The organism is Pseudomonas sp. BN414, from assembly GCF_029871275.1.
Taxonomy (GTDB): domain Bacteria; phylum Pseudomonadota; class Gammaproteobacteria; order Pseudomonadales; family Pseudomonadaceae; genus Metapseudomonas; species Metapseudomonas resinovorans_C.
In genome coordinates this window covers 207,830-264,386 of sequence record NZ_SSOL01000075.1, presented here as the reverse complement: position 1 = coordinate 264,386, position 56,557 = coordinate 207,830, and the positions used below count along the sequence as shown (strand labels likewise).

The 56,557-nt window shown below is 64.6% G+C and carries 51 protein-coding genes and 1 tRNA gene (1 of these 52 only partly in view); 20 read left to right on the top strand and 32 right to left on the bottom strand.

Annotated features, from left to right (window positions below; translation table 11 throughout):
- Positions 1–195 precede the first annotated feature (195 nt).
- The 6 genes from E8E95_RS23715 to E8E95_RS23690 are packed head-to-tail and all read right to left on the bottom strand — an operon-like array spanning position 196 to position 5,237.
- Positions 196–1,602: a DUF1254 domain-containing protein gene (locus E8E95_RS23715; protein WP_280354338.1), complete on the bottom strand. Its 1,407-nt coding sequence runs from the start codon at positions 1,600–1,602 to the stop codon at positions 196–198.
- Between the two features lie 45 nt (positions 1,603–1,647).
- Positions 1,648–2,220, bottom strand: coding sequence for a DUF2889 domain-containing protein (locus E8E95_RS23710; RefSeq protein ID WP_280354336.1), 573 nt, complete (start codon positions 2,218–2,220; stop codon positions 1,648–1,650).
- A 49-nt stretch (positions 2,221–2,269) separates the two neighbouring features.
- A complete protein-coding gene (locus tag E8E95_RS23705) occupies positions 2,270–3,097 on the bottom strand; it encodes an SDR family NAD(P)-dependent oxidoreductase (protein ID WP_280354334.1) in 828 nt (275 codons plus the stop codon).
- Between the two features lie 25 nt (positions 3,098–3,122).
- On the bottom strand, positions 3,123–3,542 hold the full coding sequence (locus tag E8E95_RS23700) for a MaoC family dehydratase (RefSeq protein WP_280354332.1): 420 nt from the start codon (positions 3,540–3,542) through the stop codon (positions 3,123–3,125).
- A gap of 10 nt (positions 3,543–3,552) precedes the next feature.
- The gene (locus E8E95_RS23695; RefSeq protein WP_280354331.1) at positions 3,553–3,993 is read right to left on the bottom strand and encodes a MaoC family dehydratase N-terminal domain-containing protein; all 441 of its coding nucleotides are present in this window, start codon (positions 3,991–3,993) and stop codon (positions 3,553–3,555) included.
- A 56-nt stretch (positions 3,994–4,049) separates the two neighbouring features.
- On the bottom strand, positions 4,050–5,237 hold the full coding sequence (locus E8E95_RS23690) for a lipid-transfer protein (protein WP_280354329.1): 1,188 nt from the start codon (positions 5,235–5,237) through the stop codon (positions 4,050–4,052).
- Between the two features lie 342 nt (positions 5,238–5,579).
- Here E8E95_RS23690 and E8E95_RS23685 point away from each other — a divergent pair, with 342 nt between their 5' ends.
- The 3 genes from E8E95_RS23685 to E8E95_RS23675 all read left to right on the top strand — a co-directional run bounded on the left by E8E95_RS23685 (position 5,580) and on the right by E8E95_RS23675 (position 11,471).
- Entirely contained in the window at positions 5,580–7,451 is a 1,872-nt protein-coding gene (locus E8E95_RS23685) for a DUF1302 domain-containing protein (RefSeq protein WP_280354399.1), read from the top strand.
- Positions 7,452–7,476: 25 nt separating this feature from the next.
- Positions 7,477–8,847, top strand: a complete 1,371-nt coding sequence (locus tag E8E95_RS23680; RefSeq protein ID WP_280354328.1) for a DUF1329 domain-containing protein — start codon at positions 7,477–7,479, stop codon at positions 8,845–8,847.
- A gap of 116 nt (positions 8,848–8,963) precedes the next feature.
- Positions 8,964–11,471: a LuxR C-terminal-related transcriptional regulator gene (locus tag E8E95_RS23675; protein ID WP_280354327.1), complete on the top strand. Its 2,508-nt coding sequence runs from the start codon at positions 8,964–8,966 to the stop codon at positions 11,469–11,471.
- A gap of 88 nt (positions 11,472–11,559) precedes the next feature.
- On the opposite strand, the gene E8E95_RS23670 is transcribed toward E8E95_RS23675, so the two are convergent.
- The gene (locus E8E95_RS23670; RefSeq protein WP_280354325.1) at positions 11,560–12,423 is read right to left on the bottom strand and encodes an MBL fold metallo-hydrolase; all 864 of its coding nucleotides are present in this window, start codon (positions 12,421–12,423) and stop codon (positions 11,560–11,562) included.
- 218 nt (positions 12,424–12,641) lie between these two features.
- Here E8E95_RS23670 and E8E95_RS23665 point away from each other — a divergent pair, with 218 nt between their 5' ends.
- Positions 12,642–13,973 carry an MFS transporter gene (locus E8E95_RS23665; protein ID WP_280354324.1) on the top strand — a complete coding sequence of 444 codons (1,332 nt, stop codon included), beginning with the start codon at positions 12,642–12,644 and terminating at the stop codon, positions 13,971–13,973.
- A 271-nt stretch (positions 13,974–14,244) separates the two neighbouring features.
- On the opposite strand, the gene E8E95_RS23660 is transcribed toward E8E95_RS23665, so the two are convergent.
- Positions 14,245–14,334, bottom strand: a tRNA-Ser gene (locus E8E95_RS23660).
- Between the two features lie 269 nt (positions 14,335–14,603).
- Between E8E95_RS23660 and E8E95_RS23655 the strand changes: the two genes are divergently transcribed.
- Both E8E95_RS23655 and E8E95_RS30555 read left to right on the top strand, forming a co-directional pair.
- Complete coding sequence (locus tag E8E95_RS23655; RefSeq protein ID WP_280354322.1) at positions 14,604–15,293, top strand: crotonase/enoyl-CoA hydratase family protein; 690 nt, start codon at positions 14,604–14,606, stop codon at positions 15,291–15,293.
- A gap of 91 nt (positions 15,294–15,384) precedes the next feature.
- A complete protein-coding gene (locus tag E8E95_RS30555) occupies positions 15,385–15,807 on the top strand; it encodes a hypothetical protein (RefSeq protein WP_348532591.1) in 423 nt (140 codons plus the stop codon).
- A gap of 162 nt (positions 15,808–15,969) precedes the next feature.
- Here the strand turns inward: E8E95_RS30555 and E8E95_RS23645 are convergent, their stop codons facing one another.
- Positions 15,970–16,827, bottom strand: a complete 858-nt coding sequence (locus E8E95_RS23645) for an alpha/beta fold hydrolase (RefSeq protein ID WP_280354319.1) — start codon at positions 16,825–16,827, stop codon at positions 15,970–15,972.
- 150 nt (positions 16,828–16,977) lie between these two features.
- Between E8E95_RS23645 and E8E95_RS23640 the strand changes: the two genes are divergently transcribed.
- A complete protein-coding gene (locus E8E95_RS23640; protein WP_280354317.1) occupies positions 16,978–17,949 on the top strand; it encodes a magnesium and cobalt transport protein CorA in 972 nt (323 codons plus the stop codon).
- A 79-nt stretch (positions 17,950–18,028) separates the two neighbouring features.
- Here E8E95_RS23640 and E8E95_RS23635 read toward each other — a convergent pair whose 3' ends face one another.
- Positions 18,029–18,748 (bottom strand): amidotransferase, encoded by a 720-nt coding sequence (locus tag E8E95_RS23635; RefSeq protein ID WP_280354315.1) that lies wholly within the window; start codon positions 18,746–18,748, stop codon positions 18,029–18,031.
- A 339-nt stretch (positions 18,749–19,087) separates the two neighbouring features.
- Here E8E95_RS23635 and E8E95_RS23630 point away from each other — a divergent pair, with 339 nt between their 5' ends.
- The 3 genes from E8E95_RS23630 to E8E95_RS23620 all read left to right on the top strand — a co-directional run bounded on the left by E8E95_RS23630 (position 19,088) and on the right by E8E95_RS23620 (position 20,033).
- On the top strand, positions 19,088–19,312 hold the full coding sequence (locus E8E95_RS23630; protein WP_280354314.1) for a hypothetical protein: 225 nt from the start codon (positions 19,088–19,090) through the stop codon (positions 19,310–19,312).
- Between the two features lie 22 nt (positions 19,313–19,334).
- A complete protein-coding gene (locus E8E95_RS23625) occupies positions 19,335–19,595 on the top strand; it encodes a hypothetical protein (protein ID WP_280354312.1) in 261 nt (86 codons plus the stop codon).
- 66 nt (positions 19,596–19,661) lie between these two features.
- Positions 19,662–20,033, top strand: coding sequence for a glutathione S-transferase N-terminal domain-containing protein (locus E8E95_RS23620; protein ID WP_280354310.1), 372 nt, complete (start codon positions 19,662–19,664; stop codon positions 20,031–20,033).
- 64 nt (positions 20,034–20,097) lie between these two features.
- Here the strand turns inward: E8E95_RS23620 and E8E95_RS23615 are convergent, their stop codons facing one another.
- Positions 20,098–22,242: a 3-hydroxyacyl-CoA dehydrogenase NAD-binding domain-containing protein gene (locus tag E8E95_RS23615; protein WP_280354309.1), complete on the bottom strand. Its 2,145-nt coding sequence runs from the start codon at positions 22,240–22,242 to the stop codon at positions 20,098–20,100.
- Positions 22,243–22,256: 14 nt separating this feature from the next.
- A complete protein-coding gene (locus E8E95_RS23610; protein ID WP_280354307.1) occupies positions 22,257–23,462 on the bottom strand; it encodes an acetyl-CoA C-acetyltransferase in 1,206 nt (401 codons plus the stop codon).
- 762 nt (positions 23,463–24,224) lie between these two features.
- Here E8E95_RS23610 and E8E95_RS23605 point away from each other — a divergent pair.
- Entirely contained in the window at positions 24,225–24,581 is a 357-nt protein-coding gene (locus E8E95_RS23605; RefSeq protein WP_280354305.1) for a rhodanese-like domain-containing protein, read from the top strand.
- 3 nt (positions 24,582–24,584) lie between these two features.
- Positions 24,585–25,382 (top strand): cytochrome c, encoded by a 798-nt coding sequence (locus E8E95_RS23600; protein ID WP_280354303.1) that lies wholly within the window; start codon positions 24,585–24,587, stop codon positions 25,380–25,382.
- 409 nt (positions 25,383–25,791) lie between these two features.
- Here E8E95_RS23600 and E8E95_RS23595 read toward each other — a convergent pair whose 3' ends face one another.
- The 4 genes from E8E95_RS23595 to E8E95_RS23580 form a co-directional block, all read right to left on the bottom strand.
- Positions 25,792–26,523 carry a proteasome-type protease gene (locus E8E95_RS23595; protein WP_280354301.1) on the bottom strand — a complete coding sequence of 244 codons (732 nt, stop codon included), beginning with the start codon at positions 26,521–26,523 and terminating at the stop codon, positions 25,792–25,794.
- A 105-nt stretch (positions 26,524–26,628) separates the two neighbouring features.
- Entirely contained in the window at positions 26,629–27,423 is a 795-nt protein-coding gene (locus E8E95_RS23590) for a transglutaminase family protein (RefSeq protein ID WP_280354299.1), read from the bottom strand.
- Positions 27,420–28,370, bottom strand: a complete 951-nt coding sequence (locus tag E8E95_RS23585) for an alpha-E domain-containing protein (protein WP_077525491.1) — start codon at positions 28,368–28,370, stop codon at positions 27,420–27,422. The genes E8E95_RS23590 and E8E95_RS23585 overlap by 4 nt, the downstream gene beginning before the upstream one ends.
- Before the next feature lie 2 nt (positions 28,371–28,372).
- On the bottom strand, positions 28,373–29,782 hold the full coding sequence (locus E8E95_RS23580; RefSeq protein WP_280354297.1) for a circularly permuted type 2 ATP-grasp protein: 1,410 nt from the start codon (positions 29,780–29,782) through the stop codon (positions 28,373–28,375).
- Between the two features lie 437 nt (positions 29,783–30,219).
- Between E8E95_RS23580 and E8E95_RS23575 the strand changes: the two genes are divergently transcribed.
- The 6 genes from E8E95_RS23575 to E8E95_RS23550 all read left to right on the top strand — a co-directional run bounded on the left by E8E95_RS23575 (position 30,220) and on the right by E8E95_RS23550 (position 36,825).
- The gene (locus E8E95_RS23575; RefSeq protein WP_280354295.1) at positions 30,220–30,771 is read left to right on the top strand and encodes a peroxiredoxin; all 552 of its coding nucleotides are present in this window, start codon (positions 30,220–30,222) and stop codon (positions 30,769–30,771) included.
- 270 nt (positions 30,772–31,041) lie between these two features.
- Positions 31,042–32,193: a putative ABC transporter substrate-binding protein YdcS gene (gene ydcS, locus E8E95_RS23570; RefSeq protein WP_280354293.1), complete on the top strand. Its 1,152-nt coding sequence runs from the start codon at positions 31,042–31,044 to the stop codon at positions 32,191–32,193.
- 267 nt (positions 32,194–32,460) lie between these two features.
- Positions 32,461–33,471, top strand: coding sequence for an ABC transporter ATP-binding protein (locus tag E8E95_RS23565; protein WP_280354291.1), 1,011 nt, complete (start codon positions 32,461–32,463; stop codon positions 33,469–33,471).
- A 3-nt stretch (positions 33,472–33,474) separates the two neighbouring features.
- Positions 33,475–34,413, top strand: coding sequence for an ABC transporter permease (locus E8E95_RS23560; protein WP_280354288.1), 939 nt, complete (start codon positions 33,475–33,477; stop codon positions 34,411–34,413).
- Positions 34,403–35,209 (top strand): ABC transporter permease, encoded by an 807-nt coding sequence (locus E8E95_RS23555; protein WP_280354286.1) that lies wholly within the window; start codon positions 34,403–34,405, stop codon positions 35,207–35,209. Before E8E95_RS23560 ends, E8E95_RS23555 begins: the two co-directional genes overlap by 11 nt.
- Before the next feature lie 191 nt (positions 35,210–35,400).
- Positions 35,401–36,825, top strand: coding sequence for a gamma-aminobutyraldehyde dehydrogenase (locus tag E8E95_RS23550; RefSeq protein ID WP_280354284.1), 1,425 nt, complete (start codon positions 35,401–35,403; stop codon positions 36,823–36,825).
- Between the two features lie 130 nt (positions 36,826–36,955).
- On the opposite strand, the gene E8E95_RS23545 is transcribed toward E8E95_RS23550, so the two are convergent.
- The 6 genes from E8E95_RS23545 to E8E95_RS23520 all read right to left on the bottom strand — a co-directional run bounded on the left by E8E95_RS23545 (position 36,956) and on the right by E8E95_RS23520 (position 42,166).
- Positions 36,956–37,663: a type 1 glutamine amidotransferase gene (locus tag E8E95_RS23545; RefSeq protein WP_280354282.1), complete on the bottom strand. Its 708-nt coding sequence runs from the start codon at positions 37,661–37,663 to the stop codon at positions 36,956–36,958.
- A gap of 171 nt (positions 37,664–37,834) precedes the next feature.
- Positions 37,835–38,176 (bottom strand): ribonuclease E inhibitor RraB, encoded by a 342-nt coding sequence (locus E8E95_RS23540; protein WP_280354280.1) that lies wholly within the window; start codon positions 38,174–38,176, stop codon positions 37,835–37,837.
- A 398-nt stretch (positions 38,177–38,574) separates the two neighbouring features.
- A complete protein-coding gene (locus tag E8E95_RS23535) occupies positions 38,575–39,336 on the bottom strand; it encodes an SDR family oxidoreductase (RefSeq protein WP_280354278.1) in 762 nt (253 codons plus the stop codon).
- Position 39,337: 1 nt separating this feature from the next.
- Positions 39,338–40,276: an alpha/beta hydrolase gene (locus tag E8E95_RS23530; RefSeq protein WP_280354277.1), complete on the bottom strand. Its 939-nt coding sequence runs from the start codon at positions 40,274–40,276 to the stop codon at positions 39,338–39,340.
- Positions 40,260–41,729: an NAD(P)/FAD-dependent oxidoreductase gene (locus E8E95_RS23525; protein WP_280354276.1), complete on the bottom strand. Its 1,470-nt coding sequence runs from the start codon at positions 41,727–41,729 to the stop codon at positions 40,260–40,262. Before E8E95_RS23525 ends, E8E95_RS23530 begins: the two co-directional genes overlap by 17 nt.
- Positions 41,730–41,887: 158 nt before the next feature.
- Complete coding sequence (locus E8E95_RS23520; RefSeq protein WP_179059945.1) at positions 41,888–42,166, bottom strand: hypothetical protein; 279 nt, start codon at positions 42,164–42,166, stop codon at positions 41,888–41,890.
- A 151-nt stretch (positions 42,167–42,317) separates the two neighbouring features.
- On the opposite strand from E8E95_RS23520, the gene E8E95_RS23515 reads away from it, so the two are divergent.
- On the top strand, positions 42,318–43,343 hold the full coding sequence (locus E8E95_RS23515; protein ID WP_280354275.1) for a patatin-like phospholipase family protein: 1,026 nt from the start codon (positions 42,318–42,320) through the stop codon (positions 43,341–43,343).
- Positions 43,344–43,488: 145 nt separating this feature from the next.
- On the opposite strand, the gene glsB is transcribed toward E8E95_RS23515, so the two are convergent.
- From glsB to kdpF, 7 genes are all read right to left on the bottom strand, one after another.
- Positions 43,489–44,397 (bottom strand): glutaminase B, encoded by a 909-nt coding sequence (glsB, locus tag E8E95_RS23510; protein WP_280354274.1) that lies wholly within the window; start codon positions 44,395–44,397, stop codon positions 43,489–43,491.
- 80 nt (positions 44,398–44,477) lie between these two features.
- Entirely contained in the window at positions 44,478–45,170 is a 693-nt protein-coding gene (locus tag E8E95_RS23505; protein WP_280354272.1) for a response regulator, read from the bottom strand.
- A 72-nt stretch (positions 45,171–45,242) separates the two neighbouring features.
- Positions 45,243–47,891 carry a sensor histidine kinase KdpD gene (locus E8E95_RS23500; RefSeq protein ID WP_280354270.1) on the bottom strand — a complete coding sequence of 883 codons (2,649 nt, stop codon included), beginning with the start codon at positions 47,889–47,891 and terminating at the stop codon, positions 45,243–45,245.
- Complete coding sequence (gene kdpC, locus E8E95_RS23495; protein WP_280354269.1) at positions 47,888–48,439, bottom strand: potassium-transporting ATPase subunit KdpC; 552 nt, start codon at positions 48,437–48,439, stop codon at positions 47,888–47,890. Before kdpC ends, E8E95_RS23500 begins: the two co-directional genes overlap by 4 nt.
- A gap of 75 nt (positions 48,440–48,514) precedes the next feature.
- Positions 48,515–50,569 (bottom strand): potassium-transporting ATPase subunit KdpB, encoded by a 2,055-nt coding sequence (gene kdpB / locus E8E95_RS23490; protein WP_280354267.1) that lies wholly within the window; start codon positions 50,567–50,569, stop codon positions 48,515–48,517.
- Between the two features lie 12 nt (positions 50,570–50,581).
- Positions 50,582–52,282: a potassium-transporting ATPase subunit KdpA gene (gene kdpA / locus E8E95_RS23485; protein WP_280354265.1), complete on the bottom strand. Its 1,701-nt coding sequence runs from the start codon at positions 52,280–52,282 to the stop codon at positions 50,582–50,584.
- Positions 52,283–52,290: 8 nt separating this feature from the next.
- Positions 52,291–52,380, bottom strand: coding sequence for a K(+)-transporting ATPase subunit F (gene kdpF / locus E8E95_RS23480; protein ID WP_036996920.1), 90 nt, complete (start codon positions 52,378–52,380; stop codon positions 52,291–52,293).
- Positions 52,381–52,716: 336 nt separating this feature from the next.
- Between kdpF and E8E95_RS23475 the strand changes: the two genes are divergently transcribed.
- A complete protein-coding gene (locus E8E95_RS23475; RefSeq protein WP_280354398.1) occupies positions 52,717–53,895 on the top strand; it encodes a GGDEF domain-containing protein in 1,179 nt (392 codons plus the stop codon).
- A 138-nt stretch (positions 53,896–54,033) separates the two neighbouring features.
- Here the strand turns inward: E8E95_RS23475 and E8E95_RS23470 are convergent, their stop codons facing one another.
- The 3 genes from E8E95_RS23470 to E8E95_RS23460 all read right to left on the bottom strand — a co-directional run.
- Positions 54,034–55,119 (bottom strand): AI-2E family transporter, encoded by a 1,086-nt coding sequence (locus E8E95_RS23470; RefSeq protein WP_280354264.1) that lies wholly within the window; start codon positions 55,117–55,119, stop codon positions 54,034–54,036.
- Between the two features lie 90 nt (positions 55,120–55,209).
- Positions 55,210–56,013 carry a DUF4892 domain-containing protein gene (locus tag E8E95_RS23465; protein WP_077525466.1) on the bottom strand — a complete coding sequence of 268 codons (804 nt, stop codon included), beginning with the start codon at positions 56,011–56,013 and terminating at the stop codon, positions 55,210–55,212.
- Positions 56,014–56,181: 168 nt separating this feature from the next.
- On the bottom strand, positions 56,182–56,557 hold the final stretch of the coding sequence (locus E8E95_RS23460) for an alpha/beta hydrolase (RefSeq protein ID WP_179059955.1). Its footprint extends 488 nt past the window's final position; only the last 376 of its 864 coding nucleotides appear in the window; the start codon falls outside the window, past its right edge; the stop codon is at positions 56,182–56,184.

Here is a 56,557-nt window from a genome sequence, read left to right as displayed (position 1 = left end):
GCTCGCTGTCATAGGCAGAACACGGTTTCGTAGGTTGCGGCTGAGCTCCGCGAAGCCCAACGTGCAGCCCTTCGCGAGCAAGCTCGCTCCTACAAAAGCCTGGCCCACCCGTCGCACCCACAAAAAAATGGCCTCTCCCCATCAGGGAGAGGCCCGCGGCCGTCGAGGATTTTCGCGCGCGGCGTGTTCCGGCGATCAGTCGATGCGCTGGAGTTTCGGTGCCTGCCAACGGCCATCGAGGGCCTCGGGCTTCGGCCAGTACAGGCGGCCGGCGATATAGAACGGGCCGTCCGGCGCGGGCAGCCAGTTCGCTTCATGGGCCTTGCCCGGCGACTGGTGCTGGATGTACAGGGTCAGGCCGCCATCGGCATCGCGTTTGAGCTGCGGCAGCATCGGCGAGTTGATCAGGTAACGATGCAGCGGGTTGGCTACCAGCAGGCGCGAGGCGTCGTATAGGGTCAGCGACCAGAAGGCATTCACCGGCGGCAGCTGGCCGGGGCCGAAGCGCAGGGTGTAACGATGGCGCGAGGCATCCAGCTTCTGTCCGTCGGCGTCGAGGTAGAACGGCGGATAAATGGTTTCCTCCTTGTCGTTGCCATAGAGGCCGGTGACCGTCGCACGCATCCGGTAGAGGTAGTTGTTATTGAGGAACTCGCGGCTGCCGAGGAAACGCGTCGTGGAAATCTCGCCCCGCGCGACCTTCTGGCCGAGCGCCTCGAACTCGCGCCAGGCGTCGGCGATGCCCGCAGTAATGGCCGCGCGGATATCGTCCGGCAAGGCCTGCTCGTCGAAGGTCAGGCCTGGGCCGATTCCCAGCCTTGCGAAGCGCTCCATCAGGGCACGTTCGGAAGGATGGATCGGGCAGTAACCGAGAACGAAGTTCAGCTGGTTGAAGAACTCGAGGCTTCTCCGCTCCGCTTCGGCACTGAGCGGCACGCGGAAGTCCACGGCAGGCAATGGGGCCGGCGCCGGCTGGCCGAGGAACGCGGACAGACGCTGTACCTTGTAGCCGGCCTGCACCTTCTTCACCTTTTCCAGGTCGTCCGGGCCTTGCAGTTGGGTGCGATAGAACACGAAGGCGAAGCGGGTTTCGGAGCGGAATACACGGTCGATCCCCGGTGGGACCGTGCCCTGCCAGTCCGGCCCGGCGAGGAGGAAGGTGCCGCCGCCATTGCCGGTGGTACGGCTGCCGACGTAACCAAAGTTATGGGTATAGGCATCGACGAACTGCGCCGAGTAATAGCGGCCCTTCTCCACCGCCGGCATTGTCAGTACCAGCGGTTCACCGCGCAGGTCCGCGCCAAGCTGGGAGTATGGCGTGTCGGCATTGGGCGTCGGATAGGCCTTGTCGTCCGGGGTGTAGATACGCGCCGTGTTGTGCAGGGTATTCCAGGGCGCCTTGAACTCCGGGTGCTGCTGGTCCTGGAAGTAGGTGTACTGCACGCGGTAGTTGTCCACCAGCGGGAAGCCGTAGATGTAGGCGTCCTTGGCGATGGCGCGCGCCTCGACCGGCGTCAGGGTGTCTGCGCTGGATACGGGGGCATGGCCGAGGAATCCGAGGAGCGCGACCACGAGGGTGCGCCGGAGACTGTTCTTGTTCACGGAAAACTCCTTGTAGCGAAGGCAAGGGCGCATGCGCCCGCCCGTTCAGGTCTTGGTCCGGCGATCGGTCGGCCGCCATTCACGAACACGGAGTGCGGCATCGCCTTCCGGGCGGTAGGCGTGGCACGTGCCGATGGCCCAGTGGGTGGGCATCTCGAAATCGGGGTCGCGGGCGGCGCGCTCGCGCAGGCGCTTCTGCACCACCGGAGCCAGGGTCTGGATAGCGGTCGTGGCCATGGGACCGAGCAGCTCAGTGAGGTGCGTGCAACCCTTCATGCCACCAACCCGTTCGGCCACGCGCTTCTTGAACCCGGGGCCGATGCTGATTCCCACCAACGCGGCGTAGGCCTGGTTGATATGGCTGCACACGGGCGTGGGTGCCTGTTCGGAAATGGCTTCGATGTGCTGGATCACCAGCTTGCGGTCGAGGGTCATGCGGATCAGCATCTGGTGCAGCACGCCGTTGGCGGGAATGACCCCATAGGGGAACTCGGTGTCGACCCCCTTGGTATCCAGCAGCCGTCCCTCGATCTCGAACAGCCCGTCGTCGCGTTCATAACCGGTGCAGGTCACCTGGCGGGTGTGCAGCAGACGACGGCTGACAGTGTTTTCTTCCATGCAACGGTCTCCTTGAAAGAAGGGGCGCTCACGCGCCCCGTCAGTCGCATCAGACGTTGCCGATGCCGCCACCACAGACCAGGACCTGGCCGGAGACGTAGTCGGACTCCGGGATGCAGAACAGATAGACCGCGCCTGCCGCCTCCTCGGTATTGCCCGGACGGCCCAGCGGGATCATGGTCTTCGACTGCTCGACGATGGCCGGGCTGATGCCCACCTTGATCTCGCGACCTTCGATGTTGATGTAGTTCGGGTCGCCTTCCACCGGCTGGGTCTGGCGGGTCTCGATATGGCCGAAGGCAACGGCGTTGACGTTGACCTTCATGCGGCCCCACTCCTTGGCCAGGCACTTGGTCATGCCCAGCACGCCGGCCTTGGCCGTGGAGTAGTTGACCTGGCCCGGGTTGCCGCCCGCCGAAGTCGAGGCGATGTTGACCACCTTGCGGTTGACCACGCGGCCCTCGGCGGCCTCTTTCTTGGCCATGGCGCTGATGATCGGCTGGGCAGCGCGGAGGATGCGGAACGGCGCGGTGATGTGGCAGTCGATGATGGCGTACCACTGTTCGTCGCTCATCTTCTGGATCACGTTGTCCCAGGTGTAGCCGGCGTTGTTGACGATGATGTCGATGCCGCCGTAGCTGTCCACCGCGGTCTTGACGAAGCGGTCGGCGAAATCGACGGCGGTCACGCTGCCGACGCAGGCGACGGCGTCGCCACCGGCGGCGCGGATTTCCGCGACCACTTCTTCAGCCGGGCCGGCGTCCAGGTCGTTGACCACCACGCGGGCGCCATCAGCGGCCAGTTTCAGGGCGACGCTGCGGCCGATACCACGGCCGGAACCGGTGACCAGGGCGACTTTGCCTTCGAGCTTTTTCATGGGTAGTTCCTTGTTCTTCTGGGGTTCAGGCGAGGGCCACGACGGCTTCGCCGATCAGTTTTTCTTCGTCGTACTGGTTGCCGCAGCGAATCGCCAGGCGTACGCGCCGCTCACCATCGGTCTCGAATTTCTCGATGACCTCGCCGCTGCAGGTGGGGACGTGTCCCAGCTGGGTGATGCCGGTGAAACGCACCGACAGGCTGCGAATCTGCGTCTGCGACACCCAGCCGGTGAGCAGGCGGCCGAGGTAGGCCACCGAGAGCATGCCGTGGGCGAACACATCGGGCTGGCGCGCCTTGCGGGCGAAGTCGAGATCGATATGCACCTGGTTGTGGTCACCGGATGCGCCGGCATACAGGGCCAGCGCGGTGCGGTTGACCGCGGGCAGCGTCAGCGGCGGCAGCTCAAAGCCAATCTGCAGCTCGTCGAATAAGGGAAGGCTCATTGCACGATCCTCAACGCTGCACGAGGGAGGAACGGATGTCGGCGATGTGCCGGTCGTCCTGGTTGGTAACCCGGGTCTTCTGGACCACGAAGGTCAGCGCCCCACCCTTCTTCTCGTAGACGTCCACCACCCGCGTATCGAAGGTCAGCACGTCGCCGGCATAGGCCATGCCGTGATAGGTGAAGCCCTGCTCGGCATGCAGGATGCGCCCGAGGTCGAAGCCGAAGATGTCTTCGACAATGTGGTCGGAGTCCCGCCCTTCGGCTTCCAGGCACATCAGGAAGCTCGGCGGCACCGGCAATCCGGGATGCCCGGCCGACCTGGCAGCGGCTTCGTCGGTGTAGATCGGATCGGTCTCGCCGATGGCCTTGGCGAAGAAACGCAGGCGGCCCTTCTCCACTTCGGCGGTGGTCACTCCCAGGGAACGGCCGATCAGACTCTTGTCTGCCATGTCATGGAGTCCTCGAGTGAGTTGAAACGCGCGCCCGCGAGGGGCGCGCACTGCCTTCAGCCGCGGCCGAAGAGGGTCACGATGCCGGCGCCGCCCAGGCCCAGGTTGTGCTGCAGGGCATGCTGCAGGCCCTCCACCTGGCGGGCCCCGGCGGTGCCGCGCAGCTGGTGGGTCAGCTCATAGCACTGGGCAAGGCCGGTGGCACCCAGCGGGTGGCCCTTGGAGAGCAGGCCGCCGGACGGGTTGATCACCACCTGGCCGCCATAGGTGTTGTCGCCATCCATCACGAACTTCTCGGCGCCGCCTTCCGGGCAGAAACCCAGGCCTTCGTAGGTCAACAGTTCGTTGTGGGCGAAACAGTCGTGCAGCTCGCAGACACGGATGTCTTCAGGACCAACGCCAGCCTTTTCGTACACCTCGGTGGCGGCCTGACGGGTCATGCCGACGCCGACGATGCTGATCAGCGACGGCGGCTCGAAGGCTTCCGGCTTATCGGTTACCAGCGCCTGGGCCAGGATGCTCACGTCGGTACGCAGGCCGTGCTGCTTGGCGAAGCGCTCGGATACCACGATGGCTGCGGCACCGCCGCAAGTGGGCGGGCACGCCATCAGGCGGGTCATTACGCCGGGGAAGATCACCTGGTCGGCCATCACGTCCTCGGTGGTCACCACCTTCTTGAAGACCGACAGCGGGTTGTTGGCGGCATGGCGGCTGGCCTTGGCGCGAATGGCCGCGAAGGTTTCCATCTTCGTGCCGTACTTCTGCATGTGTTCGAGACCGGCGCCGCCGAAGAACTTGAGGGCGTCAGGCATTTCGCGACCCTGGGGGAAGATCGCGTCGGCCACTTCGTGGCCCTTGCCGTAGGTGATCGGGCGATCCAGCCAGTGGGACTTCAGGGCGCCGGGCTGCATCTGCTCGAAGCCGAAGGCCAGGGCGCAATCCACCGCGCCGCTCTCCACGGCCTGGCGAGCCAGGTACAGCGCAGTGGAACCGCTGCCGCAGTTGTTGTTGACGTTGATCACCGGGATGCCGGAGAGGCCGACTTCATAGAGCGCCGACTGCCCGCTGGTGGAGTCGCCATACACGTATCCGGCGTAGGCCTGCTGGACCTTGCCGTAATCCACGCCGGCATCCTGCAGCGCAAGGCGGATGGCCTGGGCGCCCATCTCGATATAGGTACCGCTCTGGCCAGGCTTGGCAAACGGAATCATGCCGACACCGGCGACATAGACTTTCTGCGACATCACTTTCTCCAGGTTCAGGTGACAAGGTCCGGGCTGCGTGCCTGTCTTCGACGGCAATGGCAGCACTCCTTGGACCGATGGTTGCGCAGCGACGAACAGCCACGCCCCCCCTCATGGAGGGGGCGCGGGCCTGTCCGGCCAAGGGGGGATGCCGAGGGGTACGACGGGCGGGAAAAATCCCCCCCTACTGGAGGGGGATGGGTGGGGGAAGCCGGGGATAGCGTGTGCTTGCGGTCCTGAAAAACAACAAGAAAGACTCCATAGAGGAACCAACACGTGACACACGCAAGACACACAACCTCATTGAATCAGCGGTCGCCGGCCAGTGGTTCCACCCGCGGTCTGGCGACCTTCACTCCCCGGCTGCTGGCGGTCGCGGTGGCGCTCGGCACCTGTGCCAACGCCGATGCGGTCAGCTTCCAGCTGGGCGAGATCGAAGGGCAGTTCGACTCGTCGATTTCCGTCGGCGCCAGCTGGGCCGTGCGCGGGCCGGACCCGATGTTCATCAACTCCGCCAACACCCAGGGATTGCGCGGCAAGTCGGCCACCCGCACCGCCGACGACAACCGCCAGAACTTCAAGAAAGGCGAGACCTTCTCGAAGATCTTCAAGGGCGTGCATGACCTGGAGCTGAAGTACGGCGACAGCGGCGTGTTCGTGCGCGGCAAGTACTGGTACGACTTCGAGCTGAAAGACGAGCACCGCCTGTTCTACGACATCGACGACAGCGGTCGCGACGACCTCGCCAAGGCCTCCGGCGCCGAGTTTCTCGATGCCTTCGTCTACCACAACTACAACCTGGGCGACCTCGCCGGCAACGTGCGCCTGGGCAAGCAGGTGGTGAGCTGGGGTGAGAGCACCTTCATCGGCAACTCGATCAACAGCATCAACCCCATCGACGTCGCCGCCCTGCGCCGTCCGGGTGCCGAAGTGAAGGAAGGCCTGATCCCGGTGAACATGTTCTACCTCTCCCAGGGCCTGACCGAGAACCTCACCGCCGAAGCCTTCTACCAGCTGGAGTGGGACAACTCGGTGGTCGACAACTGCGGCACCTTCTTCGGTTCCGACCCGCTGCCCCAGGGCTGCAACGACCGTCTGGTGTTCGCCGGCCCGGACCTCGCCCCCGGCGTTGCCAACAACACCGCGACTGCCGCGCAGATCCTCACCAACGCCGTGGTGGACGACGTCTACATGCCGCGTCTGGAAGACAACGACCCGCGCGACAGCGGCCAGTACGGCGTTGCCCTGCGCTGGTTCGTGCCGGAGCTGAACGACACCGAGTTCGGCTTCTATGCCATGAACTACCACAGCCGCAACCCCTACCTGAGCTTCAAGCAGACCACCGTCGCGCCGATCACCGCCGCACAGATCGGTGCCCTGCCCGCTGCCGCCCGCCAGGTCGCCGCCGTGCAGAACCAGTTCAACCGGGTCCGTGCCGCGCGCTACTTCGTGGACTACCCGGAAGACATCCGCCTCTACGGCCTGAGCTTCCAGACCACCGTGGGCGCAACCTCCGTCGGTGGCGAGCTGAGCTACCGGCCGAACATGCCGCTGCAGATCAACACCGCCGACCTCAACCTGGCAGCGATCCAGTCCACCGACACCGACTTCCGCACCCAGACCTCCCCGGTCTTCACCAGCGGCGAAACGGCGCAGGCGCTCGGCGGCGATCTGCCTGGCTACAAGCGCATGCCGGTGATGCAGGCGCAGGTCACCGCCACCCAGTTCTTCGACCAGGTCATGGGCGCCAGCCGTCTGACCCTGGTGGGCGAAGTCGGCTACAACCGCATCAACGGCCTGGGCGACGCCGACGGCACCGACATCCGCTTCGGTCGCAGCCCGGTCTATGGTGCGGGTGAGTTCCCCGGCAACCAGAACACCACCGTCTGCGCCACCGCCACCAACCCGCAGAAGGAATGCAACAGCCACGGCTTCTACACCACGGACTCCTGGGGCTACCGCGTGCGCGCCAAGCTCGATTACCCGAACGTGATCGCCGGCATCAACCTCTCCCCCAACCTGGCCTGGTCCCATGACGTCGACGGCTGGGGTCCGAACTTCGAAGAAGGCGCCAAGGCCGTCAGCGTCGGGCTCGATGCCGACTACCTCAACACCTACACCGCGAGCCTCAGTTACACCGACTTCTTCGGTGGAAACTTCAACACCAGCACTGACCGCGACTTCGTCTCGCTCAGCTTCGGCGTGAACTTCTGAGCCGAAACCGGCAGAGGGTATTTCCATGAAAGCAAGCATGATCATCAAAACCGGCGCCCTGGCGCTGTCGCTGCTGGCCACCAGCGTCATGGCCGCTGTTTCCGAGCAGGAAGCGACCCAGCTGGGCACCACCCTGACTCCGGTGGGTGCGCAGAAGGAAGGCAATGCCGACGGCAGCATCCCGAGCTGGGACGGCGGCCTCAAGCCAGGCGCCGCACCGGTGGATGCCAAGGGCTTCCTCGGCGATCCGTTCAAGGACGAGAAGCCGCTGTTCACCATCACCGCCGCCAACGTCGCGCAGTACCAGGACAAGCTGTCCCCCGGCCAGTTGGCGTTGTTCAAGCGCTACCCCGCGACCTACAAGATCCCCGTGTACCCGACCCATCGCACCGCCTCAGCGCCGCAATCTGTCTATGACGCAGCCAAGGTCAGTGCGCTCAATACCGAAACGGTGAACGATGGCTATGGACTGAAGAACTTCGAGAAGTCGCACTACTACGCCTTCCCGATCCCGAAGACCGGTGTCGAGGTGATCTGGAACCACCTGACCCGTTCCCGTGGCACCAACTTCATCAATAACCAGGCCCAGGCTACGCCGCAGGTCAATGGCGACTACACCATCGTCAACATCCGCTTCGACATTGGACTGCCCTGGAAGATGGCGGACGTGGACCCGGCATCGGGCTCGAACATTCTGTTCTTCGCCAAGCAGACCGTGACCGCTCCCGCACGCATGGCCGGCAACGTGACGTTGATCCACGAAACCCTGGACCAGGTGAAGGAACCGCGCATGGCCTGGTCCTACAACGCTGGCCAGCGCCGGGTGCGGCGCGCCCCGCAGGTGGCCTATGACGGCCCCGGCACGGCCTCCGACGGCATGCGTACCGCCGACAACTCCGACATGTACAACGGAGCGCCGGACCGCTACGACTGGAAGCTGGTGGGCAAGAAGGAGATGTACATTCCCTACAACTCCTATCACTTGTCTTCACCGCAGCTGAAATACGCCGACATCATCAAGCCGGGTCATATCAACCAGGACCACACCCGCTACGAATTGCACCGGGTCTGGGAAGTGGTGGGTACGCTGAAGGCCGGTGAACGGCACATCTACGCCAAGCGCCACATCTTCCTCGACGAGGACACCTGGGCCGCGGTGGAAATCGACCACTACGACGGCCGTGGCCAGCTCTGGCGCGTGGCCGAAGGACACGTGATGAACGACTATCGCCAAGGCGTGGCGGTCTATGCCGCCATGGGCCTCTACGACCTCATCGCTGGGCGCTACCTGGTTTCCAACCTCGGCAATGAAAACAAGCAAGGCACCGACTACAGCTTCGGTCCGAAGATGAGTGACTTCACCCCGGCAGCCCTGCGCAACGCCGGCATCCGCTGATACAGTCGCCGCCCCGGCGATACTGGGGCGGCGTCACTGTCCCGAACTGCTATAGACCATCCCCGGCACCTCACGTCTCCTATGGCGAACCGCCGTGAACCGCCACAGGTGTCGCCATGACCAGCTTCGGCCCAAGCCCCCTCCCCACGTCGGAACCATCGCCAGCCGGACTGCCCACGCTAACGCCGGCACACCTGCCCCGCTCACGATTGGTCCACACGCTCCTCGACGAGCCCCGGCAACTGGGCCTGGTCTATGCGCCGCCCGGCTATGGCAAGACGGCCCTGCTTGCTGAAGCAGCGCATTCACTGGCCGCTTCCGCACGCTGTGCCTGGCTGAGCCTGGCGGGCCAGCCACTGAGCCTTGCACAATTTCTCGCTCGGTTGGCTTCGAGCCTTGGCGTACGCGCGGAGGAACAGGCGCTGCTGGAAACCATCGGATCGTCGCCGGCCCCACTGTTCATCGTGCTGGACGACTACCCGCAGCCAGCCGATCCGGCCCTGGACGCGTGGATCGACCAACTGCTGCAAAGAGCCCCGGGCCTGCGCCTGCTGGTGAGCAGCCGCTACCGGCCGAACTGGAACCTTCCGCGCCTGTTGCTGGATGGGGAACTGCATGAACTTACCGCGCAGCAACTGGCCTTCACTGCCGAAGAGTTCAGCCAGCTGCTGGAGTTGGGCTCCCCTGGTCTGCCGCCCCACTCACGCGAGGCGCTCTGGGCGCAGACGCACGGATGGTGCGCTGGTGTGCGCCTACTCATGAACAGCGGCGAGTGTGCCAATGGCAACCATTGGCTGCGTGACTACCTGCGCCATGAACTCCTGCCGCGCCTACCCGTGGAGCAACATGACCTGCTGTTCGGGCTCGCCCACCTGGGCCGTGCCTCGCACGAGCTCTGCGCACGGATCTGGGAAGATGCCAATGGCGCCCAACAGTTTCACAATCTACTCAGCCAGCAGTCCCTGCTTGTCCCGGTGGAGCACGCCTCCGGCTGGTACCGGCTACTGTCGCCAGTGGCCCAGGCGCTCGCCAGCGAGCATTCGGACTCCAGCCTCGCGCGACTGCGTCTGCGGGCATGCCGTGCCCTGGCGGACCTGGGCCTGCACGACGAGGCGATCGAGCAAGCGCTGGGCGCCGGTCGGCCCGAAGTGGCGGTCAGCTTCATCGATCACCTGAAGTTCGACTGGCTGCTGACCCACCAGCACCTCAGGAACCTGCTGCAGTGGCGCGATCAGATGCCAACCGCCCTTCTGGAAAGCACCCCGCGTCTGGTCGGGCTGCAGAGCCGCGCCTTGCTGGTGAGCTGGCGACTGGAAGAAGCGGAAGCCACCATGAATCAACTCGCCGCCTACCTGCCACAACCCAGTGCGTCGTGGAATTGCCGCCTGCTGGCCAACTGGCAAGCGCTGCACGGGATGCTGATGGGTATGCTCGGTCGTACGCGAGAAGCCCGCGAACATTGCCAGGCCGCACTGGTCGACCTCGCCCCCCGCGACTGGCGTTCTGCCTATCTCTGCCACTCCACCCTGGCACGAATCTCCATGGCGACCGGGGACTACGTCCACGCCGAAAGCCAGATCCATTCCGCACTCGAACTTGCCCGGCGTCACGATTGCCTGGCCACGGAGCTGCTGGCCAACACCGACCAGGCCCGCATGCTGTTGCTGGGGGGCGATCTCGGCCAGGCCGAAGCACTGATCCGCGAATGTCGGGACCTGCTGGAGGACCAGCCCCGCTACGGCCTGCTGCGGGGCCGCCTGGATATGCTCGAGGGTGAGCTGGCGTTGCTGCAGGGCCGCACCGAAGTTGCGGAACAGTTGTTCCACGCCGGCCTGTACCACGCCAGGGCGAGCGCCGACCCGCTGATGCTGCATGCCTGTCTGGGCCTTGCCGAGGCGGCGGCCGCACGCACCGACCTGGAGGCCGCACGGCGCCATATCCATGAGGCTGAGCGGCACATGCAGCGGGGCAAAGTCCACATCAGTTGCTACCGCGCCGCCATCGACCAGCAGCGTGGGCGACTGCTGGTTTACCAGCAGGAATGGCAAGCGCTGTTGAAGCTGATGCACAAGGTGGAAGCGCAACTGCACGAACAAACACCCTCCCCGTCCATCTACGCGCCTTCCCTGCATCACCGTTGCCAGCTGCTAATGGCCGTTGCCGAACACGGTGTCGGCAGGTCCGAAGAGGCCCGTCTGCGCCTACTGCGCCTAGCCCAGGAGTGCCAGCGTCTGCAGCGGAACCTGCTGTACAGCGAGGTTCGGGTCGTCCTAGCGAGGATCGAACTGGAGCTGGGAAAAGCCCGTAGCAACGATTGCGAAGAGGCCATCTCGGTCCTGGCATCGAACAACCTGTTCAGGCTCTGGGCGGAGCGTTTGTCCCCGCTGCGTTCGTCGGACACGGCGCACGTTGGACCCGACCTGCCGGAACCGGATCTGACCGCACGGGAAAAGGTGGTGCTTCAGCTCATGGCGGCGGGGCTGTCGAACCAGGAGATCGGCGAGCATCTGTTCATCTCGTCCAATACGGTCAAGACTCACACCTCCCGCATCAATGTGAAGCTCGGCGTCAAACGCCGCACCCAGGCCGTCGCTCACGCGCGGGCGCTGGGATTGCTGTCCTAGTCATCCGGAAACGTGCTTGCTCGCGAACCGACGTCGGTGCCGGTACTTCGCGAGCAAGCTCGCTCCTACAAAGTCCGTAGCTGAAAGCTCAGGCTTCGAGGCGCAGCAGTGAGGGATGCTCGTCGTAGGCCTGGTAGCGCGACTGGCGGTCACGGGTGACGCGGATCATCGCGACCCATGGATCGCGCGCCAGGACCAGCCGGCCCCGGTTGGCCACCAGGTGATCGAGCAACTGCTCCTTCTCTTCCACCAGGCATTCGGGATTGCGATCGTGGCCGCTGGTGACATCCAGCTGCAGCCAGGGCGTGCCCGGCACCAGGTCGCCGGCGAATACCAGCGGGCCGGCGCTGGTGTGAATCTCCGGCAACAGCTGACCCGGCGTATGCCCGTCGCTGACATGGAAGCGCCAGTCGGCGCCGAGCAGCTCGCAGTGGCCGCCGTCGAGCAGATTGAGCCGGCCGCTGGCTTCCAGCTGTCCCAGGACCTGCGGCACGAACAGGCCACGGTCGCGCGGATGCGGCCGGAGCGCACGGAGCCAGTGCCGCTTGCCCACGAGGTAACGCGCGCGATGGAACAGCAGACGAGGTATGTCGCCGTCGCGTACGGCGACCTGTACGTCAGCCGCCAGCACGGCGTGCAAGTGTGTCAGCACCACCACATGGATATCGCCCTCAGCCAGGCCGAGCTGCGCCAGGCCGTCAATCAGGCCATGGGTGTGCTGCTGGCAACGACAGGTGCGCGGTAGCGGCGCCAGCAGCATGTCGCAACCCGCGAGCACCAGGATGTTCTGGCAGTCCTGTTGCACCAGCAAGGCCCGCGAGGGCAGGTCCACCTGGTTGTCCTGATCGGGCCTGATCCAATCGGTCCAGACCCGGTGCGGGACCGAGCCGAATACGACGCCGCCATCGAGGCGGCGTCCCTGACCGGTAAGGATCGAAAGTCTACGGTCCAAAGCATCAACCTCATTTCACGGCGCGCCGGAGACAACCGGCAGCTATCGCCAGCGCCGAATCTACCTGCGCGCATTCGGCGTTTCCGCCCCCCTACTCGGGTAGGGACTTCCACCCACCCCATCGCTATGTTCATCGCTGCGGAACGTCCCGGGCGACTCCGCCCGATCCAGTCCCACACAACAACAATGATCGAGCGCCCTGGCGCCGGAGACCTTGCATGACCCAAGCAGCCGAGCACTTCCTGCCAAGCACCGCGGTCACCCCGACTGCGGAAAACCGCGCGGTCTTTCGCAAAGCGATCTGGCGGCTGCTGCCGCTGCTTTTTCTGGGCTATGTGATCAACACCATCGACCGCGCCAACGTCGCATTCGCCAAACTGCGTATGGCCGAGGACATCGGCCTCAGCGATGCCGCTTACGGAATCGGGGCGGGCATCTTCTATCTCGGCTACATCCTTTTCGAGATTCCCAGCAACATTTACATGCAGCGCGTTGGCGCGCGCGCCACGCTCGCCCGCATCATGGTGCTATGGGGCCTTGTCACCATGGCCACCGCGCTCGTCACCACCCCAGGCCAGTTGATCGTCGCGCGCTTCTGCCTGGGCGTGGCGGAGGCCGGCTTCTTTCCCGGGATAATCCTCTACCTCACCTACTGGTTCCCGCCGACATTGCGTGCCCGCATCACCGCCGTGCTGCTGATGGCGGCGATGACCGCCGGCATGGTTAGCGGCCCGCTGGCTGGCTGGATCATGAGCCACTTCGACGGGTGGCTCGGGCTCAAGGATTGGCAGGCGCTGTTCGTCCTGGAAGGCATTCCGGCCATTCTGCTCGGGCTGCTGGCCTGGTACTGGCTCGCCGATCGCCCCGCCGATGCGCGCTGGCTGACCCCGAAGGAAAAGCAGCTGCTTGCCACAGCCCTGGCAGCCAACAAGACCGACAACCTGCCCCCGGCGCGACTGCGCGATGTGCTCCGTGAGCCACGGCTCTATGTCGCCGGTCTGGTGTTCTTCTGCATCTACAGTGGCTCGAACACGGTGTCCTACTGGATGCCGACCCTCATCCGCGGTTTCGGCCTGGAAGACCTCAAGGCCATCGGCCTGATCTCCAGCCTGCCCTACGCCTGCGCGATAGTTGGCATGTATCTGCTTGCACGCAGTTCCGACCGACACCTGGAGCGCCGCTGGCACGTGGGACTGACCATGCTGGTCAGCGCCGGTTGCTTCCTGCTCCTGGGCCCGGCCCAGGGCCACCTCATTTTGTCGGTGACCCTGATGAGTATCGGCGCCGCCGCCGCGCTGTCCGCCGTGGCCCTGTTCTGGACCATTCCACCGGCGCTCCTGACACCGTCCAGCGCCGCCATCGGCATCGCCGTAGTCAGTTGCATCGGCGGCCTGGCAGGCGTGATCAGCCAGGCCATGGTCGGCGCAATCAAGAGCGCGACCGGCAGCCTCTACCTGGCGTTTGACTTCATCGCAGCCGCACTGGTGTTTGGCGCCCTGATCCTGCTGATCGGCATTCGTGCCCACCATCTGCAGGAGCGCAAGCACTGATCCGGTCCAGCGGCAGGAACACCCGGCTAGCAGGACCATGTCGCCACCGATCAGAAGCAGCAGCTCTACGGGACTCCAGCAATAGGCTTTAGCCGTCGAAGCCACCGCCCAGGAATGCGCCCTTCAAAGTGATCGGCCATCCCTGTCCGGGCTGAGCTGAGGCGGGAAAGGCCGAGCGAAGACTTCAACACTTTTTCGACACCCGCTTTTTCGCAGGCAAAGAAAAAGCCCCTGATCTCTTTCGAAATCAGGGGCTTATCTATACGGAAAGTGGCGGTGAGGGTGGGATTCGAACCCACGATACGGTTTCCCGTATACACACTTTCCAGGCGTGCTCCTTCAACCGCTCGGACACCTCACCGGAATCTCTTCGAGGCGTTGGCCCCGTCGAGGTGCGCTAATTTAGTGGAGAGCTTTCTGGAATGCAAACACTTTTTTCATAAATTTCATGCGTTTATGAAAAAAGTTTCGCATGCCAATTTCCAATTCCGCTGTCAAGTGGCCAAGAAGGGGCTTCGGACACGTTCGGGTGGGGTCGACGCAAAGGGGTGACTTACCGGTCAGTCTCAGTCCTTTACCTCCACGGTGGCGCTGAGTAACGTCGGTCCACTTCTTAACAAGGAACCTGCCATGAGTGAGCTGATCTCCTACCAACTCGAAGACGGCATCGCCACCCTGACCCTCAGTAACGGCAAGGTGAATGCCATCTCCCCGGATGTGATCGCTGCCTTCAACACTGCGCTGGATCGCGCTGAACAGGATCGCGCCATCGTGATCATCACCGGCCAGCCGGGAATTCTTTCCGGCGGCTACGACCTCAAAGTGATGACTTCCGGTCCGCAGAACGCCGTTGCCCTGGTCGCTGCCGGGTCCACCCTGGCTCGCCGCATGCTGGCGCATCCCTACCCCGTCATCGTCGCCTGCCCGGGGCATGCCGTAGCCAAGGGTGCGTTCATCCTGCTGTCGGCGGATTACCGCATCGGCGTCGAGGGCCCATTCAACATCGGCCTGAACGAAGTGCAGATCGGCATGACCATGCATCACGTCGGCATCGAACTGGCCCGTGATCGCCTGCGCAAGTCCGCCTTCCACCGCTCGGTGATCAACGGCGAGATGTTCGATCCTCAGGGCGCGCTGGATGCCGGCTTCCTCGACAAGGTCGTGCCCGTCGAGCAACTGCAAGAGGCCGCGCGTGCCGCCGCCCTGCAGTTGAAGAAGATCAACATGACCGCTCACCGCAACACCAAGCTCAAGGTCCGCAAGGCGCTTCTGGAAACCCTGGACGCCGCCATCGAACTGGACAAGCAGCACCTGGCCTGACACCCGATCATGAAAAAGCCCCGCACTCGCGGGGCTTTTTCATTGGCCGTCACATCGCGCCACCGTTGTCGTCTCCCGGTTCGCCACCTGCATGTTGGCCGTGATCGTCGCCGGCGTCATGATCGGCGCCATCATCTGCGCCGTGGCCCACACCGTGGGCTTCGCCAACATCATGGTCCGCTCCGTCGTCCGCGCCATGGCCAACGCCATGGGGGCCGCCATCGTCGTGGCCGGCACCGTCGTCAGCACCACGGTCGCTGTGGGAACTGCCCTGGCCGCTATTGCCGGAATGGCCGCCGTCACCGCTGTGGCCGCTGCCGCCGTGACCACTGCCACTGCCGCCATGGCCTCCACCACCGCTACCACTTCCACCGCCATGGCCGCCACCGCCGCTACCACTACCGCCATGGCCACCACCACCACCGCTACCTCCACCACCGCCGCTGCCGCCACCGCCACCGCCACCGCCTCCCCCACCGCCACCTCCCCCATCCTTGGCATAGGCAACCGATGAGCTGGACAGATCGACCGGCACAAAGGCAAACGACAGGCTCAGTACCGAGCAGATCGCTACCGCCAATACGCACTTCTTCAGCACCATGACCCGCCTCCGCTTGTTGTCCTCGACTATGTTCTGAACACTAGTCGTGAACCCCAGCGAACGTAACAGGATATTTCAGGCCAGCTGACCGGCGGCGAAGTGGCCGGAAAACTGCGCCAGACCGCCAATAACTTCCTCGACGACCTTCGCCGGAGAACGCAGCCAGGCGCTATGGGGATTTTCCGCGGCTGGCCTTGGCGAGTTCAGCATGCGGACCTCGGGCTGCTCCTGGATCAATGCCGCCAACCCACGGGTCGAGGCTTCCGGCGCAAAGGGGTCGCCATGGATGCCAATGAACAGAGAGGGTGTCGGGTTGCTGCGTGGATGGACCAGATCCAGGCCGAGGTGATCGAAGCTGCCCGTCCACGCTACCCGCCCCCAATCGCGCATCAGGCTGCGCGCTTCGTGGCCGCCAAAGCCGATGGTCTTTCCGGGCAGGTAGCCGAACAGGGTTGTCAGCAGGTTGAAGCACAGCGCCACCGACGGGGTGAGCAAACGCTGCCGGCCTTCCCAGTTACGGAAGTGGATATTCCCGCAGGCCACGCCCACCACCGCCACATCGGAATGCGGATTCGCTGCGGCGAACAATGTGGCGATGTGTCCGCCCAGGCTGTGGCCCAGAAGCACCAGCCGACCCTCTGGAAAGTGCTCCCTGGCGGTAGTCAGCAGGCTCGGCACGAACTCATCGACCAGGTCACGGTAGCCATAGTCGAGCCGCCGGTTCGGACGCGGGCCGCTTTCCCCCTGGCCCGGCCAATCCACCACCAGCACCTGGTTACCGGCAGCGACCAGGCCCAGGGCAAAGTTTTCGTACTTGCGCGCGGCAACGCCCATGGCCGGCAGCAGGATCAGCACGGGGCCAGGGACGGAGGATCGATAGACGCGATAGGGGCACTCGAATCGCCCTGCGGAAAAGCGGAAAGCCTCGGTCACTTTGTTCTCCTTGTTCTGGTCGAGAGGCGTGAACAATCTAGAGCAAACGCTCTAGTCACGCCATTGCAGAACCTCGGCCTTCGGCAAGACTCAGAAGATCAGGCGCGATAATCTCCGCCACACATAAACGGATGAAGGAACAGCTGAACCATGGGTCGAGTCGTTGCCGCCGCTGTATATGCCAAAGGCCGGAAAGTCACCGACATAACCCTCGATGAAGGCCTGCAATGGGCCAGCAAGCCGGGGCATTTCGTCTGGATCGGGCTGCATGACCCCGGTGCCGAGGAACTGAGCAATCTGCAGCGGCAGTTCGACCTGCATGAACTGGCGCTGGAGGATGCACTCACCCGCCACACCCGGCCCAAGTTGGAAACCTTCGGCGACGCCCTGTTCCTGGTGGTGTATTCGCCCATCGAAGTGGAAGGCGAGTTGCAGTTCATCGAAACGCAGCTGTTCGCCGGCAACGGCTACATCATCAGCGCCCGCTACGGCGAGTCCGCCCCTTACTCCCGCGTTCGCCAGCGCTGCGAGGCGCGCCCGCTGCTGCTCGAACATGGCGAGGACTTCGTGCTCTACGCCCTGCTCAGCTTCGTGATGGAGAACTACCGGCCGCTGATGGACAGCTTCCACTCGGAGCTGGAAGAGATCGAGCAGGCCGTACTGGAACGCCCGCTGGGCCACGCCGACGTCGAACGCATCCACTGCCTGCGCCGCGACTTGCTGCGCCTGCGTCGCTACATCGGCCCCATGGGGGAGATCTGCGAAGAGCTGCAGCGCCTGGACTTTCCATTCATCGACAAGCAGATGCGTCCGTACTTCCGCGACATCGCCATCCACGTCAACCGGCTGCTGGAGGACCTCACCGGCCTGCGTGAGATGGCTGACCACGCCATCGAGATCGGCCTGCTGCTGGAGTCGTCGCGGCAGAGCGTGGTGCAGCGCAAGTTCGCCGCCTGGGCGGCCATTCTCGCGTTCCCCACGGCGATTGCCGGCATCTACGGGATGAACTTCCAGTACATGCCGGAGCTGACCTGGCATTACGGCTACTTCGGCGTGCTGGGCGTGGTGGCAACCGGCTGTACCGCGCTGTACGCCAGCTTCAAGTACTACGGATGGCTGTGAACGCCGCCCCACGCAACGCCTGACGCCAGCCCATGAAAAAGCCCGCCATTGGCGGGCTTTTGCTGTTGCGGTACGACCGTCAGGCTGCGCGGTCGCGAGCGATGAATCGCATCATCCACTCGGCGACAGCGGCACCCTGATGATCCCGATCCAGGCCACTCACGCCCTGGCTGTAGACCTCATCGCCCAGGAAGTCCTTGCGCAGATCCAGGATGGCACGGGAGTAGTCAGCGACGAACTCGGGGTGCCCCTGGAAGCACAGCACCTGATCGCCCACGGAGTAAGCGGCGTTCGGGCAGAAATCACTGGAAGCCAGCAGTGTGGCGTTCTCGGGCAGTTGGGTGACCTGATCCTGGTGGCTGATCAGCAGGGTCAGATCGTCCAGCGCCGGGCTCATCCATTCCGGCTTCTGCTTCAGCTGGTAGCTGTGGGTGCCAACACCCCAGCCCTGGGTCGCGCGCTCCGTACGGCCGCCCAGCAACAAGGCCAGCAGCTGATGGCCGAAGCAGACACCCAGTAGCTTGTCACCTGCCTCGTAGCGAGCCAGCAGGAAGTCCTTGAGCTTCAGGATCCAGGGATCGGTCCCGAAGGAATCAGCCTTGCTACCGGTTACCAGGTACGCGTCGAACGTCTCCCCTTCAGGCGGGTAATGCCCTTGCACCACGTTGTAGACACTGAACTCCGCGGCAATCGGTTGCTTGGCGAACAGCTGCTCGAACATCAGGCCGTAGCCCTTGTATTGGTCGATCAGTTCGGGGCGGAGAATGTCAGTTTCGAGAATGCAGATGCGAAGTGGCATTAGCTCATGGTTCCTGAAATTGCAGAGAGACTCTATGTGGGGGAAATGTGCGTTTTATTTAACACAGAGACGGTGTGATTGAAATACCGTTTGATCCGTCCGCCCATAGCCACAGCCTAACGGCGCGATAGGCAGCCACAGGTTCCCTGCAATCCGTGCCGACTTCTCCAGGCCACGCCGCTCTAGCTCGCGGCGCTCGACGCCTCGTCAAGTAAAATTGACGCCTCCCTCGGGAACTATTGCTCCCGTCGATACTTACCATGCTTGAAGGTCGTTTTTTCATCGAAAGGATTTTCGCGACGCTACGCATCACCCAGTCCCCGGTCGCGGAGTCCAGTCATGAGCAACCTCACCGTCAAATACGCACGCAACGGCGCCCTCGCCAGCCTCGGCCTGTATTTCATCGTGGTGATGGTGGTTCTCGCTGTCAGCTTCGGTTACGAGCGCGGCCGCATCGGGGTGAGCCCCACGGACGGCTCGATGAGCTTCTACCAGCAACTCAGCCAGAGCATTCCCGTGCTGCTGGCGAGCCACAAGAAGCCCAGCGGCAAGACCCAAGGCTGACACCCAGAACAGGCCGACGACGATGAAGCAGCAAAAGAACCGCCTCTATTTCCTTGCCGCCCTGGCTTTCATGACCAATGGCTTTTCGCTGATCGGCTGCGCTCACGGCTCGGTGGGTGCAGTCGCCAAGAACATCGAGGCCAACCACAACATCGCCCGCGCCATTGCCAACGAACGCGCCCTGGGGGTGCAGTCGGGCAACCCGCCGACCGAGCGCGAATGGCAGTTGCCGGCCGCCTTCGACGTGAAGTCGCTGAAGTGCTACAGCAGCCTTCTGGCGTGAATGTCGGCTGAACCCGGCCAGTTCAGTTAGACTGCCGCCCCGTTTTTCACTCAAGGGTGCGCCACAGTGTTCATCAAGGCATTACGAGTCGGCCTGGGCCAGCTGATCATCTTCCTCGACCTCATCACCCGCCCGCGCAAGCAGCGCCGCAGTCCGGAAGCTCAAACCCGGGTCGCGGAAGAGGCTTCCAGCCTCGCGCTGTACCAGTTCAACGCCTGCCCTTTCTGCGTGAAGACCCGCCGCGCCATGCATCGGCTGAACGTGCCGGTTGCCCTGCGTGACGCAAAGAACGACGAAACCCACCGTGCTGCCCTGCTGGCCGGTGGCGGCAAGGTCAAGGTGCCTTGCCTGCGCATCGAAGAGAACGGCGAGAGCCGCTGGATGTACGAATCCAACGACATCATCCGTTATCTGGAAAGCCGCTTCGCCAAGGTGTAACCCCACACCGCGGACACAAAAAAACCGGCTCGTAGCGAGCCGGTTTTTTATGCGGAGCTGAAAACTAGAAGTGTTCGCCCCGGTCCGCCTTGTCCAGCAACAGCATCGGCGGCTCGAAGCGCTCGCCGTACTGTTCGGCCAGGTAGCGGGCGCGGGCGACGAAGTCGCGCAAGCCGTACTGGTTGATGAACTGCAGCACGCCGCCGGTCCAGGCAGCGAAGCCGATGCCGAAGATGGAGCCGATGTTGGCATCCGCCGTCGACAGCAGTACGCCCTCCTCCACGCAGCGCACGGTTTCGATGGCCTGGATGAACAGGATTCGGTCGCGCACATCCTCCTGCGGAATCTGCTTGTCGGCCTTCTCGAAGCGCGCCTTCAGCTCCGGCCAGAGCTGTTTTTTGCCGCCGGCCGGGTAATCGTAGAAACCGCCACCTGCGGCTTTGCCAGGACGCTTGTACTCGTTGATCATCAGGTCGATCACGGCGAAGGCCGGATGCTTCGGCAGCAACTTGCCCTCCGCCTTGAGGTCTTCAGCGGTCTGGTTGCGGATGTGGGTCATCAGACTCATGGAGACTTCATCGGAGATCGCCAGGGGACCGACCGGCATGCCGGTCTTGCGCGTCTCGTTCTCGATCATCGCGGCGGAAACGCCTTCGCCCAGCATGGCGATCCCTTCATTGGTGAAGGTGCCGAACACGCGGGAGGTAAAGAAGCCGCGGCTATCGTTGACCACGATCGGCGTCTTCCTGATCTGCAGCACATAGTCGAAGCCACGGGCCAGGGTTTCGTCCGAGGTCTTCTCGCCACGGATGATCTCCACCAGCGGCATGCGATCCACCGGGCTGAAGAAGTGCAGACCAATGAACTTCTCGGGCTTGGACACCGCCTGGGCCAGGCCGGTGATGGGCAGGGTCGAGGTATTGGAGGCGATCACCGCATCCGGCAGCGCTGCGGCTTCGGCAGCGGCGCTGACCTTGGCCTTCAACTCGCGGTTCTCGAAGACGGCCTCTATGATCAGGTCGCAACCCTCGAAATCGGCATCGCTGGCAGTGGCCTTGATCCGCGCGAGGATGGCATCACGCTTCTCGACAGCCATATGGCCGCGGCTGACGAGCTGGTCCAACAGGCCCTGGGTATAGGCCTTGCCCTTTTCCGCAGCCTCCGGCGATACATCCTTCAGCACCACCTCGATACCGGCGATAGCGGAAACGTGGGCAATCCCCGCGCCCATCATGCCGGCACCGAGCACGCCGACTTTCTTCGTCACGTAAGGAGCCGGACCCTTGGGGCGCGAGCTGCCAGCGTTGATCTCGTTCAGCTGGAACCAGAAGGTGCCGATCATGTTCTTGGCCACCTGACCGGTGGTCAGCTCGGTGAAATAGCGTGCCTCGATCAGTTGGGCGGTGTCGAAATCGACCTGTGCGCCTTCGACGGCGGCGCACATGATTTTCTCCGGCGCCGGGAAGCAGCCCTTGGTCTTGTCACGCAGCACGGAGGGGGCGATGGCCAGCATCTGCGCCACATTCGGGCTGGACGGCGTGCCGCCGGGAATCTTGTAGCCGGCGGTATCCCAGGGTTGCGCAGCCTTGGGATTGGCGACGATCCAGGCGCGGGCCTTGGCCAGCATTTCGTCCGGGGTCTGCGCAACGTCGTGGATCAGGCCGGCCTTGAGGGCCTGCTCCGGACGCACCTTGCGCCCTTCGGCGAGGTACGGCAGCGCCTTCTCGATACCCAGCAGGCGCACCATGCGCACCACACCGCCGCCGCCCGGCAGCAGGCCGAGCGTCACTTCCGGCAGGCCGAGCTGCACGCTGTTGTCGTTGAGGGCGATACGGTGATGGCAGGCCAGGCAGATTTCCCAGCCGCCGCCCAGCGCCGCGCCGTTGATGGCAGCCACCACCGGTTTGCCGAGGGTTTCCAGGCGGCGCAGTTGGCCCTTGAGGCCCAGCACCATCTGGTAGAAGGCATTGGCGTCGGCCTTGGTGACCTTGATCAGCTCATTGAGGTCACCGCCGGCGAAGAAGGTCTTCTTGGCCGACGTGATGATCACCCCGGCGATGCCGTCCTTCTCGGCCTCCAGGCGCTCGACGGTCTTGGCCATGGCCTCGCGATACACCGCGTTCATGGTGTTGGCGCTCTGGCCGGGCATGTCCATGGTCAGGACGACGATGCTGTCCTGGCCTTTTTCGTAACGGATGGCGTCAGTCATTCTTCTTCTCCGCCTCAAACGCGCTCAATGATCGTTGCGATACCCATGCCGCCGCCGACACAGAGCGTCGCCAGGCCGTAGCGCAGGTTGCGCGCTTCCAGCTCATCCAGCAGGGTGCCGAGGATGGCGCAGCCGGTGGCGCCCAGCGGGTGGCCCATGGCGATGGAGCCGCCGTTGACGTTGACCTTCTCTTCCGGCACGCCCATGTCCTTCATGAACTTCATCACCACCGAGGCGAAGGCTTCGTTGACTTCGAACAGGTCGATATCGGCCACGCTCAGGCCAGCCTTGGCCAGGGCCTTGCGGGTGGCCGGCGCGGGGCCGGTGAGCATGATGGTCGGGTCGGTGCTGGTGACCGCCGTGGCGACGATGCGCGCGCGGGCTTTCAGGCCCAGTTCCTTGCCCTTGGCGGCGGAGCCGATGAGCATGGCGGCGGCGCCGTCAACAATGCCGGAGCTGTTGCCCGGCGTATGCACGTGGTCAATGCGCTCGACCTGGCTGTACTTGCGCAGGGCGGTGGCGTCGAAGCCCATCTGCCCCATCATTTCGAAGCTAGGCTTGAGGGCACCCAGGCCTTCCAGGGTGGAGTCGCCCCGGATGAACTCGTCATGGTCGAGCAGAACGATGCCGTTCTGGTCGGTGACCGGCACCAGGGATTTCTTGAAGGCGCCCTCGGCACGCGCACGCGCGGCCTTCTGCTGGGAGCGCAGGGCAAAGGCGTCAACATCCTTGCGGCTGAAGCCTTCGAGCGTGGCGATCAGGTCGGCACCGATGCCCTGGGGAACGAAGCTGGTGTGCAGGTTGGTTTCCGGGTCCATGGCCCAGGCACCGCCGTCGGAGCCCATGGGCACGCGCGACATGGATTCCACGCCGCCGGCCACCACCAGGTCCTCGAAGCCGGAACGCACCTTCATCGCCGCCAGGTTCACCGCTTCCAGGCCGGAGGCGCAGAAACGGTTGATCTGCTGGCCGGAAACGGTCTCGTCCCAGTCGGCGACCAGCGCTGCAGTCTTGGCGATGTCGGCGCCCTGGTCGCCCACCGGGGTCACGCAGCCGAGAACGATGTCGTCGACCTGGCTGGTATCCAGGTCATTGCGCTCGGCTAGGGCCCGGAGCAGCCCGGCGATCAGGTTGACCGGCTTGACGCTGTGCAGAGCGCCGTCCTTCTTGCCCTTGCCGCGGGGCGTACGCACCGCGTCGTAAATGAATGCTTCGGTCATGGCGTCCTCTTGAGGCAGCTAGGCGGCACATCGGGTGCCCGTTGTTCTTGTCTGTCGACCACCGGAGTTCCGGCAGGCTGTGGCTACCTTATCGCTATAGGCCATGGGCTCAATGACGGAAAAGCTCAGCCCTATTGACCGCTGCGCTCAGACGAACGGTCGGCTGATGGCCAGTTGCTGGCGAAGGTGAAAGGGATGTGTCTGGCTTCGGGGCTGGTCGATAGCGATCAGCCACCCTCAATAGCCGCGCATTACTAGCAGCACTGCGGTAGTTACCAACCGGTATAAGCGGAATGTGATGCCGGCCCTAGAGTTTGAAATGCAAGCAGCCGCTGCCGGGTTTTGCCGGAGTGGTGATTCGTCCAGAAGCCACGGAGGAAGGTGAGGCTCAGGGCCGGCCGTAGGGAGCCCAGACCGACGCACCTCCAACAACAAAAAAGGCAGTTGGCCATGTTCAAACAGCCGAAAATGCGGCAAGCGAGCCTTATCGTCTTTGCCACCACCGTCATTCTCATCCTTCCCAACCTGACCCGGCTGGTCAGCTGATCGTCAATATTCACCCTCAACTGGTCGTCCTGTGCTGCGTAGCCGCCCCTGCGGCCAACGCAGCGCGGGTAGCCATTCCTTGACGACCGCCAACTGCCGAAGAGGATGTCGGACGCGACTCTGGTCATGCCGAAAAAACGCAGTCCCGTTGGCCTGCGCCCCCTCCGATCAATTGTGCTAGGTTCGCTGGACATGCCTTATCCAGGAGCCGCCATCATGCGTACCCTGCTTGCTGTTCTCGCGTTAGCCCTGAGCCTGCCGGCCGCCGCCGGTGATACCGACCAGGCCGCCGCCATCGAAGCCATGCACCAGCCCAATGCCGTGCTGATCGATGTACGAACCCCGGAGGAAGTAGCCGGAGGCGCCATCCCCGGCGCACACAATATCGGCTATGAGGAAATCGCCCAGAAAATTGCCGAAGTCGCCCCGGACAAGGACACGCCCATAGTGCTCTACTGCCGCAGCGGCCGCCGATCCGGCATCGCCCAGGACAGCCTGAAGGACCTGGGCTATAGCCGGGTGATCAATGGTGGCGGCTACCTGGACCTGAAAACCGCCCTTCACAAGGACTGATCGATGCGCCATGCGCTTCTCGCCCTGCTCTTCTGCCTCACCCCGCTCCACGCCGCCGAGCTGACCCTGGACCTGCCCGGCGGCACCCGAACCTGGGACACCGCCGCCCTGCTGGCCCATCCCCAGGCGCAGGAAGTGACCATCACGGACGACGTCTCCTACAAGAAGACCATGCGCTATCGCGCCGTGCCGGTGGCGGTCTTGCTGGAAGGCGTAGAACCCGACGAGCACCTGCAGGCCGTGGCGCTGGACGGTTTCGCCGCCGAACTGGCCGCAGCCCCACTCTTGAACGACAAAGGCGCCCGCGCCTGGCTAGCCATCGAAGATCCGGCCAAGCCGTGGCCGCCACTGGCAGCCGACAAACCCAGCGCCGGGCCCTTCTACCTGGTCTGGACTGATCCCAAGGCGGCCCGCATCGGCCCGGAGCAATGGCCCTTCCAGGTAGCGCGCATTCGCTATCTGCCTTCCGTGAGCGAGCGTTTCCCGGCCCTGCTCCCGGCCGATGACGCCAGTGCCGAGGTGCAAGCCGGTTTCGCCCAGTTCCAGAAGAACTGCTTGGCGTGCCATCGCCTCAATGGCGCAGGCGATGCCCAGTTCGGACCGGACCTGAACATTCCCCACAACCCCACCGAATACCTCGCCGGCGACTTCCTGCCGCGCTACATCCGCGACCCACAAAGCCTGCGCCGCTGGCCCCAGGGCAAGATGCCGGGATTCTCGAAGGAAGCGATAACGGATGAAGAGCTGGGGCAGTTGATCGGCTACCTGAAGCACATGGCGGGGAGAAAGGTGGCGCCGTAGGTTGACTCTGGCACAAGCCTGTAGGGGCGAATTCATTCGCCAAGGAGGCCGAAGGTCTCCCTACAAACTCCCAGCATTCCCCGACCACCCTCACCCCAGCCCCGCCCTGCGCCCCGGCCTGTTCGCTTCGCGCTCAGGCGTTCATCGGCACCGGAAGCAGTGCTTCCGAAAGCGTGCCTCTTCACCCCAGAGGGAGAGGGGGCTGGCCGTGCCACGGATGTACCTTCGCGCGCTCTTCGTGGGGGCGATTTCAATCGCTACGGAGGCCGAAGGGCTCCCCTGCAATTCCCTGCATTGACCACCCGCCCTCACCCCAACCCTCTCCCAGAGGGAGAGGGGGCAGTTCGTGCCAAGTTGCAGCGACTTGCCACCTTGTGGGGGCGATTTCAATCTCGAAAAAAACTGCCCCTCACACGTTGTACTCCACCGGCGGCGGCGGCAGTTCGCTGATCAGGTCCTGCAGCCCTTCCGCCCATTGGCGGCGGATGTCGGCGAAGTACTTGTCCTCCTCGGTCACCCGGTAGCCGGCCGGGAGGATCAGGCTGTCGCGGTGGTAGACCAGCAAGTCCAGCGGCATGCCGACGGACAGGTTGCTTCGGATGGTGGAGTCGAACGAGACCAGGGCACAGCGCAGGCCCTCTTCCAGGCTGGTGTCGAACTCCAGGTTGCGGTCGAGGATCGGCTTGCCGTACTTGCTCTCCCCCAGCTGCAGGAAGGGCGTGTCCGCGGTGGCCTGGATGAAGTTGCCTTGCGGATAGATGCTGTAGAGCTCCGGTGGGTTGCCGGCGATCTGCCCGCCCACCAGGAAAGAACAGGTCAGGTCGGTATTGCCCGCCAGAGGCGCGCCATCGCGGGCAATGACTTCGCGAATGGTTTCGGCCACCAGCGCGGTGGCGTCGTAGAGGGAAGGCACCGTATTCAGGTTCGGCCCCGCGCCGCCCAGGCGTTGCTTGAGCAGATTGACCACCGATTGCGACGTGGCCAGATTCCCGGCGCTTTGCAGGACGATCAACCGCTCGCCGGTAACGCCGAAAGTGTAGAGCTTGCGGAAGGTGGCGATGTGATCGATACCCGCGTTGGTGCGCGAGTCGGATACGAATACCAGGCCGTCGGCCAGGTGCATGGCGACGCAGTAGGTCATGCCGGTTCTCCTTGTTGAGGCTCTCCGCGTCGGGTGTCCGGCCGCCGGCCCTCGCGGGCTGGCAGTAAGGGGCGGCCGGCGCCGCGGAAAGTTGGGAATCTCGCGTTACTGCACCTGTACCAACAGCGGCGGCGCATCCACCTTGGCGTGCATCTGCTCGCCGCCGCCACCACGACGCATGCCGCGTACCGGACAGGCATCCAGGTAGTCCAGGCCCACCGCCAGTTTCAGGTGACGCTCGGGACGGGCCAGGTTGTTGGTCACGTCGAAGCTGTACCAGGCATCGCCCAGCCAGGCTTCGGCCCAGGCGTGACTAGCCAGGTTCTGGTCATTGCCCTGGTAAAGGTAGCCGGACACGAATCGCGCCGGAATGCCCAGGCTGCGGGCGCAGGCCAGGAACGCGTGGGTATGGTCCTGGCAGACCCCGGCGCGACCGGCGAAGGCTTCGGCGGCAGTGCTGTCGACTCGGGTCACGCCTTTCTTGAACGGCATCTGCGCATGCAGCGCTTCCATCAGGTCGATCAGCCCACCACGATCGCGGCGATCCCCGCACTCGAGCGCAGCGAACTCCCGCAGCGCCTCGTCAGCGGTGGTCAGCCGGGTGAAACGCAGGAAGGGCAAGGCCGAATGCTTGTCGTGTTCGGCTTCGCGCTTCTCGTCGATCTCCACCTGGCCACGGGCGCTGATGACGATGGAGTCGTGGGGTTCGTCCAGGGTCAGTACATGAAAGATGTTGCCGAAGGGATCGATCTGCGCGCGCACCGGACGCGGCAGCGTCAATTGCCAACTGAGCACGTGCTGGCGTTCGTTCTCCTGGGGCGTCAGGCGCAGGTACTGGATGCTCGCGCGGACCTGGTCGTCGTAGCGATAGGTGGTGTCGTGGCGGATGGACAGTTTCATACAGCCTCCAGATACGAGCTGTGGATGGCCCGGGCCAGTTGGCGGACCAGCAGGATGAAGTCGGTGAGCCACGTGTGCAGGCCCTCGTCGAGGATTTCGTCGATGGCGGTGTAACGCAGCCGCGCGTCCAGCTCCGCGGCCAGGCGCTGGGCCGGGCGACCGTTGTCTCCTGGCAGGTGGGCGAGGATGTCGTTCAGCTCCTCCATGCACGCCCGCAGCGAACGGGGTACGTCGGCGCGGAGCAGGAGCAGCTCGGAAACCTGGCGGGCGTCGGGGGAGCCCCGATATACCTCGGTGTAGGCCTCGAAGGACGACAGCGCGCGAAGCAAGGCGCTCCACTGGTAATAGCCGCGAGCGGAGCTGTCGCTGACCTCCTCCGATTCTTCACCGAACATTTCGTAGCGCGAGTCCAGCAAGCGCAGGGTGTTGTCAGCCCGCTCGATGAAGGTGCCCAGGCGAATGAAGCTGTAGGCCTCGCCGCGCATGATGGTGCCGTAGCTGGCGCCGCGGAACAGGTGCGAGCGCTCCTTCACCCATTCGCAGAAACGGCTGATCCCGTAACGGCCGAGCCCCTCACTGGAGATGTTCAGCATCTCCAGCCAGGTGGCGTTGATGTTCTCCCAGATGTCGGCGGTGATCCGCCCGCGCACGGCATGGGCGTTGATCCGCGCGGCACGCAGACAGCTGAAGATGCTCGCCTGGTTGTCGGCGTCGAGGGCGAAGAAATGCAGCATGCGCCCGGCGTTCAACTCGCCATGACGCTCCTGGTACAGCTCCAGGGTGCCGGTGCTGAGCAGCGACATGGCCAGCTCGTCCAAACCATCGCCACGGCCGTCCTGGGGCATCAGCGACAGCGAATAGCTGACCTCCAGCATGCGCGCCAGGTTCTCCGCGCGCTCCAGGTAACGCGACATCCAGTAAAGCTCGGAGGCAGTTCTGCTCAGCATGATCAGTCCTCCACGATCCAGGTGTCCTTGGTACCGCCGCCCTGGGACGAGTTCACCACCAGCGAGCCTTCACGCAGTGCCACGCGGGTCAGGCCGCCGGGCACCAGCCGGGTTTCCCGCCCGGAAAGCACGAAGGGACGCAGGTCGATATGGCGCGGGGCGATGCCCTGCTCGACGAAGGTCGGACAGGTGGACAGGCACAGCGTGGGCTGCGCGATGTAGGCCTCGGGGCGGGCCTTGAGGCGCTCGCGGAAGGCTTCGATCTCCTGGGCGCTGGCGGCCGGCCCCACCAGCATGCCGTAGCCGCCGGAACCCTGGGTTTCCTTGACCACCAGTTCGGGTAGGTGGGCCAACACATGGGACAGTTCTTCAGGCTTGCGGCACTGCCAGGTGGGCACGTTCTTCAGGATGGGTTCCTCGTCCAGGTAGAAACGGATCATGTCGCCGACATAGGGGTAGATGGACTTGTCGTCCGCCACGCCGGTGCCGATGGCGTTGGCCAGCACCACATTCCCGGAGCGATAGGCGGCCAGCAGACCGGGCACACCGAGCATGGATTCGGGGTTGAAGGCCAGGGGATCGAGGAAGGCATCGTCCAGCCGGCGATAGATCACGTCGACCGGTTGCGGGCCGGCGGTGGTGCGCATGAACACCCGGTCGTCACGGACGAACAGGTCCGCCCCTTCCACCAGCTCCACACCCATCTCGCGGGCGAGGAAAGCATGTTCGAAGTAGGCGCTGTTGAAGCGTCCCGGCGTCAGCACCACCACGCTGGGGCTGTCCAGGGGGCTGGAGCTTTTCAGCGTATCCAGCAACAGGTTCGGGTAGTGATCGATGGGGGCGACGCGCTGGGCGGCGAAGAGCTCGGGGAACAGTCGCATCATCATCTTGCGGTCTTCGAGCATGTAGCTGACGCCGCTCGGGGTGCGCAGATTGTCTTCCAGCACGTAGTAGGTGCCATCGCCATCGCGTACCAGGTCCACGCCGGCGATGTGGGCGTAGGTATCGCGGTGCAGGTCCAGGCCCTGCATGGCGATCTGATAGCCCTCGTTGGCCAGCACCTGCTCGGCGGGGATGATCCCGGCCTTGATGATTCGCTGGCTGTGGTAGAGGTCGGCAAGGAACATGTTCAGCGCCTTCACGCGCTGGATGCAGCCCTTTTCCACCACCCGCCATTCGCTCATGGGAATGGCGCGGGGAATGGTGTCGAAGGGAATCAGGCGCTCGGTGCCCTGCTCATCGCCATACAGGGTGAAAGTGATACCGGCTCGGTGGAACAACAGGTCAGCCTCGCGACGTCGCTGGGCCAGCAGTTCTCCGGGCGTGTCCGCCAGCCAGCGGGCGAATTCCCGGTAATGCGGACGGCATTCGCCACTCGCGTCATACATCTCGTCATAAAAAATGCGGGACATGCCTAACTCCTTGTCACCACGGGCAGAAACGCAGTCGCAAGCCCCGTGCCATCGCCACAACTGCTTGCCTTTCAATAACTTGCAGCACACTCGCAGTCGTAGCGCCCCAGACTGGTGCAGCTCGAATAACCGAACTACCCCTGTCGCCCTATTTGGCGGCGGTACAGGGTTGGACGGTGCGACGGCGAGGTGTTCCCCCACTTGTTGCGGAAGAACCGCCATCCCTGGAACGAACAGTCTAGTCCGGCCATGCACGGCCCTAGGGCCCGATTGTTCTATGGATATGTTGCGATTTGGAATTGCCCTATTACCCGCCGATCTATGGTCATAGGCGCCCCTCTATAGGAGCCATTGCCTGGCCACATTTTCCAAGGTCGCGGGAGCCTTCCATACTTGCTCCATTCCAGTGCCTCCCTCCTGCCCCGGAGCAACCTGCCATGCTCACCATCGGAGACAAACTGCCGGCGTTCAACCTGCTGGCGGTTGACCACGACTCGGAACACGCCGCCACCCCGGAGAACGCGTTCAAGCGCGTCAGCCAGGACAGCCTCCTGGGCAAATGGAAGGTGCTGTTCTTCTGGCCCAAGGATTTCACCTTCGTCTGTCCCACCGAGATCAAGGCGTTCGCGGACCTGCTGGAGCAATTCAACGACCGGGATACCCAATTGATCGGGGCCTCCACCGATAGCGAGTTCGTCCACCTCGCCTGGCGCCGCGACCACAAGGATCTGAAGGGCTTGAGCTTTCCCTGGCTGGCGGACATCCAGCACGAACTGGCCAATGCTCTGGGCATCATCGACCGCCGCGAAGGCGTGGCCCTGCGCGCGACCTTCATCATCGACCCGGACAATGTCATACGACATGTCTCGGTGAACGACCTGCTGGTCGGCCGCAACCCACAGGAAACCTTGCGCCTGCTGGATGCACTGCTGACTGAAGAGCTGTGCCCATGCAATTGGCACAAGGGCGAGGCGACGCTGCATTACTGATGCCTCTTTTGTGGGGGCGAATTCATTCGCTATGGGCAACGGAGTTGCCCCTGGGGCCGAACCTGCGGTCCGGTCAGCGAATGAATTCGCCCCCACAGGAAAGCCACAGCAAAGCGCCACCCGCCCCTTCCTTGTCAGCCCCAAAGCCCCGAACTACGCTGCTCAATGCGACCAGCGGCCGTATTTTTCGGCGCGCTTTTCGTCGCATTCGCCGACGGCATGCAGTTCCGCCGAACAGGCTCCGCACGTCATGTACAACAGGAGTCGACAATGCCTTCGTTCAAACCCGTTTCCCTTTCATTCGCCGTCAGTTGCGCCTGCCTCATCGCCTCCGCCCAGGCCGCCGAACCGCTGAAGCAGCTCGGCAAGGGTGAAGGCCAGCTCGACATCATCGCCTGGCCCGGATACATCGAACGCGGCGAGTCGGACAAGAACTACGACTGGGTGACCCAGTTCGAGAAAGACAGCGGTTGCAAGGTCAACGTGAAGACCGCCGCCACCTCCGACGAGATGGTCAGCCTGATGGCCAAGGGCGGCTACGACCTGGTCACCGCCTCCGGCGACGCCTCCCTGCGCCTGGTGTTCGGCAAGCGCGTGCAGCCGATCAACCCGGACCTGATTCCCAACTGGAAAACCCTCGACCAGCGCCTTCAGGACGCGCCCTGGCACACGGTAGAAGGTGTGCATTACGGCACGCCGTACCAGTGGGGCCCGAACCTCCTGATGTACAACACCAAGCTGTTCAAGCAGGCGCCGGACAGCTGGGCCGTGGTCTTCGAGCCTCAGGACCTGGCCGATGGCAAGTCCAACAAGGGTCGCGTGCAGGCTTACGACGGCCCCATCTACATCGCCGACGCTGCGCTCTACCTGAAGTCCGCCAAGCCGGAACTGGGCATCCAGGACCCGTACCAGCTGACCGAAGTGCAGTACACCGCAGTGCTCGACCTGCTGCGCAAGCAGCACAGCCTGGTGCACCGCTACTGGCACGACGCGACCGTGCAGATGAGCGACTTCAAGAACGAAGGCGTGGCCGCCTCCAGCACCTGGGGCTACATGGCCAATACCCTGAAAGGCGAGAAGCAGCCCGTGGAAACGGTGTTCCCGAAAGAAGGGGTCACCGGCTGGGCCGACACGACCATGCTGCACGTCGACGCCAAGCACCCGAACTGCGCCTACAAGTGGATGGATTGGTCGTTGCAACCCAAGGTCCAGGGTGACCTGGCCGCCTGGTTCGGCTCGCTGCCCGTGGTCGCCAAGGGCTGCACCAGCAGCGAACTCCTCGGTGCCAGCGGCTGCGCCACCAATGGTTACGACCAGTTCGACCAGATCGCCTTCTGGAAAACCCCGGAAGCCCAAGGTGGGAAGTTCGTCCCGTATAGTCGGTGGACGCAGGACTACATCGCGATCATGGGCGGTCGCTGAACTGGCTGCGCGACCTGATGACTGCGTTGCGTCCTCGCTCGGCGCGTCGCCTACCAGAAGGTATGTCTCGCGCCTCGCTGCGGGGCGCCTTGCCCTCAGGCCGCTCGCTCAGTCCAGCCCGTAGCACGATGCAACCTCCCCTCTCCCTCTGGGAGAGGGGCCGGGGGTGAGGGTAGTTCGAGTTAGCTCGGTGTCCCCTCATCCGAACGCGCCCCGCCCAACCCTCTCCCGGAGGGAGAGGGAGCAAAGCCCTCCGGAGTCATACCTATGACCACAGCCGTCCAGTTCACCGATGTCTGCCGCCACTACGGTGATGTGAAGGCGGTCGACCGGGTGTCCATCGAGATTCGCGACGGCGAGTTCTTCTCTATGCTCGGCCCATCCGGCTCGGGCAAGACCACCTGCCTGCGCCTGATCGCCGGTTTCGAGCAGCCCACCTCAGGTTCCATCCGCATCCACGGCGAGGAAGCCGCTGGCCTGCCGCCCTACGAGCGCGACGTGAACACCGTGTTCCAGGACTACGCCCTGTTCCCCCACATGAACGTGCGCGACAACGTCGCCTACGGCCTCAAGGTGAAGGGCGTAGCCAAAGCCGAGCGCCTGGCCCGCGCCGAGGAAGCCCTGGGAATGGTTGCCCTGCCCGGCTATGGCGACCGCAAGCCGGCGCAGCTGTCCGGCGGCCAGCGCCAGCGTGTGGCGCTGGCCCGTGCGCTGATCAACCGTCCGCGCGTGCTGCTGCTCGACGAACCCCTCGGCGCGCTGGACCTCAAGCTGCGCGAGCAGATGCAGGTGGAGCTGAAGAAGCTGCAGCGCCAGCTCGGCATCACCTTCATTTTCGTCACCCACGACCAGGGTGAAGCGCTGTCCATGTCCGACCGCGTCGCCGTGTTCAACAAGGGCCGTATCGAGCAGGTGGACAGTCCGCAGAACCTCTATCGCAAACCAAGTACCCGCTTCGTTGCCGAGTTCGTCGGCACCGCCAACGTGCTCCACGGCGACCTCGCCCAGCGCCTCACCGGCACGGCCGGGACCTTCTCCCTGCGTCCGGAGCATGTGCGCTTCGGCAACGCCAGCAATGGCGAGCTGCAAGTCAGCGGCACCGTGCATGACGTGCAGTACCTCGGCGCCAGCAGCCGCTACGAGCTCAATCTGGACGGCGGTGGGCGCCTGGCGGTGAGCCTGCCCAACGGCGAAGAAACGGATGTCGCACGCCCCCAACCCGGCCAACAGGTACAGGCCTGTTGGCCCCGCAGCGCGATGGTCGCGCTCAGCGAGTAGGCCATGAGCGCTGTCATCGCCAGCCATCAGAGCGGTCCGCTGCGGGGGCTATCCAACCTGCTCTACCGCCGCTCGACGCTCTACCTGCTGCTGCTCCTGACCCCGCCCCTGCTCTGGTTCGGGGTGATCTACATCGGCTCGCTGTTCGCCCTGCTCTGGCAGAGCTTCTACACCTTCGACGACTTCACCATGGCGGTGACGCCGGACCTGACGCTGGCCAACTACGCCGCCCTGTTCAACCCGGCGAACTACGACATCATCCTGCGCACCCTGACCATGGCCATCGCCGTGAGTCTGGCCAGCGCAGTCCTGGCCTTCCCCATCGCCTACTACATGGCGCGCTTCGCCTCGCCGAAGGAGAAAGCCTTCTTCTATATCGCCGTGATGCTGCCGATGTGGGCCAGCTACATCGTCAAGGCGTATGCCTGGACGGTGATCCTGGCCAAGGGCGGCATCTTCTACTGGCTGATCCAGCAGCTGCATCTGGAGACCTTGCTGGGAAGCCTGCTCACCGTACCCGGTGTGGGAGGCAACACCCTGTCCACGTCGCACCTGGGGCGTTTCCTGGTATTCACCTACATCTGGCTGCCGTTCATGATCCTGCCGATTCAGGCTTCCCTGGAGCGTCTGCCACCGTCGCTGCTGCAGGCTTCGGCGGACCTCGGCGCCAGGCCCCGGCAAACCTTCGCCCAGGTGATCCTGCCGCTCGCTTTTCCGGGTGTGGTGGCCGGCTCGATCTTCACCTTCAGCCTGACCCTGGGCGATTTCATCATCCCGCAACTGGTGGGCCCCAGCGGCCTGTTCATCGGCACCATGGTCTACGTACAGCAGGGCTCGGTGGGCAACATCCCGCTGGCGGCGGCCTTCACCCTGGTGCCCATCGTGCTGATCGCCATCTACCTGTCCATCGCCAAACGGCTGGGGGCCTTCGATGCACTCTGAGAAAGCGTCCTGGGGTCTGCGCCTGGCGGCCTGGGGCGGGCTGGTGTTCCTGCACTTCCCGATCCTGGTGATCCTGCTCTACGCCTTCAACACCGAGGAGTCGTCCTACAGCTTCCCGCTGCAGGGCTTCACCCTGGAATGGTTCTCCGTGGTGGGCGGTCGCGAGGATGTGCTGCAGGCCATCGTCCTCTCGCTGAAGGTCGCCTGCCTGGCCACCGCCCTGGCCATGGTGCTTGGCACCCTCGCCGCTGCCGCGCTCTATCGCCGCGACTTCTTCGGCAAGGAGAGCATCACCCTGATGCTGATCCTGCCCATTGCCCTGCCCGGCATCATCACCGGCATCGCCCTGCTTTCCGCATTCAAGACCCTTGGCATCGATCCGGGTATCTTCACCATCGTCGTCGGCCACGCCACCTTCTGCGTGGTGATCGTCTACAACAACGTGATCGCGCGGTTCCGTCGTACCTCGCACAGCCTGATCGAGGCGTCGATGGACCTGGGCGCCGACGGCTGGCAGACCTTCCGCTACATCATCCTGCCGAACATCGCCACCGCGCTGCTGGCCGGCGGCATGCTGGCCTTCGCCCTGTCTTTCGACGAAATCATCGTCACCACCTTCACCGCCGGCCACGAACAGACCCTGCCCCTCTGGCTGCTCAGCCAGCTCAGCCGCCCGCGCGACGTTCCGGTGACCAACGTGGTGGCGCTGCTGGTGATGCTCGCCACGATGCTGCCCATTCTCGGCGCCTACTACCTGACGCGCGGGACCGAGACGGTGGCTGGGGGTGGGAAGTAAGAGTTCCAGGCCTGCACCTTCTCCCTCGCTTTGCTCCCCTCTCCCGCTTGCGGGAGAGGGGCCGGGGGTGAGGGTGAGGGTGATGAGGCTGATCCAGACCACGCGGCTGTAGGCATTCCGCAGCCCTCTACCTAGCCCTCCCCTAGCCGGTCGCCCCTGAAGGGAGAGGGAATGATCACGAGGCCCCCACCATGCAAACCAAACTGTTGATTAACGGCCAGTTCGCCGCCGGCGAAGGCGAATCGCTGGATGTGCTCAACCCGGCCACGGGCGCCGTGCTGGTGAAGATTCCCGAAGCCAGCGAAGCCCAGGTCGACGCCGCCGTCCGAGCCGCCGACGCGGCCTTCGAGGGCTGGGCGCGGACCTCACCGCGCGACCGCGCCACCCTTTTGCTGAAGCTGGCGGACAAGATCGAGGGCCATGCCGAAGAGCTGGCAAAACTGGAGTCGGACAACTGCGGCAAGCCCTACGCCGCTGCACTGAACGACGAGATTCCAGCCGTGGCCGATGTGTTCCGCTTCTTCGCGGGCGCCAGCCGCTGCCTGACCGGCTCGGCGGCGGGCGAATACCTGCCGGGATTCACCTCGATGATTCGCCGCGACCCGGTGGGGGTGATCGCCTCCATCGCACCCTGGAACTACCCGCTGATGATGGCCGCCTGGAAGCTGGGCCCCGCACTGGCAGCCGGCAACACCGTGGTACTCAAACCCTCGGAGCAGACGCCCCTTACCGCCCTGCGCCTATCGGAGTTCATCGCCGAACTCCTGCCACCGGGCGTGGTGAACATCGTCCTCGGCCGCGGCCCCAGCGTGGGCAGTCCACTGGTGTCGCATCCATTGGTGCGCATGGTGTCGCTGACCGGTTCGGTGGGCACCGGCAAGGCCATCATCAAGAGCGCCGCCGATAGCGTGAAACGCACCCACATGGAACTGGGCGGCAAGGCGCCGGTAATCATCTTCGATGACGCCGACCTGGCCGATGTGGTCGAGGGCATCCGTACCTTCGGTTTCTACAACGCAGGCCAGGACTGCACTGCAGCCTGCCGTATCTATGCCGGCAAGAAGATCTACGACAACTTCGTGGCCGACCTGGCCAGCGCGGTATCCAGCCTCAAGACCGGCCTGCAGACCGACCCGGCGACCGAACTCGGTCCACTGATCACCCAGAGCCAGCGCGAACGCGTGGCCGGCTTCGTCGAACGGGCCAGCACTCTGCCCCACATCCAGATCGCCACGGGCGGCAAAGTGGTCGCGGGCAGCGGCTTCTTCTACGAGCCCACGGTGGTGGCCCATGCGAAGCAGGACGACGAGATCGTTCGGCGCGAGGTGTTCGGCCCCGTGGTAACGGTCACGGCCTTCAGCGACGTGGACGAGGCGGTGCGCTGGGCCAACGACTCCGATTACGGCCTGGCTTCATCGATCTGGACGCGAGACGTGGGCCGCGCCGCTGCGGTGGCATCGCGGTTGCAGTACGGCTGCACCTGGATCAACACCCACTTCATGCTCACCAACGAAATGCCTCACGGCGGTTTCAAGCAGTCCGGCTATGGCAAGGACCTGTCCATGTACGGGCTGGAGGACTACACCGTGGTGCGGCATGTGATGATCAAGCATTAGCGCAGGAGCATTGTGGGGGCGAATTCATTCGCTAAGGGCAGCGCAGCTGCCCCCTTGGAATCTCGATGGCCGAACCTTCGGTCCGGTTAGCGAATGAATTCGCCCCCACAGGAAAGCCCGCGACTGGGCCTCAGCCAAACGCCAGATTCAACCAGCGGCGATAGAACCCTTCCGCCACCTGGTTCAGCGCCTTCACCTTCGCGGGCAGGTCTTCGAGCATGCGCGCCCGGGCTTGCTGGCTGGCCTGGGTTTCGTCGAGCAGGTGCGCCCAGTCGGTCAGCCAGCCCTGCACCAGATCTTCGGTCATCTCCGGATGGCCCTGCAGGGCCAGGACCTTGTCGCCCCAGGAGAAGCCCTGGTTGGGGCACCAGGGGCTGTCCATCAACCATTGGGCGCCTTCCGGCAGGTCGAACGTATCGCTGTGCCACTGGTAGATCGAGAACTCCTGCGGCAGGTGCGCCATCCAGGGGTTGTCAGTGGCCAGGGCACGCTTTTCCAGCGGCTGCCAGCCGATCTCGGTGTAGGGCATGCGATGCACCGAAGCGCCCAGTGCGCGGGCCAGCAGCTGGCCGCCCAGGCAGTGGCCGATCATGGGCACATCGCGAGCGATGAAGTGCCGCAAGGCAGCGATTTCCGCCCCGATCCAGGGCAGCGGGTCGTTGACGCTCATGGGACCGCCCATGATGGCGACCGCCTTGGGTCGATCGAGGTCGTAGCCATCCAGTTCGCCCAGGTCCGTGCGCAATACGGTGAAGTCGCGTTGCTCACGGTCAAGGACAGTGGCCAGATGGCCGGGTGGGCAAAAATCCGCGTGGGTAAGAATCAGGATGTCGGTCATGGGGTCCCCTCCGTTGAGGGAGTCTGAGGCAAAGGCCATGCCGAGGTCGAGTAAAGGAAGTCTATGTTTTTGCTGGGAATACCCGAGCCAGAGGGGGGAAGCAAAAGCAGCCGGGAAATTGTCCGGAATGCCCGGTTCGCAGCAGGTGGGCCGCCACGAACCGGGATAGCCTCACGGCCGATTGGCGCTGACTTCCTGCGTCACGCCCCAGCCATCGAGCACGCCACCGAGTGGGACCACCAGGGCCTCCAGGTCGTGCTCGAAATCACCGATTCCCGCGTGGGTCGCGTACATCACCTTGCTCACCTGCAAGTGCCAGGCGCCATCGGCGCGCACCGATACCTGAGCATTCAATGACTCACCACGGAAATTCTTCGCTGCCGTTCGCGCCCGGTCCTCGTCGGGGAAAATGGCGTAGAACTCGATTGGGTGAACACGGGCGAAGTCGAATCCGCCCTCTTTCATGCGGCGCAACAGACTAGTGCTGACATCATCGTGGAAGGCTGTGCTCATGAAACGACCTCCTCTTAGCGATGGATGAGTGTTCCGCTCTTACCGCTTATCTTCGAGAAGCCGCTGGAATGGGCTCCGCGACACCATGCAGTGCCGCCCCCGGGTCGACCCTGCAGACACAGCGCCAAACCCTGACCGGGTCCCGCGCGGACCCAGCCACTGATTCACTCGTGGAGTGATTTTTCAGCTTTCATTTTGCAGGGTAGCGCCACCGCAGCCGGTCTGCCGGAAAGCTGGACAAATTGTCACAAAAGTGGCGACAGGCGGCGCTCACGCCAGATTCGCCAACAAATTGGCCTTTTTCAGCCAAGCGCCCCAGGGGTGACGGTTGCAGGAGCGAGCTCTGCTCGCGAAAGGGGGCGCTGGGACTGTTCGCGAGCAAGATCGCTCCTACGGGTTCAAGAACCGCTCAGGAGTTTCATGATCCCCCGGTTCACCCAGGCCGGCGAAACCTGCCCCGCACCGTACATCAGGCGGAACAGCCAGCTCACCGGCCGATGCACGGTCGCGCCATGCGCTTGCTGCCAGGCGGCCTGGGCGATGTCCTCGGCGTTCAGCTTCACCCCGAGGCGACGCAGCACCGGCGGCTCGAAGCGCTGGCTGCTGACCATGGGCGTCCGCACGAACGGCGGCATCAGGTCGCCGACGCGGATGCCATGGCGACGCCATTCGAGCTCCAGCGCTTCGGTGAAGCCGCGCACCGCGAACTTGGAGGCCGAGTAACTGGCCATGTGCGGCGTGCCGTACACGCCGGAGGCCGAGCCCATGCTGATCACCTGCGCGCCACGGGTTGCCTTGAGGTAGGGAAAGGCCGCATGGGTCACCTGCACCAGCCCCAGCACGTTGATGTTGAGGATGCGCGCATGCTCGGCCATGTCGATTTCCTCGAAGTTGCCGAAGCGCAACACGCCTGCGCAGTTGAACAGCAGGCGCAGCTGGCCGTCGTGATGTCCGCAGAAGTCGGCCAGGGCGGCCTCCACGGCGGCCAGGTCAGTCACATCCAGCGTCCGGCTCCAGACACCACCCAGTGCGGCCGCCTGGGTGGACAGTGCGTCGGCGTCGCGGTCGATCAACCCGACCTGCCAGCCGCGCTCGTGAAACAGGCGGGCGGTCGCCGCGCCGATACCCGAGGCGGCGCCGGTAATCAGGATGTTGTCCATCTCAGGCCTCCTCCTCTACATGCCTGCAGATGAAGTCGGCGGCGCTGGCCAGCGCCTGATCGGCGGTACGCAGCACGCCGGTGTGGGCCTGGAACACATGCCAGAGCCCCGGATAGCGCTCCAGTCGCACCCAGCCACCGGCCCCACGGACCCGTTCGGCCAGGCGCAGGCTGTCGTCGCGCAGGACTTCGTCCTCGGCCACCTGCACCAGCATCGGCGACAGTCCGGAAAGATCGGCGAACAGCGGCGACAGAACCGGATCACGACGATCCACCCCGGGCGGACAATAGAGGTCCATGGCCTGTTCCACCCAGGCCGGGTGGATCAGCGGGTCGCCCGCCGGCGGATTGTGCTGGGCCGTGCCGCTGAGGTCGGTGACCGGCGAGAAGCAGATCAACCCCGCCGGCCGGGGCAGGCCCTGGCGACGAATCTCCAGCGCGGTGAGCAGGGTCAGGTTGCCGCCAGCCGAGTCGCCGCCGATGACGATGCGAGAAGCTGGGTAGCCGGCATCCAGCAACTCACGGTAGGCGGCCACGGCGTCTTCCCTGGCGGCCGGGAAAGGGTGTTCCGGCGCCAGGCGGTAATCCTGGGCGCACACCGCCACTCCGGCGCGCCTGGCGAGGCTCGCGGTGATGGCCCGGTGCGTAGCCGGCGAGCCGGTGATGAACGCACCACCATGCAGATAAAGCAGCACCACATGGCTGCCCCCCTGCGGCCGGTGCCATTCACAGGGTCGGCCGCCCAACAGCCCGGCCTCGCGCAGCACGCCCCGTGGCGCCAGGGTGCTGGCGGTGAGCAGCCGCAATACCAGCCGCTGCACCTGGACGGGCAGCGGCGGCCGCATCAGGCCACGGAACAACAGGCGCAGGGCGCCGCGCAGGGTCGCGCGCAGCAGCGGCTGGCCGGGTTCAGGGGCGGTGAACTCAACGGGTGCATTCATACAGATCCAACTCCAGGCGACGGGTCTTTTGGCGGTAGCTGAAGGTGAAACCCGGCCAGTTGTTGGTGTTGCGGCCGTCAGCGGTCTTGTACCAACTGTTGCAGCCCTGCTCCCAGACGGTATGGCGCACGTCCTGTTGCAGGCGCCGGTTGAAATGGCGTTGCACCTCGGGTTTGAGGTCGAGGTAGCGCAGGTCGACCAGTGCCCGAATGCCGTCCAGAACGTAAGGGAACTGGCTTTCCAGCATATAGATGATGGAGTTGTGGCCCAGGTTGGTATTGGGGCCGTAAAGAATGAACAGGTTCGGGAAACCGCTGACGCTGACCCCGAGATAGGCCTCGGCTCCCTGGCGCCATGCCTCGTTCAAGTCGCGCCCCTCCAGCCCGCGAATGCTCATCGGCGCAAGGAAGTCGGTAGCGGTGAACCCGGTGCCGAGGATGATGGCGTCCACCTCATGGCGCCGGCCATCGCTGCTCACCACGGCATCCGCCGTCACTTCGCGGATACCGCAGTCGATCACCTCCACGTTCGGCCGCGCCAGTGCGGGGTAGAAGTCGTTGGAAATCAGGATGCGCTTGCAACCCAGCGGATAGTCCGGCACCAGCTGCTGACGCAACGCCGGATCGGCGATGCCCCGCGCCAGATGCTGGCGGAAGCGGAACTGCATCAGTTTCATCAACGGCGGGAACACCGAGAACGCCAGCACGCGCGATTCGTGCTGGATGTACTTGAGCATCCGGTCGAACTTCTGCAGCCATGGCAGGCGCCGCATCACGGCCAGCTCCCAAGGCCGGTAGGGACGGTCCGGCTTGGGGATCACGTAGGCCGCGGATCGTTGGAACAGCGACAGGCGCGCCACCTTCGGAGCGATCTGCGGAATGAACTGGATGGCGCTGGCGCCCGTTCCAATCACCGCCACCCGCTTGCCCTCCAGTGGGTAGTCATGGTTCCAGCTGGCCGAATGGAACAGCTCGCCCTTGAAGCCATCGAGCCCTGCAATGCGCGGCCAGGCCGGTCGGTTCAGTTGGCCACAGGCACTGACCAGCGCCCTGGCACGAAAGCTTTCGCCCTGCCGGGTCCGTACTTGCCAGGTGCCGCTGGGCTCATCGAACTCGGCGCCTTCCACCTCGCAATCGAAACGGATGTGCCGGCGCAGGCCGTACTTGTCGGCGCAATGGCGCTGATAGGCGAAGATTTCTGCCTGCGGGGCGAACTTGCGCGACCAGTCGGTCTTGGGCTCGAAGGAAAAGGAATAGAGGTGCGAAGGGACATCGCAGGCTGCGCCGGGGTAACTGTTGTCACGCCAGGTGCCGCCGACCTCGCTGCCCTTCTCCAGGATCAGGAAGTCGTCGATGCCGGCCCTTTGCAACTGGATGGCGAGGCCCAGGCCACCGAAACCGGCGCCGATGATCAGCACATGCAAGGGTGCCGACCGCTGGGAATTGTTGTGCATTGTTATCTCCCGTTCCGTGCCGGGAGATGCTAGTCCGCCTTTGCCCGAACGGGAATGACACTACGAGCCGTGAAAGTGGGAAATTGGGACAGAGGTACCATTGCCGACCGCAATCATCCGCTCGGCAATGGCTTTTCGGAAGAAAGATCCAGACCGGTTCAGCGGCCGGCGCGCGACTCGCGGATGTAGAAGCGGGCCTTCTCGGCCTTGTTGGTGCAGCCCTCGAACGCCTCGAACTGCTGTTGGGTCTTGGCTGCGGTCAGCAGGCTCAGCGCCTTGGAGTAGCTCACGGTGCCGGAGAACCCTTCGGCCTTGGCCAGGTCCAGTTCCTGCCAGGCCGCATCGAGCTCCGATGCACAGCTGCTGCGGTGGACCGTATTGCCGGCGCAACCGACGAGCAACAGGGCAATCAAAGGTACGCTGATCCAAGCTTTCATGAATAAAACTCCAATGGTGAAGATCGACAAAGTCTAGTGTGTCGATAGGCCGTTAGGTACCCGAAAGATTCAACTGCGTGGACGGCTCGGCAGGTAGCGACGGCCCTGCCACCCGCGTATCGTCGAAGCACTATTGTCGGGGGAATTGCGAATGAGCAAGCGCGTGGCATTGGTGCTGGGTTCAGGAGGTGCGCGCGGCTATGCGCACATCGGCGTGATCGAGGAAATCGAGGCACGCGGCTACGAGATCGCCTGCATCGCCGGCTGCTCCATGGGCGCCGTGGTCGGTGGCATATACGCCGCCGGCAAGCTGCACCACTACCGTGACTGGACCGAAAGCCTGGATTACCTGGATGTGCTGCGCCTGCTCGACGTGAGTTTTCGCCTGGGCGCCATTCGCGGCGAAAAGGTCTTCGGGCGCATTCGTGAGATCGTCGGCGAGATCAACATCGAAGACTTGTCGATTCCCTACACGGCAGTCGCCACCGACCTCACCAACCAGCAGGAAATCTGGTTCCAGGAAGGTTGCTTGCACCAGGCCATGCGCGCCTCGGCCGCCATCCCCAGCCTGTTCACCCCGGTGGTCCAGGGCAGCCGCATGCTGGTGGACGGCGGCCTGCTCAATCCGCTGCCGATCGTGCCGGTGGTGTCCAGCCACTGCGACCTGATCATCGCCGTCAACCTCAACGCCACCACCCAGCGCGAGTACCAACTCCCGGTGATCGAGCGACCCGACGCCATCAAGGGCCGCATCGACCTGCTGATGGAATCCCTCAGCTCGCGCCTGCCCTTCCGCAAGCGCGGCAGCGACCAGGAACTGATGTTGCTCGATCCGGAAAGCCTGCCCGGCGGCAATCCCTGGCTGGAAGATGCCGCACCGCAGATGCAGCAACCGGCGGCCGCACCGGAAATCGCAGGCGCTCCCAAGTCCGCCAGCGGTTCCCATGTGATCGCCAGCGTCGGCCCGGCCTCGCTGCTGGATCTGGTGAACCAGAGTTTCGAGGTAATGCAGACGTCGCTCGCGCAATACAAGATCGCCGGCTACCCGCCAGACATCCTGATCAACGTGCCCAAGCGGGTGTGCCGCTTCTTCGAGTTCTACAAGGCGCCGGAGCTGATCCAGCTGGGCCGGCAGATCGCCCGAGAAACACTGGAGCGGTACGAGCAGGGGAATTGAGGGGCGGCACCGACCCTTGTGGGGGCGAATTCATTCGCTGAGGGCAGCGCAGCTCCCCCAAGGGGTTCAGAACGCCGGACTTTCGGTCCGGTTAGCGAATGAATTCGCCCCTACAGGTACCTGTGCACCCCACTCCATCGGTGCGCTAAAAAATCGACCAACCAATTCGCTCGGACAGTTTCTCCAGCGCCGCCATGCCCACCAGGGAATTGCCGGCTTCGTTCAGCTCCGGCGACCAGACGCAGACGGTGAAGCGCCCCGGCACCACCGCGACTATCCCACCCCCTACCCCGCTCTTGCCCGGCAGGCCGACGCGGTAGGCGAAGTTGCCGGCTTCGTCGTAGAGGCCGCTGGTGGCCATGATGGCGTTCAACTGCTTGGTCTGGCGCGGGGTGAGCACTTCCTCGCCGCTGTGCGGGCTGACGCCGTTATTGGCGAGGAAACTGAAGGCCAGCGCCAGGTCGGCGCAGCTCATGCGGATGGCGCAATGGTGAAAGTAGCTGTGCAGCACGGCTTCCACGTCGTTGTGGAAGTTGCCGAAGGATTGCATCAGGTAAGCCATGGCGGCATTGCGTGCGCGGTGCTGGTACTCGGAACGCGCCACCACTTCGTCCGACACCACGCGTGGGTTGCCGGACAGACGACGGACGAAATCGCGCATCGAGAGCGACGGCGCGGCGAACCGCGATTCGTTGATATCGCAGATCACCAGGGCGCCGGCGTTGATGAAGGGGTTGCGCGGAACGCCACGCTCGAACTCCAGTTGCACCAGGGAATTGAACGGCTGCCCGGAAGGCTCGTGCCCCAGTCGCGCCCAGATGCCCTCGCCGGAATGCTGGATCGCCTGCACCAGACTGAAGACCTTGGAGATGCTCTGGATGGAAAAAGGCGTCAGGCCGTCGCCTGCGTAGAACAGCTCGCCGTCGTTGCTGTAGACGGCAATGCCGAGCTGGTCCGCGCTGACACACGAAAGCGCGGGGATGTAACTGGCGACCTTGCCCTGGCCGATCAGGGGGCGTACTTCGTCGAGGATTTCGTTCAACAGCTGCTGCATGCCGGTCCTTCCATTGTGGGAGCGTGAGCGCGCTCATGCAGCTCTGGACGCGTGCCGTGGCCAGGACGGCACACGAGATATCAGGCCTCGCGCAAGCGATAGCCGACGCCGGCCTCGGTGACGATGAATCGTGGATTGGCCGGGTCATCACCGAGCTTCTGCCGCAGATGCCCCACCACCACCCGCAGGTAATGGGTGTCCTCGACATGGGTCGGGCCCCAGATGTCCTTGAGCAATTGCTGCTGGGTGACCACCCGGCCGAGGTGACGTGCCAGTTGCGCGAGCACTGCGTACTCCTTGCGGGTCAACCCCACTTCCTCGCCTTCGAGGGTCACCCGGCGATAGGCGAAGTCGAGCCGCAACGGACCGCTGGCAACGCTGGCCTCCGGCTGTTCGCCCGGCCCAGCCTGGCGCAACAGCACGCGCACGCGGGCGAGGAACTCCTGGATACCGAAGGGTTTGGTCACGTAGTCGTTGGCGCCACGGTCCAGGGCCAGCACCTTTTCGCCCTCGCTGGCGCGCACCGAAAGCACCAGTACCGGTACCTGGGACCATTCGCGCAGTTCACGCAACACGTCCTGGCCGTCCATGTCCGGCAGGCCGAGGTCGAGCACGACCATGTCGGGCTTGGCCAGTGCCGCCTGCTCCAGCCCTTCACGGCCATTGGCGCCCTCCAGCACCCGGTAGCCCTGGGCCGTCAGGCTGATGCGCAGGAACTTGCGGATCTGTGCTTCGTCATCGATGACCAGGATGGTCGGCTGGTTGGTACTCATTCGAGATTCATCGTTTCCATTGCCAATGCGGACTGCTTTTCTGTTGTGGGTACGACACACTCCGCGCCGTTCTCACTCTTCCTCCAACTGCGGCTGCGGATGCAGCGGCAGGTGGAGGGTCAGGGTCGCGCCGCGGCCGTCCAGGCCATCGCCCACGGTCACACGGCCGCCGTGGGCGCCGACCATGCCTTGGCAGATCGCCAGTCCCAGGCCGGTGCCCTGCCCGCCCCGATCACCTCGGGCAGCGGTATAGAACATATCGAAGATCCTGTCGCGCTCGTCCGGCGGGATGCCCGGTCCCTGGTCACTGACGGAGAAGCGCAGCTCGGCGTCGTCGGCCTCGACCGCGACTCGCAGGTGCCCCTGGCTGGGCGAGAAGCGCGCAGCGTTCTCCAGCACGTTGACCAGCGCCTGCTCGATCAGAGCGGCGTGTACATAGAGCAGTGGTAGTTGCTCCGGCACCCGGGTTTCCACCTGCAAGGGTGCCAGCACCGGACGCAGGCGCTGCAGGGCGCTGGCGACGATGTCCACCGGCGCCACCCAATCGCGCGCCAGCTTGAGGCCGCCGTGACCGAGGCGGGTCATGTCCAGCAGGTTCTGGATGTAGCGATCGAGGCGCTCGGCTTCGTCGCGGGTGCCCTCCAGCAACTCCCGGCGATCGGCCATGGGAATGGCTTCACCCAGGGCCAGCAGGCTGTCGATGGAACCACGCATGGCGGTGAGCGGCGTGCGCAGGTCATGGGAAACCGACGCCAGCAAGGCACTGCGCAACTGTTCGGTTTCGCCGTGCAGGCGCGCGGCCTCCAACTCTTCAGCCAGCTGCGCGCGGGCCAATGCCTGGGCCAGCGGCTGGCCGAGAGCGGCGATCAGCCGACGCCGGCCGGCCGGCAGCGGGGCTTCGTCGCGCGGGCTGATGCCCAGCAGTACCAGCGGCCCTTCCTCTCCCGACAGCGGCAGCCACCACCAGCGCCCGCCTGGCAGGGTGTCGGTGCCGAGGCCTGCCGGTTGGTGGTGCTGCCAGGACCATTCGGCTGCAGCACGCTCCTGGTCGGCCAGCAGCCGCTGCACGCCCGCCTCCACCTTCCATACACCGTCCCGCCCCCGAGACAGCAGGCAGACCTCCACATCCGACCAGTCACCGAACTGCTGCAGGGCGACATTCAGTACCGCCTGGCGGTCGGTGGCGGCGGTGAGCTTGCGCGAAAGGTCGAGCAGCGCGGTGGTTTCCGACTGAGTGTCGCGCAGGGCGTCGAACTGGCGGCGCTGGCGCGAGGCCAGGTTGCCGGCGAGGCCGGCCATCAACAGGAAGAAGAGCAGCGTCAGCACGTCTTCCTGGCGGGCGATGGTCAGCGAAAACGTCGGCGGAATGAACAGGAAGTCGTAGGCCAGGAACGACAACCCGGCGCAGAGCAGCGCCGGCCCCAGGCTGCTGCGCACCGCCACCAGCAATACCGCAGCCAGGAACACCAGGGAGATGTTCGGTAGCTCCAGGCTATGGGACACCACCCAGGCCAATCCGCTGGCGGCCAGGGCGGCGAGTACCGCCAGACCGTAATCCAGCATGCGCGAAGGATGGCTGGCACGTGGACTGGGCGGACGGCGGTCGGCCTCGGTGTCCAGCACGCTGACTTCCAGCCCCTCGGCAAGATTCAGCAGGCGCTCCGCGAGGCCGCGGCCGAGCAGGCGGCGGCGCAGGCGTCGACGGCTGCGCCCGACCAGCAACAGGCTGGCGCGGCGCTCGTCGGCATGCTGCACCAGCGCCTTGGCAACGGACTCGGCGCGCAGCGTCACCACTTCGCCACCCAGGCGTTCGGCCAGTTGCTGGGCGCCCTGAAGGCGCGCGCGCACCTCTTCGGAACGGGCGCCGCCGGTATCCACATACACCACCGACCAAGGCAGGTGCCGCCGCTCGGCGACGCGACTGGCGTGACGCACCAGGCGCTCGGCCTGGTGGTCGCCATCGATGCCCACCAGCAACCGGCCGCGCACGGCGGGCGCTTCCAGGCCGCGCTGGCGGTAGCGCCGGTTGAGATCGGCATCCACCCGCGCGGCGGCGGTCTGCATGGCCAGTTCGCGCAGCGCGGTGAGGTTGGTCTGGGAGAAGAAAGCGTCGATGGCGGCGCGGGCCTGCTCGGGCACGTAGACCTTGCCTTCGCGCAGACGCTCCAGCAGTTCGCGCGGCGGCAGGTCGACCAGAAGGATTTCGTCAGCCTCCTGCAGGACCCAGTCCGGCAAGGTCTCGCGGACCTGCACGCCGGTGATGTCATGCACCTGGTCGTTGAGGGCTTCCAGATGCTGGACGTTGACCGTGGTGTAGACGTCTATGCCAGCGTCGAGCAGCTCCTGCACGTCCTGCCAGCGCTTGGCGTGACGGCTGCCGGGGGCATTGGTATGGGCCAGTTCGTCCACCAGCACCAGGCGCGGGGGATGGGCGAGGATGCCGTCGAGGTCCATCTCGCTGAGCGCCATGCCGCGGTAGTCGAAGTGCCGCAGCGGTTGTTGCGGCAGCCCGGCGAGCATGGCCTCGGTTTCCGCGCGGCCGTGGGTTTCCACCACGCCCGCGCGCAGGTCGACGCCCTGGCGCAGTTGCGCCTGGGCGGCCTGGAGCATGGCGTAGGTCTTGCCCACGCCGGGGGCGGCGCCGAGGAAAACCTTCAGGCGGCCACGCCCACCACGGGGCATGTCGGCCAGAAGCGCGTCGGCGCGCTGCGCATCACTCATCGGGTCATCTCATTCAACGCGGTGTTCAGGGCGAGCACGTTGACCACCTCGGGGCCCACCAGGGGCTGCTCGGTGTTCTGCTCCACCAGGCGCTCCAGGGTTTCGGCCGGCCGGCCACGTTCGGCTGCGATGCGCGGAATCTGGAAGCGCGCGGCATTCGGCGGAAGGTGCGGGTCCAGGCCGCTACCCGAAGTGGTCACCAGCGCCATGGGCACCTTGCCGTGACCTTCGGTGGCGAGGCGATGCGCCTCCTTGTTGATCCGTTCGGCCAAGGCCGGATTGCTCGGTGCCAGGTTGCTGGCACCGCTGGCCACCGTGGCGAAGCCGGCGGCCGAGGGGCGCGGCTGGAACCACTGCGGACCGTCGAAGTTCTGCGCCAGCAGGCTGCTGCCGCGCACCTCACCCTTGGCATCGCGCACCAGGCTGCCGTTGGCCTGCTCGGGGAAGGCCAGTTGGGCAATGCCGGTGACGGCCAGGGGGTAGGCGACGCCAGTGATCAGGGTCATCAGGGCCAGAAGGCTCAGGGCTGGGCGGAGATGGCTAAGCATATTCAGTTCCTCTCGGGAAATCTAAGTTCGCGTGGAGCGATCGCACCCTCCCCCGCAGGCGGGAGAGGGCTTCACTCACACCAGTCCCACTGCGTTGAGCAGGACGTCGATCACCTTGATGCCGACGAAGGGCGCGACGATGCCGCCCAGGCCGTAGATCAGCAGGTTGCGGCGCAACAGGCTGGCGGCATCGCTGGCCTGCACCCGGACCCCACGCAGGGCCAGCGGGATGAGGCCGATGATGATCAGCGCGTTGAACACGATGGCCGAAAGGATCGCGCTCTGCGGGCTGGCCAGCTGCATCACGTTGAGCACACCGAGCTGCGGGTAGATGCCGGCGAACAATGCCGGGAGGATGGCGAAGTACTTGGCCACGTCGTTGGCCACCGAGAAGGTGGTCAGGGCGCCACGGGTGACCAGCAGTTCCTTGCCTACCTGCACCACATCCAGCAGCTTGGTCGGGTCGGAATCCAGGTCCACCAGGTTGGCGGCCTCGCGGGCGGCCTGGGTGCCATCGTTCATGGCCAGGCCGACGTCGGCCTGGGCCAGCGCCGGGGCATCGTTGGCGCCGTCACCGCACATGGCGACCATCTTGCCCTCACCCTGCTCCTGGCGAATCCGCGCCAACTTCTTCTCCGGCGTGGCTTCGGCGATCACGTCATCCACGCTGGCCTCGGCGGCGATGGCAGCAGCGGTCAGCGGGTTGTCGCCGGTCACCATCACGGTGCGGATACCCATCTGCCGCAGTTCGGCGAAGCGATCGCGGATGCCGGGCTTGACCACGTCCTTCAGGTGGATGGCGCCCAGCAGCTTGCCATCGGAAGCCACCAGCAGCGGCGTACCACCGCTCTGGGCGATCTTCTCGATCTCGCGGGCCAGCGGTGCCGGGACTTCGTGACGCGTGATGCCGACCCAGGCCAGCACCGCGTCCACCGCGCCCTTGCGGTAGCTGCGCCCGGCCCAGTCGGCGCCGGAGAGACGGGTTTCGGCGGTGAAGGGAATCGCAGTTATCTCGTCGCGGTCCGGCTCCTGCATCGAGTGCAGCGCACGCAGGTATTCGACGATGGATTTTCCTTCCGGCGTTTCGTCGGCCAGGGAAGCCAGCAGCGCGGCGTCGGAAAGCTCCTTGCCGGCCACGCCAGGGGCCTTGATCATCGCGCTGCAGCGGCGGTTGCCGAAGGTGATGGTGCCGGTTTTGTCCAGCAGCAGCACATGCACGTCACCGGCTGCTTCCACGGCGCGGCCAGACTTGGCGATCACGTTCAGTCGCACCAGACGGTCCATCCCCGCGATACCGATGGCGGACAGCAGGCCGCCGATGGTGGTGGGGATCAGGGTCACCAGCAGCGCCACCAGATAGATCAGCGGCAGGTCGCCACCGGCGAAGCGGGCGAACGGCTGCAGGGTGGCCACCACCAGCAGGAAGATCAGGGTCAGGCCGATCAGCAGGATGTCCAGCGCCACTTCGTTAGGGGTCTTCTGGCGCTTGGCACCTTCCACCAGGGCGATCATCCGGTCCAGGGTGGACTCGCCCGGGTTGGCGGTGATTTTCACCAGCAGCCAGTCGGACACGATGCGGGTGTTGCCGGTGACGGCGGAACGGTCGCCACCGGATTCACGGATCACTGGCGCCGATTCACCGGTGATGGCCGCTTCGTTGACGGCGGCGATCCCTTCGATCACCTCACCGTCACCCGGAATCAGCTCACCCGCCTCGACCCGCACCACGTCATCGCGACGCAGATTGGCCGCCGGCACGGTCTCGAACTGGCCGTTGTTCTTGCGACGGCGGGCGTTGAGGCCCTGGCTGCCTGCACGCAGGCTGTCGGCGCGAGCCTTGCCACGGCCTTCCGCCAGGGCTTCGGCGAAGTTGGCGAAGAGCACGGTGAACCACAGCCAGAGGGCGATCTGCACCGCCAGGCCGGTGCTCACCGCCGGGTTGGGGATGAAGCAGAGGACGGTGGTCAGCACGGCGGTCAGCTCGACCACCAGTATCACCGGCGAACGCACCAGCTGGCGCGGATCGAGCTTGACGAAGGCCTGACGCAACGCCGGCTTCCACAGCGCGGCGAAGGAGGTCTTGGGTTGCTGCTTGGCGCCGCTTTTGAGCGCCTGCATGGGGGCATTCATCATCAATCTCCCTTAGAGGCCCTGAATCAACGCGATATGTTCGGCAATCGGCCCGAGGGCCAGTGCAGGCAGGAAGGTCAGGCCGCCCACCAGCAGGATGGTCAGCGTCAGCAGGGTGACGAACAGCGGACCGTGGGTGGGGAAGCTGTTGGCGCCGACGGGTGCGCGCTTCTTCATCGCCAGGCTGCCGGCGATGGCCAGCACCGGGAGGATGTAGCCGAAGCGACCGAGAATCATCGCCAGACCGATCAGCACGTTGTGGAACGGCGTGTTGGCACCGAAACCAGCGAAGGCCGAACCGTTGTTGGCGGTGCCCGAGGTGTAGGCGTAGAGGGCCTGGCTGAAACCATGGGCGCCTGGGTTGGTGATGGACGCCGCCGGCCCGGCGAGGCTGATGGCCAGGCCGCAGAACACCAGCACACCCACCGGCATCACCAGCAGCGTCGCCACCAGCAGGCGCACTTCGCGGGCTTCCAGCTTCTTGCCGAGGTATTCCGGGGTGCGGCCGATCATCAGACCGGCGAGGAACACCGCGATCAGCACGAACAGCAGCATGCCGTAGAGGCCGGCGCCGACACCGCCGAAGATGATCTCGCCAAGCATCATGTTGAACATCGGGACCATCCCACCCAGTGCACTGAAGCTGTCGTGCATGGCGTTCACCGAGCCGTTGGACGCGGCCGTGGTGGTCACCGCCCAGAGCGCCGAGGCAGCGATGCCGAAGCGGCTTTCCTTGCCTTCGAGGGAACCGGTCTGCTCGATGGGTAGCGCGGCCAGGGCCGGGTTCGGCTGGTACTCGCTGTAGAGGGTCACGCCCAGGCCGATAACAAACAGCACCAGCATGCAGGCCAGCAGCGCGCGGCTCTGGCGCAGGTCCTTGACGTAGTGGCCGAAGGTGAACACCAGGGCTGCCGGGATCAGGATGATGGAAGCCATCTCCAGCAGGTTGCTCCAGGCGGTGGGGTTCTCGAACGGGTGGGCGGAGTTGACGCCGAAGAAGCCGCCGCCGTTGGTACCCAGTTGCTTGATGGCGATCTGGCTGGCTGCCGGGCCGAGGGGGATGCTCTGGTCGGCGCCCTGCAGGGTCACGGCGTGGGCGTAGTCGAGGAAGGTCTGCGGAACGCCCTGCCAGACCAGGAACAGCGCCAGCACCAGGCACAGCGGCAGCAGGCCATAGAGGGTGCCGCGAGTCAGGTCGACCCAGAAGTTGCCCAGGCGGTCGGTGCTGCGGCGGCTGATGCCACGAGCGAAGGCCACCAGCACGCAGAGGCCGACGGCGGCGCTGACGAAGTTCTGCACGCCAAGGCCGACCATCTGGCTGAAGTAGCTCAGTGCCGCTTCGCCGCTGTAGGCCTGCCAGTTGGTGTTGGTGACGAAGCTCACCGCCGTGTTGAACGCCAGGCTCCATTCCAGTCCGGGCAGCTTCTGCGGATTCAGCGGCAGCGCGCCTTGCAGCAGGAGGATGGCGAACAGCAGGACGAAACCTGCCAGGTTGAACGCCAGCAGGGCCACGCAGTAGCCCTTCCAGTCCTGTTCACGCTCGGCGTTGACGCCGGCGATGCGGTAGCAGAAACGCTCCACGGGCGCGAGGACCGGGGTCAGGAAGGTGCGTTGCCCTTCCATCACCTGGTAGTAGAAGCGCCCGAGGAAGGGGGCCGGTGCCAGCACCAGCACGAAGAAGGCCAGGATGAGGCCGATGTCCTGAAGTTGCATGTGGCCTCCTAGCCGCGCTCGGCGCGCAGCAGCGCCACCAGCAGATAGATGAAAAGTCCCATGGCCAGGACCAGGGACACTCCGTCGAGAATGCTCATTGCTTGTGCTCCTAGATGCGGTCTTTGCCGCCGTGGAGCCATTGTCGGAACGGGGGGCGTAAAGGGACGAGACACGGGAGGGCCGAGGGGCATCAAGAATGCGTAAAGTTGAACACCGCGCGCGGAATGGCTGCGTACCCCGAATCGCCTAGCAGCCTTGTAGGGTGGGCTTTAGCCCACGCGGACCTGTGGTGGTGGGCTGAAGCCCACCCTACGGGATCAGCTTGCGCGCCAACTTGCACAGTAGTGACCCCATGATCACCTGACGGGCGCTGCGAAATGTCGCCTCGAGCGCTTACAATCATGGCCTTCAGCCGCCATGCAACCCATTCGGATATGCCGCTCGATCCGCCCACGATGTTGACCCTTTCCATCGCCCTTGCGGCGGCGGCTGCCCTTTACCTGGCAGTCGAATGGCGCAGCATTCGTGAACCCTCGCTGCTGTTCTGGAGCGCAGGCTTCGCCACCATCACCGTCGGCTCGACACTCGCCCTGCTGCGTGGCAACGGCCTGCTGTTCATCGGTATCTGGTTCGCCAACGGCCTGCTGGTGATCGCCCACTGGCTGTTCTTGCTGGGGGTCGCGCGCTTCACCGGGACACGGCTGTCGCGGGCCTGGTACCTGATCTTCGTCGCCTGGGCGGCCCTGTTGCTGCTGCCGGATGGACCCTTGTGGTCGAAGATCATGTTCCTGGCCAACTCGCTGCTGGTCGCCCTGCTGGCGCTCAGGGCCAGCGCCCTGCTGCGTCCCCACGGCAAGTCACTCAGCGTAGGAGCGGTGCAGCTGCGCTATGTGCTGCTGGTCCACGGCCTTTTCTACCTGGCGAAATCCCTGACAGCCGTCGTTCCCGGCACGCTGGTGGACCTCGCGGCCTTCCGTGGCGAGATCATCCAGATTTCGCTGGTCGAGGGCGCAATGGCGATCATGCTCATCGCCCTGTCGATGACCGGCACCGAACGCCATCGCCGGGAAAAGCGCATAGCCCGGCTGGCCGCACGTGACCCCCTGACCGCTCTCTACAACCGCCGTGCCCTCGAAGCCCGCGCACCGCGCCTGCTGGAAGAGGTCTGCGGCACCCGGCCGGGGGCCTTGATGCTGATCGATATCGACAACTTCAAACTGGTGAACGACCTGCATGGCCATGGTGCAGGCGACCGCTTGCTGGTGGCGCTCAGCGAAATGATCCGCTCGCTGCTGCCCGAGCGCGCGCTGGCGGCCCGGCTGGGCGGTGACGAGTTCGTCGTCCTGCTGAGCCACGCCTCACGTAAACGCATCCTGGAACTGGGCACCCAACTGCGGGCGCAGTTCCATGCGATGGCATCTCGCACCTTCGACACGCCAGAGGCGGTCACCCTGAGCATCGGCGCCAGCCTCTTCGATCAGCCCCCGGCCAGCCTGGCGGCGCTGATCGAGCAAGGGGACGCCGCACTCTACGAATCCAAGCGCGGCGGACGCGACAGCATCCGACTGGTGGATCGCTCCTCGGCAGACGGTGAAGCGTTGCAGACAAGCTGATTCATGCATATGAGGCGGCTCGCTCGAACACCCGTGTAGGAGCTGGCTTGCCAGCGAATGGTCCCTTTTCGCTAGCAAGCTAGCTCCTACAGGGATGGGCGATTCTGGCAATACAAGGTTGCCCCGACGCCCCATGCCTCAGGATGGCCGGTTTTCCTTTTCCAGGGCCTCGGTGGAAACCACCGGCTGCGCTTGTGCATCGCCGATCCAGTCGGAGATCAGGCTGTAGGCGACCGCCAGCAGTGTTGGGCCGAGGAACAGGCCCATGAATCCGAATGCGAGGATGCCGCCGAATACGCCCAGCAGCACCACCACCAGCGGCAGGTTGCCGCCTCGGCTGATGAGATAGGGCTTCAGCACGTTGTCCACGCCGCTGATGATGAACATGCCCCAGATGCCGAGGAACACCGCGTAACCATAGTCACCATGCCAGGCCAGCCAGGCGGTGGCCGGCACCCACACCAGCGGCGGCCCCATGGGGATCAGGCTGAGGGCGAAGGTGACGATCGCGAGTACCAGGGCGCCGGGTACACCGGCGATCCAGAAGCCGATCAGAGCCAGCACCGCCTGGGCGGCGGCAGTGCCGATCACGCCGTTGACCACGCGTTGCACGGTACCGGCCACCAGCGCCAGATAGTGTTCCGCACGATCACCGATGAGCCGTTCCAGGCCACGCTCGACGAACAGCGCCATGCGTGGGCCATCGCGGTAGAAGAAGAACACCAGCACCAGGCTCAGCACCAGTTCGACCATGCCGCCGCCGATCTGCGCACTGCGTGCGAGAATCCAGTTGCCGGCCTGTCCCATGTAGGGCCTGAGGCTGGCGAAGAATGCGGCGCCCTGGGCGTCGATGGAGTGCCAGGCGCGCACCAGGCGCTCCCCTATCAGCGGCACCTGATGCAGCCATTCCGGAGGCGGCGGCAAGCCTTCCATCTGAACGTTTTTCACCAGTTCGGTAGCGTCGCGCACATGCTCGGCCAGGTTGCCCAACAGCCACACCAGCGGCAGCGCCACCAATATCATCCAGCCGGCGGTGAGCAGTGCCGCAGCGGCGGATTCGCGTCCATTCAGCAAGTTGCTCAGCAAGCGCATCAGCGGCCAGCTGGCAAAGGCCAGCACGGCGGCCCAGAACAGCGCGGAGACGAAGGGCGCAAGCACCCAGAGGCTGGCACCGAGCAGGGCAAGCAGGAGGATCTGCACCAATAGGCGATCGTTGTTCAACATCCCTGAATCACTCCGGCGAAACAAAAAGAAAAGGCCGTGCCTGCCGTTACGCTTCTAGCAGCCAGCAGGAACAAGCATAGAGACTGATACTCAGCGCAGAAGATTCAGATGCAGCCCGGGCTCCTTGCCCTCGCCCAGTTCCAGGCGCGCAGCGCGCACACCCTGCCCCACCAGCGCCTCGCGCCAGGCCTCGGCCCCCGCGCCGGCCAGGCTGATCCGCAGCGTGCTATCCAGGTTCAGGCACCGCGAAAGCAGGGTCGCCCAGGCATCCGAGGGTTGCTCCGGCAGGCGTGTCAGGTGCAGCTCGCCGCTGCTTTTCAGCTCACGCATCAGGGTATCGGGGGTTGGCAGCAACTCGCCCAAGGGGGCGTTGGCGTCCAGTTGCTCGGCATGCAGATAGGCTCGGCGGTTACCCCGGGTAATGCTGTAGAGGGCGAGCAGGCTGTCCTGGCGCGGTGCGGCCAGGCGCAGCAGGAGGTAAGCCTGCTGCTCGTCCGGGCCGTATAACTTTGAGATGCCGAATACGGCGTTGGCCCAGAGGCTGCTGGAACCGCAATCACGCCCCTGGCACCAGTAAAGCAGTTCTGCGCCGTCTTCCAGTAAGTCGCGGCGGGCGCGGTCGAAAGCGTCGAAGGAACTGTGATCGGTGGGCAGGCGGTAGGTCACGGAAGTCTGGCGACCCTGCGCATCGACCTTGCGCTCCATGCGCAACTGGTTGCTGATGCGGCGGATGGAGCTTTGCGGATAGACCCGTTCCTGGTCCGGGTTCTCGCGGAAATCGGTGATCTCGGCATGGGGGAAACGCGGCAATGCCGCCAGGTCATGGCTGTCAGGCAAGTCGGCTGCCTGCGCGGATGCTGCCAGCAGAAGGCCGGCAAGTAGGGTGAGGCGCATGCGCATCCTTATCGATATGTCCCGGAGTGAGCAGTCTGGACCAGCTTTCCGACCTTTTCCTGCTGCTCGCCACGGATCCTGCCGCGCCTTGCTGTGGTTCCAGGCCGGTTGACCATCCCACTGCTCCCTGCTCAAAAGCGGCCAGCCTTCCCGCTTGGCCCGTGCAAGTCAAGGAATGGCGAAGAAGGGATTGAAACAGTCTGCTACGGCCTGGGCGCCGGCCTCGTCATCCAGGTGCAGGTGATGCTTGCCGGGGAGGCGATGCACCGCAAAGGGCAACTGATCCAGAAGGCTGGCGAACTTCGGTTCCACATGCAGCAGGCCTTCCTCGGCGAGCACCAGCATGGCCGGACACTTCACCGCCTGGGCGAAAGCCAGTGCGTGGGCTCGGGTCAGGCGCAGTGGAGACGGCAGGGTGAGGCGGTTGTCGGTGCGCCAGGTATAGCCACCGGGTACCGGCATCAAACCCCGCTCAGCAAGCAGTTCGGCAGCCTCGCGACTGACCCCGCCCGTGCCGCGCATGCGCGCTTCGACGGCACGATCG

Excerpts from the sequence above, each read along its gene's own strand:
- E8E95_RS23665 (WP_280354324.1), top strand. The coding sequence starts at position 12,642 with ATGACCCAAGCAGCCGAGCACTTCCTGCCAAGCACCGCGGTCACCCCG.
- E8E95_RS23540 (WP_280354280.1), bottom strand. The coding sequence starts at position 38,176 with ATGAGCACAGCCTTCCACGATGATGTCAGCACTAGTCTGTTGCGCCGC.
- E8E95_RS23695 (WP_280354331.1), bottom strand. The coding sequence starts at position 3,993 with ATGGCAGACAAGAGTCTGATCGGCCGTTCCCTGGGAGTGACCACCGCC.
- E8E95_RS23525 (WP_280354276.1), bottom strand. The coding sequence starts at position 41,729 with ATGCACAACAATTCCCAGCGGTCGGCACCCTTGCATGTGCTGATCATC.
- E8E95_RS30555 (WP_348532591.1), top strand. The coding sequence starts at position 15,385 with ATGTTGGCCGTGATCGTCGCCGGCGTCATGATCGGCGCCATCATCTGC.
- E8E95_RS23575 (WP_280354295.1), top strand. The coding sequence starts at position 30,220 with ATGCTCACCATCGGAGACAAACTGCCGGCGTTCAACCTGCTGGCGGTT.
- E8E95_RS23515 (WP_280354275.1), top strand. The coding sequence starts at position 42,318 with ATGAGCAAGCGCGTGGCATTGGTGCTGGGTTCAGGAGGTGCGCGCGGC.
- kdpF (WP_036996920.1), bottom strand. The coding sequence starts at position 52,380 with ATGAGCATTCTCGACGGAGTGTCCCTGGTCCTGGCCATGGGACTTTTC.
- E8E95_RS23605 (WP_280354305.1), top strand. The coding sequence starts at position 24,225 with ATGCGTACCCTGCTTGCTGTTCTCGCGTTAGCCCTGAGCCTGCCGGCC.
- E8E95_RS23520 (WP_179059945.1), bottom strand. The coding sequence starts at position 42,166 with ATGAAAGCTTGGATCAGCGTACCTTTGATTGCCCTGTTGCTCGTCGGT.
- kdpC (WP_280354269.1), bottom strand. The coding sequence starts at position 48,439 with ATGCTTAGCCATCTCCGCCCAGCCCTGAGCCTTCTGGCCCTGATGACC.
- E8E95_RS23550 (WP_280354284.1), top strand. The coding sequence starts at position 35,401 with ATGCAAACCAAACTGTTGATTAACGGCCAGTTCGCCGCCGGCGAAGGC.
- E8E95_RS23710 (WP_280354336.1), bottom strand. The coding sequence starts at position 2,220 with ATGGAAGAAAACACTGTCAGCCGTCGTCTGCTGCACACCCGCCAGGTG.
- E8E95_RS23635 (WP_280354315.1), bottom strand. The coding sequence starts at position 18,748 with ATGCCACTTCGCATCTGCATTCTCGAAACTGACATTCTCCGCCCCGAA.
- E8E95_RS23595 (WP_280354301.1), bottom strand. The coding sequence starts at position 26,523 with ATGACCTACTGCGTCGCCATGCACCTGGCCGACGGCCTGGTATTCGTA.
- E8E95_RS23555 (WP_280354286.1), top strand. The coding sequence starts at position 34,403 with ATGCACTCTGAGAAAGCGTCCTGGGGTCTGCGCCTGGCGGCCTGGGGC.
- E8E95_RS23530 (WP_280354277.1), bottom strand. The coding sequence starts at position 40,276 with ATGAATGCACCCGTTGAGTTCACCGCCCCTGAACCCGGCCAGCCGCTG.
- ydcS (WP_280354293.1), top strand. The coding sequence starts at position 31,042 with ATGCCTTCGTTCAAACCCGTTTCCCTTTCATTCGCCGTCAGTTGCGCC.
- E8E95_RS23565 (WP_280354291.1), top strand. The coding sequence starts at position 32,461 with ATGACCACAGCCGTCCAGTTCACCGATGTCTGCCGCCACTACGGTGAT.
- E8E95_RS23585 (WP_077525491.1), bottom strand. The coding sequence starts at position 28,370 with ATGCTGAGCAGAACTGCCTCCGAGCTTTACTGGATGTCGCGTTACCTG.
- E8E95_RS23675 (WP_280354327.1), top strand. The coding sequence starts at position 8,964 with ATGACCAGCTTCGGCCCAAGCCCCCTCCCCACGTCGGAACCATCGCCA.
- E8E95_RS23505 (WP_280354272.1), bottom strand. The coding sequence starts at position 45,170 with ATGAGTACCAACCAGCCGACCATCCTGGTCATCGATGACGAAGCACAG.
- E8E95_RS23700 (WP_280354332.1), bottom strand. The coding sequence starts at position 3,542 with ATGAGCCTTCCCTTATTCGACGAGCTGCAGATTGGCTTTGAGCTGCCG.
- kdpB (WP_280354267.1), bottom strand. The coding sequence starts at position 50,569 with ATGAATGCCCCCATGCAGGCGCTCAAAAGCGGCGCCAAGCAGCAACCC.
- E8E95_RS23690 (WP_280354329.1), bottom strand. The coding sequence starts at position 5,237 with ATGTCGCAGAAAGTCTATGTCGCCGGTGTCGGCATGATTCCGTTTGCC.
- E8E95_RS23610 (WP_280354307.1), bottom strand. The coding sequence starts at position 23,462 with ATGACCGAAGCATTCATTTACGACGCGGTGCGTACGCCCCGCGGCAAG.
- E8E95_RS23470 (WP_280354264.1), bottom strand. The coding sequence starts at position 55,119 with ATGTTGAACAACGATCGCCTATTGGTGCAGATCCTCCTGCTTGCCCTG.
- E8E95_RS23630 (WP_280354314.1), top strand. The coding sequence starts at position 19,088 with ATGAGCAACCTCACCGTCAAATACGCACGCAACGGCGCCCTCGCCAGC.
- E8E95_RS23500 (WP_280354270.1), bottom strand. The coding sequence starts at position 47,891 with ATGAGTGATGCGCAGCGCGCCGACGCGCTTCTGGCCGACATGCCCCGT.
- E8E95_RS23600 (WP_280354303.1), top strand. The coding sequence starts at position 24,585 with ATGCGCCATGCGCTTCTCGCCCTGCTCTTCTGCCTCACCCCGCTCCAC.
- E8E95_RS23655 (WP_280354322.1), top strand. The coding sequence starts at position 14,604 with ATGAGTGAGCTGATCTCCTACCAACTCGAAGACGGCATCGCCACCCTG.
- E8E95_RS23580 (WP_280354297.1), bottom strand. The coding sequence starts at position 29,782 with ATGTCCCGCATTTTTTATGACGAGATGTATGACGCGAGTGGCGAATGC.
- E8E95_RS23545 (WP_280354282.1), bottom strand. The coding sequence starts at position 37,663 with ATGACCGACATCCTGATTCTTACCCACGCGGATTTTTGCCCACCCGGC.
- E8E95_RS23590 (WP_280354299.1), bottom strand. The coding sequence starts at position 27,423 with ATGAAACTGTCCATCCGCCACGACACCACCTATCGCTACGACGACCAG.
- glsB (WP_280354274.1), bottom strand. The coding sequence starts at position 44,397 with ATGCAGCAGCTGTTGAACGAAATCCTCGACGAAGTACGCCCCCTGATC.
- E8E95_RS23560 (WP_280354288.1), top strand. The coding sequence starts at position 33,475 with ATGAGCGCTGTCATCGCCAGCCATCAGAGCGGTCCGCTGCGGGGGCTA.
- E8E95_RS23680 (WP_280354328.1), top strand. The coding sequence starts at position 7,477 with ATGAAAGCAAGCATGATCATCAAAACCGGCGCCCTGGCGCTGTCGCTG.
- E8E95_RS23465 (WP_077525466.1), bottom strand. The coding sequence starts at position 56,013 with ATGCGCCTCACCCTACTTGCCGGCCTTCTGCTGGCAGCATCCGCGCAG.
- E8E95_RS23625 (WP_280354312.1), top strand. The coding sequence starts at position 19,335 with ATGAAGCAGCAAAAGAACCGCCTCTATTTCCTTGCCGCCCTGGCTTTC.
- E8E95_RS23615 (WP_280354309.1), bottom strand. The coding sequence starts at position 22,242 with ATGACTGACGCCATCCGTTACGAAAAAGGCCAGGACAGCATCGTCGTC.
- E8E95_RS23535 (WP_280354278.1), bottom strand. The coding sequence starts at position 39,336 with ATGGACAACATCCTGATTACCGGCGCCGCCTCGGGTATCGGCGCGGCG.
- E8E95_RS23475 (WP_280354398.1), top strand. The coding sequence starts at position 52,717 with ATGCCGCTCGATCCGCCCACGATGTTGACCCTTTCCATCGCCCTTGCG.
- E8E95_RS23705 (WP_280354334.1), bottom strand. The coding sequence starts at position 3,097 with ATGAAAAAGCTCGAAGGCAAAGTCGCCCTGGTCACCGGTTCCGGCCGT.
- E8E95_RS23640 (WP_280354317.1), top strand. The coding sequence starts at position 16,978 with ATGGGTCGAGTCGTTGCCGCCGCTGTATATGCCAAAGGCCGGAAAGTC.
- kdpA (WP_280354265.1), bottom strand. The coding sequence starts at position 52,282 with ATGCAACTTCAGGACATCGGCCTCATCCTGGCCTTCTTCGTGCTGGTG.